This is a genomic window from Sporosarcina sp. CAU 1771 (genome assembly GCF_054482775.1).
In genome coordinates this window covers 1-49,999 of the sequence record NZ_JBTLRN010000024.1, presented here as the reverse complement: position 1 = coordinate 49,999, position 49,999 = coordinate 1, and the positions used below count along the sequence as shown (strand labels likewise).

Genomic DNA, 49,999 nt, shown 5'->3' with positions numbered 1-49,999 from the left:
TGCAGGGCAGGTTGCCCACGTGTTACTCACCCGTCCGCCGCTAAACTTACAGGAGCAAGCTCCTATAAGTTTCGCTCGACTTGCATGTATTAGGCATGCCGCCAGCGTTCGTCCTGAGCCAGGATCAAACTCTCCATAATATCTGACGTCCGATACATAGCGAATTGCGTCTTCAACTTCGTTCAATCAGTCGGTCATGTACTCAAAAGTACACTCCCTTCTTCTCTCACTCGTTTCCTAGCACTTCACTACGTCTCGACCGCCAGCAGTTATTACAGAAGAAAATGATTGCTCATTTCTTGCTGACTTTGAACCCGAAGGTTCGTTTTTCGCTTAAGTATAAATACTCTTGCGTGTATTTCTTGACGTTTTGCTGTTCAGTTTTCAAGGTTCATTTAAATATGAATGTATTGTTCTGTTTATCCAAATTATATAATAGAAGAGATTAACTCGCCTATTAAATTTTAGTTGAATTCATTGTTTCAACAGCAACTCTTATATCATATCAAATCGCATTCGCGATGTCAACAACTAATTTCAATTTCTTTTTTTAAGTTGTTTTCAATGTCGCAAGAGCAACGTGATTAAATATACCATCTTCTATTCCTTAATGCAACACTTAAATGAAATCTTTTTAAAAATGTTTAGCACCCCCTTGTTTCAATGCCTTTTCTTAAGATAAAATTTGATTAATCGATACAGATCGATTTTTTGTTAAATCAAATACTGTACCATCTGTATCCAATCTAATCATTGGACGTAGTTTGGCATCACGATGAATAAATAATATTTCCCCTTCGTCACCATTCGTTAATCTAACCTTAGTTCCAATTGAAAGATTACCTAGTAAGTCTTCTAGTGCTTGAACAACTTTAATATCAAACTTTCCAAACTCTTCTTCTTTAATCAACTCGATTACTTTAAACGCAGATTCTTTAGATTGATATAACCTTTGGGAAGTCATTGCGTGGAATACATCAGCTACCGCAATTATTTGAGAGTAGATAGAAACTTCCTCCATTTTATCTCCTCTTGGATATCCACTTCCATCTAGACGTTCATGGTGCTGGAATATTGCCAATTTCATTTCTTGACGTAGTAATGGAGTATCTTGAATCATTTGATAACTAAATACTGTGTGCTTTTTAACTTCGTTGAATTCCTCTTTAGTTAAAAAAGCAACTTTTTCATAAATAGACGTATCTACTTTTGCCATTCCGCAGTCTGCAAATATCCCCGCTAGACCCAATTGCAAGACTTGACCTTTTAAGAGTCCCATCTGATTACCGATTGCAGCTGATATTACACCTACTGCAATTGGATGCTGATAAATATATTGCTTGGAGTCCGAGAATCCAGTCAAATTCAATAGGTATTCTTTCTTTTCAATAAAGACTTCAAGTAACGGCATAATTATTGTACGTATTTTAGCAACATTAACCCTCACACCGGCTCGCCATCCATTGAATTCTCGTTTGTATTGCTGGACTACCTCGTCGAATAAAGCAAGAACATCAATTTGTTCCAATGTTATTTCCGCAAGTAGATTGTCAGGATCAATAGGTTCCATGTCATCTGTAACTAGTGCCTCATCTCTTTTTACTACAGCACCTTTTTCTACTTTTACTTCTCTTACTGAAAATGCTTCTAATACTTTTAAATGTTCCATAGCAATTTTTGTGTTTCTTCTAATGATTGGTTGGTTCGTATTTACATATATATCTTCAGTTATAACAATACCTGGGCGTAAATTACTCACTTTCACAAATGTCTCTTCCAATCAGACTACCCCTTCCATAATAACTATATCAATTTTACTATATTCCGAAAATTAAATCGATAGATTAGATAAAAAAACGTCGGAGCAGCATTTAATTGCTACTCCGACGATAAACAAAAGATTGTTTGTTTAATTTTCATCTTCCTCAGTATCAGGAGATTCCACTTCTATAGTTGCTTCAGCTTCGTCCGATAAGTTCTCATTATCCTCGGAAGTATTTTCATCGTTTTCGTTTTCGTTTACCTCTTCATCTTCATCATCTTTTTCAACTTTAGCCACAGTCGCGACAAGCTCGTCTTCTCCAAGACGGATAAGTCGAACCCCTTGTGTACTACGACCGATGACAGAAATATCGTTAATGTCCATGCGGATTAAAACACCGTTAATGGTAATTAACATAAGATCCTCGGACCCGTCTACAGCTTTCATTGCAACAAGTAATCCATTTCGTTCGGTAACGTTCAACGTTTTCAATCCGTAGCCACCGCGCGATTGAATTCGATAATCCTCTATTGGCGTTCGTTTACCGAATCCTTTTTCAGTAACAACAAGGATTTCTTGTCCTTCACGGACGATATCCATACCAACTGTAATATCGCCATCACGAAGACGTATACCACGGACACCTCCAGCAGTTCTACCCATTAGTCGAATATCTGTCTCATTAAACTTAATGAGCATACCGTCTCTCGTTCCGATTACAATGTCTTCTTGTCCATTCGTCATTTTAACGCCAATCAGTTCATCGTCCCCACGAAGGGTTAAAGCGATCAGACCATTTGAGCGAATGTTTGCAAAAGCAGCTACTGGTGTCCGTTTAGCAACACCGTTTTTCGTTGCAAAGAAGAAGTATTTATCCTCTTCGAATTCATCCACTGGAATCATTGCTGTTACCTTTTCGTCTTTATCAACGCCAAGTAAATTAATGATTGGAAGTCCTTTTGCAGTTCGGTTGAACTCAGGCACTTGATAGCCTTTTGTACGGAATACGCGTCCTTTGCTTGTGAAAAACAAAATTGTATCATGCGTAGACGTATTCAATAGGTGTTCAACGAAATCATCGTCGTTCGTACCCATTCCTTGGATTCCACGACCACCACGTCGTTGACTACGATACGTATTTGCCGGCAAACGTTTAATGTATCCATTATGTGTAAGTGTTAGGACAGAATTTTCAATCGGAATGAGATCCTCATCTTCAATCATTTCCGCCCCGCCAACTGTGATCTCTGTTCTTCGTTCATCTGAAAAACGAGCACGGACCTCTAGCAATTCTTCTCGAATAATACTAATAAGTTTCAATTCGTCCGCCAGTATTGATTTAAGTTCTTGAATCAGTTCTTGTAATGCATTGTATTCATCTTCAATCTTGTCTCTTTCAAGTCCTGTCAAGCGTTGAAGACGCATATCAAGAATAGCCTGTGCTTGTCGTTCTGATAAATTAAACTGATCCATCAAACCCGTTTTGGCTTCATCCGTTGTATTTGACCCACGAATAAGTGCAATGATTGCATCAATATTATCAAGTGCTATACGCAATCCTTCAAGAATGTGCGCACGATCTTCTGCCCTTTTTAAATCATATTGAGTACGTCTGCGAATCACTACTTTTTGGTGTTCAAGATAGTGATACAATATTTCTTTCAGTGCAAGTACTTTTGGCTGGCCATCAACAAGTGCCAACATATTCACTCCAAAACTTGACTGGAGTGCTGTTTGTTTATATAAGTTATTCAATAAAACGTTCGCATTCGCATCGCGACGAACTTCGATAACGATTCGCATACCCGTACGGTCTGATTCATCTGCCAAATGGGTAATCCCGTCAATCTTTTTATCCCGAACGAGTTCAGCAATTTTTTCAATTAGGCGAGCTTTATTTACTTGGAATGGCAATTCATTCACAAGAATTGTTTCTCTACCGTTTGATTTTTGTTCAATTTCTACTTTTCCTCGAATAATAACCGAGCCTCGACCCGTTTCATAAGCTCTTCGAATTCCACTTCGCCCAAGAATGATTCCGCCCGTTGGAAAGTCGGGGCCAGGGATGATTTCCATAAGTTCTTCAGTCGTTATTTCAGGATTATCAGCTAAGGCAAGAACCGCGTCGATTGTTTCCCCAAGATGATGAGGAGGAATGTTTGTTGCCATTCCAACAGCGATTCCCGTAGTTCCGTTTACAAGTAAGTTTGGATAACGGCTTGGAAGAACGATAGGCTCTCTTTCTTGCCCGTCATAGTTATCCTGGTAATCAACCGTATCTTTATTTATATCTCGTAGGAGTTCCATCGCAATACGGGACATCCTAGACTCTGTATAACGCATCGCAGCTGCACCGTCACCATCAACGGAACCAAAGTTTCCATGACCGTCAACGAGCATATACCGATAGTTAAAGTCTTGTGCCATTCGCACCATCGTGTCATAAACAGCACTATCACCATGCGGGTGATACTTACCGATTACATCGCCCACGATACGTGCAGATTTCTTATGTGGTTTATCTGCTGTATTTCCAAGATCTTGCATCGCATATAGAATACGACGGTGTACTGGCTTCAAACCATCTCTTACATCGGGGAGTGCACGTGAAACGATGACACTCATTGCATAATCAAGGAATGATGTTTTCATCTCCGTGCTAATATTTATTCCCTGAACCCCACGCTTCGGCATATCTGCCATGTTAGTAAACTCCTTTCAACTCAACAATCCTTATAGAAAGTAATTCAAAAAGTAGTGTAGACAATCACGTATCTATATTTTGTGCATATATTGCATTTTCTTCAATAAATCGACGACGTGGTTCAACTTCATCGCCCATCAGTTCCTGAAATGTTAGATCTGCAGTCAGTGCGTCATCGAGTTCAACTTGAAGCAATGTGCGCTGCCCTGGATCCATTGTTGTATCCCATAACTGTGTGGCGTCCATCTCTCCAAGTCCCTTATACCTTGTAATAACTGGCTTTGGTGAGGCAGATAAGCGATTTAAAATCTCTTGAAGCTCTTCTTCGTTATAACAATATTCTTGTGTTTTCCCTTGTTTTACACGATAAAGCGGTGGCTGTGCAATATACACATACCCAGCCTCAATAAGCGGTCGCATAAACCGGAAGAAGAATGTTAGTAACAATGTCCGAATATGTGCCCCATCTACATCGGCATCGGTCATAATAATAATTTTATGATAACGTGCTTTTTCAAGTGCAAACTCTTCACCTATTCCAGTTCCGAGTGCTGTAATAATCATACGAATTTCAGCGTTCCCTAAAATCCGATCAAGTCGGGCCTTTTCGACATTCAATATTTTCCCACGTAGAGGTAAAATTGCTTGGAAGTGTCGATCACGACCTCCTTTTGCAGATCCTCCTGCCGAGTCACCCTCAACAATGTACAATTCACTGATTTCAGGGTCTCTTGACGAGCAGTCGGATAACTTTCCAGGAAGACTTGAAACATCTAGTGCTGATTTTCTGCGCGTAAACTCACGTGCATTTTTTGCTGCTAGGCGTGCACGGGCTGCCATTAAACTCTTATCAATAATTTGACGAGCAGTTGTTGGGTTTTCAAGTAGAAAACGTTGGAGTCCTTCTGAGAAAAGTGAATTTGTAATTGTACTTACTTCAGAGTTCCCTAGTTTTGTTTTCGTTTGACCTTCAAACTGAGGATCAGGGTGCTTGATGGAAATGATAGCTGTTAACCCTTCACGTACATCATCGCCTGATAAATTCGAGTCTGCTTCTTTCAGTGCACCGTTTTTCCTTGAATAATCATTAATAACACGAGTCAGTGCAGTTTTAAAACCTGATTCATGCGTTCCGCCTTCATACGTATTTATATTATTGGCGAAAGAATATAGATTTTCTGCATAACCGCTATTATATTGCATTGCAATTTCGATAGAGATGCCATCTTTTTCGCCTTCAATGTAGATTGGCTCTTCATGAATTGGCTCTTTATTTTTATTCAAATGCTCGACGTAAGACTTAATACCGCCTTCGTAATAATACGTATTGGTTTTTCCATCTTCCGTTCTTTCATCCATAATCGTAACACGGAGTCCACGGTTCAGATAGGCAAGTTCACGTAAACGATTGGCAAGAATATCGTATTCAAATGTTGTTGATTCTGTAAAAATCTCTGCATCTGGTTTGAATCGGACACTTGTCCCCGTTTCATTGGATTCTCCAATTATAGAAAGTTCTTTCGAAGGTACTCCTTTTTCGAATTCAATCGAGTAAACGTTGCCGTTTCGTCTCACAAATACCTCTGTCTTAGCTGATAATGCGTTTACTACAGCTGCTCCAACACCATGCAAACCACCTGAAACTTTATAACCTCCACCGCCAAATTTACCTCCGGCGTGTAAAACAGTCATAATTACTTCAACTGCAGGTCGACCAGTTGATTCCTGTGTACCAACTGGGATTCCACGTCCGTTGTCATCGACTCGAATCCAATCGTCTTTTTCCATTATGACTTCTATGTGATCGCAATGACCGGCAAGTGCTTCATCAATACTGTTGTCAACAATTTCCCAAACAAGATGGTGAAGTCCTCTCGAACTTGTCGTTCCAATATACATTCCCGGACGTTTGCGGACAGCCTCAAGTCCTTCAAGTACCTGTATCTGATTTGCATCATAGGCTCCCTGCATATCTTTCTCATCCATTGCCAAACTGTTCACCTTCCCTTTCTACCTCAATACCATATATCTAATTCATCAATCAGAATTTCAATACAAAACTAGTGAACTGTACCTGCTTGAACTTCGAATAAGTCTGCCTGACGAATCGTTTGGTGATCGATTCCAGTAATATTCGTTGTTGTAACAAATGTTTGTACTTCACCTTGAATCGTGTTCAGTAAATGTGATTGACGATAATCATCTAATTCTGATAATACATCATCTAGAAGAAGTACAGGTGGCTCTCCTACTTCTTGTTTGACAAGTTCAATTTCCGCAAGTTTAAGTGACAGCGCAGTAGTACGTTGTTGTCCTTGGGAACCATACGTTTGAATGTCGTAATCATTTACAAAGAAGTGAAGGTCGTCTCTATGCGGACCGATTAATGTGATACCTCTTTCTAGTTCACGCTGCCTCACATCATCTAACCTTTTTTCGAGAAGTAATTCCATCTGTTCAGTAGTCTGTCCCGAATCCAGTCCTTTTAAAGTTCCATATGAAACTTTAAGGGTTTCTTTACCACGGGAAATTCCTTTATGAATAGGTTCCGCCCATTTTTGTAATAGATCCATGAAATAAAATCTTTTACGTATAATTTGGACAGCTACTTGAATATACTGCTCTGTATAAACGTCAAACATGACATCTTTAAAATTCAAATTACCTCGATTAGCTTTCAAAATTGCATTACGCTGTTTTAAGATCTTTTGAAACGTTAAAAGATCATGAAGATAAACTGGAGAAATTTGACCAATTTCCATATCAAGAAATCTTCGTCTAACTTGAGGACTTCCTTTTACTAAATCTAAATCTTCTGGGGCAAACATTACAACATTTAATTGTCCAATATATAAACTTAGACGAGGTTGTTCCATATGGTTAACACGTGCTCTTTTTCCTTTTTTCGTAAGAATTAATTCGAGCGGAAGTTTTCCATATTTACGTTGGATGTCCCCTTCTATTTTACCATATTCTTGGTCCCAGCGTATTAATTCACGATCAATAGATGTTCGGTGGGATTTGGCCATAGAAAGTACGTAGATTGATTCCAATATATTTGTTTTACCTTGAGCATTTTCACCAATGAGCACATTAATCTTTGGTGAAAATGATAATTCTAGTGATTGATAATTTCTATAATCAGTTAACGCAAGACGCTCAATGTGCATCTAGTGATCCATCAGTTAATTCTTGAATTTTAAACGTACCGAATTCAGGAATTACTATGATATCTCCGTCACGTAGTTTTTTTCCACGACGTTGTTCTTTTTCATCATTCACAAGAATTGTATTTTCTTCTAGAAACCATTTAGCCATGCCACCCGAACTAATTGCATTAGTCATTTTTAAAAGCTGACCAAGTGTTATGAATTCAGTATCAATCTGTAAGTCTTTCATTGATCTTCAACCCTTCGTTTGTTTGTCTATCCATTCATTTTACCTAACTTTGCACCATAAGTAAAAAAGGATAGCCATTTAGTGACTATCCTTTTTAAAATCAGTATGTTCTTACTGGAAGAATTAGTTGTAAAATCGTGTCGTCATTGGCAGATTTTAGAATGAACGGACGCATTGCACCTGTGAATTGGATTAATACATCTTGTCCTTCAATTGCACGCAGCGCATCCATCATATACTTTGCACTGAATGAAATGTTTAACTCATCACCCGATATGTTAATAACTTCAACTGTTTCTTCTACTTTTCCAACCTCTGGTGAATTGGATGATATCTCTATTAAGTTATCTTTTGTCGCAGAAAAACGAACAATGTTATTTCTTTCTTCACGAGCAAGAAGGGAAGCCCTGTCAATTGCCTGAAGTAAAAGTCGTCCATTAATCGTTACAGATGTTTTATATTCTTCTGGAATAAGTCTTGAAGTATCCGGATAATTTCCTTCTAGTAAGCGTGAGTAAAATAAAACATTTCTAATTTTGAATAACACTTGTTGCTCAGCGATAACTATTTCAACTGTCTCGGTATTATCTGGTAATACTTTATTTAACTCTTGAAGACTCTTACCAGGTATTACGAAACTAAAAGGCGCTGACGGTGTTTCCTCTGGTGAAGTTAATCTTCTAGCAAGGCGATGACTATCAGTAGCTACACATATTAACTGTCCCTCTTTAGCTTCCCAATGAACCCCTGTCAAAATTGGTCTAGTTTCTTGTTGAGAAACAGCAAAAACAGTTTCTCGAATAATAGATTTCATCAAATCCGCTGGTAATGAAAAACGATTATCATTTTGTAGTTCTGGAAGAATTGGATAATCCTCAGAATCTGACCCTATTAATTTAAATTCAGATTTACCTGAGCTAATTAGTGTTTGTGTATCGTTTTCTATTTCTATGATTACGTTGTTTGTTGGCAATTTACGTACAATTTCGCTAAAAACCTTTGCTTGTAAAACAATACTACCTTTTTCACTTACTTTAATAATTTCTTCTCCATCTTTTTCAACTGGAATAAATGTCTGAATTGTAATATCTGAATCACTACCAGTCATTGTCATTCCATTCTGATCTACTTCTATTTTTATTCCAGTTAATATAGGAATTGCAACTTTTTGACTGATTGCTTTCATAACGTCGTTTAGAGCATCTAGTAAGTGCTCTCTTAGAATTTCAAATTTCATCTAACACCCTCGCTTATATATTAATTTATTAGTAATAAAGATAGTAGTAATAGTAGTAGGGCCTGTGGATTTGTGGATAAGGCCTTTTTTGTCTACGGTTAAAAGGTTTTGCACATGTGTATAACCTGTGCACTAGTGTGAACTACTTATTCTAGGTTACTAACAGTCTAGCCTCTACCTAAAGTATTTTTAATATCTTGAACATCTTGTTGTAGAGATTTATCGTCTTTTAACATCGTAGAAATTTTTTCGTGCGCATGGATAACTGTTGAATGATCACGTCCACCAAATTCAGATCCAATCTTAGGCAATGAGAAATCAGTGAGTTCTCTTGATAGATACATTGCAATTTGACGTGGAAAAGCAATCAACCGTGTTCTTTTCTTCGCAGTAAAATCTTCAAGTCGAATATTAAAATGTTCCCCAACCGTTTTTTGAATGTCGAGTATGGTAACTGTTCTCGGTCTTGCATTAGGAATGATGTCTTTTAAAGCTTCATCCGCAAGATCTATCGTAATGTCGTTATTAACGAGCGACGAATAAGCTACTACACGTATAAGTGCCCCTTCTAATTCACGGATATTTGTATCAATTTGATTAGCTATATACATCATTACTTCATTAGGGATATCAAGAAGACCATCTGCCTTCGCTTTTTTGCGTAAAATGGCGATTCTTGTTTCCAAGTCAGGTGGTGTGATATCTGTAATTAGTCCCCATTCAAACCGTGATCTAAGCCTATCCTCAAGTGTAGGAATCTCTTTTGGCGGTCGATCGCTTGAAATAACAATTTGTTTAGATTCCTCATGCAGCGTATTAAACGTGTGAAAAAATTCCTCTTGGGTTTGTTCTTTCCCGGCAAGAAATTGAATATCATCTATAAGAAGCACGTCAACATTACGATATCTATTTCGAAATTCAACGGCTTTGTTATCACGAATGGAATTGATGAATTCATTTGTAAACTTCTCAGATGTTAAATAGACAACTTTAGCATTCGGATTTTGGTCCATAACATAATGACCAATTGCATGCATTAAGTGAGTTTTACCTAATCCAACACCCCCATAAATAAATAAAGGGTTATAGGCTTTTGCTGGTGCTTCTGCTACAGCGAGTGATGCTGCATGTGCAAAACGATTTCCGGAACCGATAACGAATGTATCGAACGTATATTTAGGATTTAGCATGCCTGATACCATTGTAGTAGGAACTTCTTCGCGTTCAGGTGGTTTAACAATGGGTTTCGGAAGCATAAAATCATTTTCATCTACATTTTTTGGTATGACAAAATGGATGAGTCGATCTTCGCCGGTTAATTCGGATAATATTCCTGTAATTAAATGTACATAATGAATTTCTAACCAATCTTTTGCAAATGAATTGGGTGCAGCAATAGTTACATTTTCATTACCATACGAAATTAATTTCGTCGATTTTAGCCAAGTTTCAAAACTAGGTCTAGAAATTTTTTGTTCAATTTTTGCTAATACTTCTACCCATAATTCTTCTAAGTGTTCCAATACCGTGCCTCCTTTACAGAAAAAATAAAATGCATGAAGATATATATTATACACAATTAAAATACGTGTGGATAAAACTTATGCAAAAGCGGGGAAAAAATTATCCACAATGTATTAACAATTGTGGATAAGATATTTACTATATAATTGTATGCACAACAAATCCTTCTTAATTGTAACAGGGAGTCCCACTGATTACAAGGTGTTTAATACCTTATCCACAATGCAGCAAGAATAAGGATAAACCTTTATCCACAGGGCTTATTATGTGAAAAACATGTAGATAAGCCCTGTGGATTAAAAAAAATAAAAAAATGTGTGAACGAATTACTCCTCAGTAAATATTTGGGTATGTGGATAACTTTTATGGAAGGAAGTAATTCAAATTAGAAGTAAACCGTTGTAGCAGGAAAGCTGTTTCAACAAAAAGGTTGACAAATAGATCGAAAAACGGCTATACTATTCAAGACTGTCAGGCAATTAATCGGCAATCTATTCAGGAGGTGTCTTACCAGATGAAACGTACATTCCAACCAAATACACGTAAACGTAGTAAAGTTCACGGCTTCCGTGCAAGAATGAGCACGAAAAGCGGGCGCAGAATTCTAGCAGCTCGTAGGCTCAAAGGAAGAAAAAAACTTTCAGCATAAGGCCACTGACAATCAGTGGTCTTTTTTTTCTTTTATTTAGACAATCTTATTAATAAAAGCAGGTGTATGATATGAACAAACGCCAACGAATTAAAAAGAATGAAGAGTTTCAACGCGTATTCAAAAATGGAAAGTCATTTGCGAATCGTCAATTTGTTGTCTACTGTTATAATAAGAAGGGACAAGAAGAATTTAGGATTGGTCTTTCTGTCAGTAAAAAAATAGGGAATGCTGTCACAAGAAATCGGATTAAACGATATCTAAGACAAGCTTTTTTAGAATTAAAAGATGAACTGAAAAATGATATGGACTATGTTATTATCGCCAGACATCAGGCGGCCAAAATTGATTTTCATGAAAGCAAAAAGAGTCTTCAGCATATATTGAGAATCGCTCGAGTGCTAAAGAAGAATATTAAGTAGAATGCTTCTTTTGAAACTGATAAAATGAATTTGTAGATAAAGATGTTTTTAGTAGTAGAAAAAGAGATGACTTGGGGGAACCAATTTGAAAAAGAAACTTATATTAGTTCTGATGTTGACTGCATTATCGGTTTTTCTTGCAGGCTGTTCAGAATTTAGAGATCCGATAACAATTGATAGCACGGGTTTTTGGAATGAATATGTTGTATGGCCAATTGTTTCACTAATTAACCTTTTCCAAGAACTACTCGGAACATATGGTTATGGAATTGTAGCTGTGACGATTATCATTCGACTCGTTTTACTACCACTGATGGTGAAACAAGCTAAAAGTTCGAAGCAAATGCAAGCAATTCAACCTGAATTGAAAGAACTAAAAGAGAAGTACAAATCAAAAGATGCTGTCACACAACAAAAGTACCGTGAAGAAATGCAAAAAGTAATGTCCGAGCGAAAGGTTAATCCGGCCGCTGGTTGTTTACCAGTCATTATACAAATGCCAATTATTATTGGTTTGTATCATGCCATTAGCCGAATGAATGCAACCTACGATATTGGAACGTTCATGTGGTTTGAACTTGGAGTACCGAGTATTTCGCTTGCAATTCTAGCGGGACTTATGCAATTTGTTGTCCTTCGTACAGGACCGGCGATGGATAATCCGCAGATGAAAATCATGATGTATATTATGCCATTTATGATCATGGGCTTCGGTACGTTCTTGCCAGCTGCACTAGCACTTTATTGGGTTATCGGTAACATTATCTCGGTCATTCAAAATATATTCATTTATAAGCCATTTCAGAAAAAGGAAGTGGCACCTGCAACTGTAAAAGTAGGAGGGAAAAGAAAATGAAAAAGATGACGCGAAAGGGAGCCAACGTTGAGGAGGCAATTTCAGCAGCATTAGCAACACTCGGCGTAACGCGTGACGAAGTAGAAGTCGAAGTGATCGATAAAGGGAAAAAAGGATTTCTCGGTTTCGGTGCAAAAGAAGCTGAAGTAACCGTGACCGTCAAAGAAGTAATTCAATCACCTTCTATTAAAGAGGTCAAAAACCTTAGTCCAGAGGAAACAATCATACCGGCTATTCAAAATGAGGAATCTAGCGAGAAGGAATCTTCAGATAAGGATGCAATTAAGGAAACTGAAAATTATTTGCAACAGATTGCTATTAATATGGGTATTAATGATTTTGAAGTTACACATAAAATTGAAGGTAAGTATGTAACTTTTCAACTTGAAAGTGAAAAAGCTGCACTTTTAATTGGTAAAAGGGGTCAAACGCTTAATGCATTGCAACAGTTAGCTCAACTGGTTACCAATAAATATTCAAGCCAGTTCAAAGTTGTTCGAATCGATGTAGGAGACTACCGGGACCGTAGAGTAGAGGCTTTGGAGCAATTAGCAGATCGAATGGCAGATAAGGCTGTACGTACAGGTCGAAAAGTACAACTGGAACCAATGCCATCTTATGAAAGAAAAGTAATTCATAACGCTTTATCAATTCGTCTTGATATCGAAACCTATTCAGAAGGAAATGAACCGTATAGGTTTTTAACGATTGAACCAATTCGATAAGAAATAAAAAATCCGTTAAAGAAGTAGCACTTCTTTAGCGGATTTTTTTGTCTAAACAAATAAGGACTAAGAGCAGTTGGATCATGTATTACTTAATATCATGAGTTGTACGATAAGGAATTATCCACAATATTTCAGTTCTTGTACTTTGAGATACCCTTCATTTGTGATAATATATAATGTTAGATAGTCATGTCCGAAACACGTTACCCACATGTGAATAACTAAAGCTGAGGAGTGAAATTTTGCACTTTGATACTATAGCCGCCATTTCAACTCCTATGGGAGAGGGAGCAATTGCAATCGTCCGTTTGAGTGGAGATGAAGCGGTACAAATAGCAGATAAAGTTTTCCGTTCAGTGAATGGTAAAAGCTTATTTAATGAAAAGTCACATACGATTCACTACGGTCATCTAGTAGATCCAAAAACCAAAGAAGTTGTGGAAGAAGTCATGTTATCACTTATGAATGCACCTAAAACATTCACCCGTGAAGACGTTGTTGAAATAAATTGCCACGGTGGAATTGTCGCCGTTAATAGGGTGCTTGGTTTAGTTCTTCGGGAAGGTGCTCGTTTGGCAGAACCAGGAGAGTTTACGAAACGCGCATTTTTAAACGGAAGAATCGATTTATCACAATCTGAGGCAGTCATGGATCTGATTCGTGCCAAGACAGATCGAGCCATGAACATAGCGCTTAACCAAATGGAAGGAAAACTTTCAAGATTGGTTAAGGAGTTAAGAATGGCTCTTGTTGATACGCTGGCTGAAGTTGAAGTGAAAATTGATTATCCTGAATATGATGAAGTTGAAGAGAAAACACTTCCATTTATGATAGAGAAATGCACTTGGGTAAAAGAAGAAATTGATAAATTGCTTCAAACTTCCGCACAAGGTAAAATTTTGCGCGAAGGACTTTCTACAGTCATTGTAGGAAGACCAAACGTAGGGAAATCTTCGTTACTAAATAGCCTCGTTCAAGAAAATAAAGCAATTGTGACCGATATTGCGGGAACAACACGTGATATAATAGAGGAATACGTCAATATTCGCGGTGTACCACTTCGACTAGTTGACACTGCAGGGATTCGAGAAACTGAAGATATCGTTGAGCGAATTGGTGTTGAACGGTCTCGTCAAGTTTTAAAAAAGGCAGATTTGATTCTACTTGTTTTAAATAACGGGGAAGAACTTTCAGTCGAAGACGAACAATTATTTAAAGCTGTAGAAGGAATGGACTTGATACTAGTAGTTAACAAAACCGACCTTCCACAGAAAATCGACTTGGCTAAAGTGAACAAGCTAACGAACAATGCTAAAGTTGTTACGACATCACTTCTTGAGGATGAAGGAATCGAAAAACTTGAAGAAGCGATTGCGGGACTCTTTTTCGAAGGAACCATTGAATCAGAAGACTTGACTTATGTCTCAAACGCAAGGCATATTGCTTTGCTCCATCAAGCAAGTGCAACTATTGAAGAAGCACTTGATGCAGCAGAGTCAGGAATCCCTATTGATATGATTCAAATTGACGTAACTAGAACATGGGAACTCCTTGGTGAAATCATTGGGGATACCGTACAAGAAAGTTTAATAAATGAATTGTTTTCACGTTTCTGTCTTGGAAAATAAAAAATTGTTCAAAAGTAGGGCAACATATTAAGTTTGTAATCTGACCTTAGTAGCCCTGATATTTTGAGCATCAAATAGAAAGAAGGATTGAAGAACATGCCAAAATTTGAAGCAGGCACGTTCGATTGTATCGTTATCGGAGCCGGTCATGCCGGCGTCGAAGCTGGATTGGCGGCCGCTCGTAAAGGTGCATCTACGTTAGTTCTAACATTAAATATAGATATGGTTGCTTTTATGCCATGTAATCCATCGATTGGTGGACCTGCAAAAGGGATCGTAGTAAGAGAAATCGATGCTTTGGGTGGCGCAATGGGGAAAGTAATAGATAAAACACATATCCAAATGCGCATGTTAAATACAGGGAAAGGTCCAGCAGTACGGGCACTTCGTGCACAATTGGACAAAGTACTGTATCAACAGGAAATGAAAAAATTATTAGAAGACACAGAAAATATCACACTCCGTCAAGCAGCAGTTGAAAAGTTGATTGTGGAAGATAACGAAGTAAAAGGTGTTGTCACACAGATTGGCGCAGTATATCTTGCAAAGACAGTGATCATTACAACGGGTACTTTTTTACGTGGAGAAATCGTTATTGGAGATATTAGGTATTCAAGTGGTCCAAACAACCAGATGCCGTCAATTCCACTAGCTGAAAATTTACATGAGCTTGGTTTTGATATTGTCCGATTTAAAACTGGAACGCCTCCTCGTATTAATAGCAAAACAATTGATTATAGCCAAACAGAAATCCAACCTGGAGATGAAGTTCCACGTGCATTCAGTTATGAAACCACGGAATTCATTATGGATCAATTACCTTGTTGGTTAACGTATACATCACCAAGAACTCATGAGCTCATCAATGAAAACCTTCATTTATCACCGATGTATTCGGGCGAAATTAAAAGTGCGTCACCTAGTTATTGTCCATCTATTGAAGATAAAATTGTTCGCTTCAATGACAAATCACGTCACCAAATCTTCCTAGAGCCAGAAGGTAGAAATACAAAAGAAGTTTACGTTCAAGGCTTGTCGACGAGTTTGCCGGAATCTGTTCAAAGGCAGCTTATCGAAAGTGTACCTGGACTCGAAAATGCAGAAATGATGCGTGCAGGTTATGCAATTGAATATGATTCAATGGTTTCAACACAATTGAAACCAACACTTGAAACTAAAAAAATCAAAAACCTTTATACTGCAGGTCAACTTAACGGAACGTCAGGTTATGAAGAGGCGGCGGCACAAGGTCTAATGGCGGGTATTAATGCAGCTGCGCGAGCGCTGGGTCATGATGAACTCATTCTTGGGCGAGCAGATGCTTATATTGGCGTACTAATAGACGACCTAGTAACAAAAGGAACCAATGAGCCTTATCGTTTGCTTACTTCACGAGCGGAGTATCGTTTGCTACTTCGACATGATAATGCAGACATGAGACTTACAGAAATTGGATATGAAAATGGACTTATTCAAGAAGAACGCTATGCTAAACATATGGAAAAGAAAAAGCAAATTGAAGATGAAATTGTAAGACTCCGAAAAGTGACGATTAAACCAGAAGAGCACGTACATGAAATAATGCGTGAAACTAAAGGGTCTGAACTTAAAGAGCCGATGAAGGCAGCGAACCTATTAAAACGTCCAGAAATTAATTATCAACAAATCGAGCGTATTATACCTCCAGAAGTTAGACTTACTGAAGATGTTCAAGAACAAGTTGAGATATTTATTAAGTATGAAGGATATATAGAAAAATCAATGCAACAAGTTGATCGTATGAAAAAAATGGAGCTTAAAAAGATTCCTGAGAATATTGATTATGATGCAATTTCTGGTATTGCTACAGAAGCTAAAGTGACCTTGAAAAAGGTAAGGCCACTATCAATTGCTCAGGCATCGCGTATGCCAGGAGTCAATCCAGCAGATATATCAATACTACTTGTTTATATTGAACAAGGAAGAATTGCAAAAGTATCCGTGTAAGTAGTCTTAGCTAAATCATAAGAATTTATATATTGATTCTTTTTTCTAAAGTACTGGAGGAGAAGTAATGAACGAAGAGCAATTCTACCAAGCACTAAAAGAGCATGGTATTGAATTAAGTACTACTCAACTTTCTCAGTTTAATATCTACTATGAACAGCTAGTTGAGTGGAATGATAAAATGAATCTAACTGCAATTACCGAAAAGTCAGCTGTCTATTTAAAACATTTCTATGATTCAATATCGGCGGCTTTTCATATCGATTTCAGTAAAAATCAAACACTTTGTGATGTAGGTGCAGGTGCAGGGTTTCCAAGTATTCCACTCAAAATATGTTTTCCAAATCTTGAAGTTACGATTGTAGATTCACTAAATAAAAGAATTGGTTTTCTTGATCATTTAGCTAATGAATTGAAGTTAGAGGATGTCCACTTTGTTCATGCAAGAGCAGAGGATTTTGGTCAAAACCCCAAATATCGAGAAAAATTTGATATGGTTACTGCACGCGCAGTTGCCCGATTGTCCGTTTTATCAGAGCTTTGCATCCCACTTGTAAAAAAAGATGGAATATTCATTTCAATGAAGGGTGCAGCAGGAGAAGATGAATTGTCTGATGCCAAAAAGGCATTATCTATTTTAGGAGCAACTCTAACAAATGAGTATTCATTTAAATTACCTGAAGAGAATAGTGAACGTAATATTTTTGTTTTTAGTAAGTTTAAAAACACCTCGAAAAAGTATCCAAGAAAACCAGGTGTTCCTAATAAGTCACCTATAAGTTGATAAGACGAACTAATCTAAAAACACAAACTAAACAATTATGTTTCACGTGGAACAATGATTTAAAGGATTAAATATACTTGTGACGAATCAATTGTAAAGGGATGGATTTAAATTCGGTACAATTGAATGAGGAAGTAGTTCTGAAAAGGTGGTGCCAAGATTGAAAAGTCCTTTTGCACGATTCTTTGGTAATGGTGAAAAAGATGAAGATACCGAAGTGGTTCAAGAATTAGCTCAGGAAGTCATTCACGAACAGATTGAACAAATTGATATTACGTTGATAAAACCTAATAAATATCAACCAAGATCTGTCTTTTCTGAGGAGAAGATTGAGGAATTAGCAAGAACTATTCATACACATGGAGTAATACAGCCAATAGTTATTAGGAAAATTGAAGAGGACCAATACGAGATTATTGCTGGGGAGCGAAGATACCGAGCGATGAAGCTACTTGGATGGTCTGAAGTTCCGGCTATTGTTCGCAATCTAGATGATAAAGAAACTGCGTCTATTGCCCTTATTGAGAACTTACAACGTGAGGAACTAACCGCAATTGAAGAAGCATACGCTTATGAAAAGTTGCTTGAACTTCATTCTCTAACGCAAGAAGCATTAGCTCAAAGATTGGGAAAAGGTCAATCAACAATAGCAAATAAACTTAGGTTGTTGAAACTACCTAATGAAATCAAGCAAGCAATTTTAACAAAAGAGTTATCGGAAAGACATGCTAGGGCTTTGATTTCAATAAAAGACCCAGAGCTACAGATGCTTGTCTTTAATGAAACAATTGAGGAACAGCTAAATGTTAAACAATTGGAAAAAAAGATTCAAGAAGTTTTAGCACCTAAAGACAATGTGAAGAAAAAGCAAGCCCCTAAAAGAAAGTCAGTTAGTCGAGATGTTCGAATTGCAGTAAATACAATCCGTCAATCTTTAGTACTGGTTTCAAAAAGTGGAATTGAATTAGATACAGAAGAAGAGGATTCTGAAGAGTTTTACACAATTACAGTGAGAATTCCTAAGAAAAAGTAAGGAAACTCTTGCTCAAATAATAGCAAGAGTTTTTTTCTGTGCTAAAACTTCCATTTCTAGCGCTAAGTTTGTTAAAATAGTACCAACAGTAAGTTTGTTATAATCCTACGAACTATTTATAGTTTCACTGATTTTTTATGAAATAAAAGAGTTTATTAAAAGCGGGAAAGCAGGTGCAAGCGTGGGAAGAACCATAGCGATTGCCAACCAGAAGGGTGGCGTTGGAAAAACAACAACATCTGTAAATTTAAGTGCTTGCCTTGCGCATATAGGCAAAAAAGTTCTTTTAATTGATACAGATCCACAAGGAAATGCAACTAGTGGGGTAGGGATTAATAAGGGCGACGTTCAAAATTGTATTTATAATGTATTAATTGATGATGTTGATATAAAAAATGTGATTCTATCCACAAAAATGGAGAACCTTGACATTATACCAGCAACTATTTCGTTGGCTGGTGCGGAAATTGAGCTTGTCTCAACTATTTCTCGAGAAGTTCGAATGAAACGTGCGATTCAAGATGCGACTGAATTATATGATTATATAATTATAGATTGTCCGCCATCCCTTGGGTTGCTCACAATCAATGCATTAACCGCCTCAGATGCAATTTTAATACCGGTTCAATGTGAGTATTATGCATTAGAAGGACTAAGCCAGTTATTGAGTACAATACGTCTTGTCCAAAAACATTTAAATGAAAACTTAATGATTGATGGCGTACTATTAACGATGTTTGACGCACGAACAAATTTAGGTATACAAGTAATTGAGGAAGTTAAAAAGTACTTTCAAGATAAGGTGTATCGAACAATTATTCCGAGGAACGTTCGATTGAGTGAAGCACCAAGTCACGGGGAACCAATCATCATTTATGATCCACGTTCACGCGGTGCGGAAGTATATTTAGAGTTGGCAAAGGAAGTGGTGCATAATGGCTAAAGGTCTTGGAAAAGGAGTAAATGCTTTATTTCCTGGTGAGTCACTTACAAAAGCGGAAACTGTAGAACACATAAACTTAAAAAGTATAAAAGTAAATCCCTATCAACCAAGAAAGATTTTTGACGAAGAAGCAATTGAAGAATTAAGTAATTCAGTTAAAGAGCACGGAATTATTCAACCAATTATTTTAAGGAAAAAAGGCTTGTCCTATGAAATAGTCGTTGGAGAAAGACGATTCCGTGCAGCAAAAATGGCGGGACTCAAAGAATTACCAGCAGTCGTTCGCAATCTCACGGATGAAGAGTCAATGGAGTTTGCAATTCTTGAAAATCTACAAAGAGAAGATTTAACACCTATTGAAGAAGCAGAAGCTTATCAAAACCTTATAGAAAACCTCAAACTAACCCAAGAACAACTTGCATTTCGATTAGGTAAAAGTAGATCGCACATAGCAAACCATGTACGTTTACTAACATTGCCTGAAAAGATACGCAAACAAATAACTGAGGGGAAGTTGTCAATGGGACATGGACGTACTTTGCTTGGTCTTCAAAAGAAAGAGCAAATACCCCTTGTTGCAGAACGGGTTTTAAAAGAAGGGCTCAATGTTAGGCAACTTGAAAAATTAGTACAGGATTTAAACGAGAATGTTCCACGTGAAACAAAGAAGGAAAAAAAGAAAGATATTTTCCTTGTAGAACATGAATCTAATTTACGTGACTATTTCGGAACAAGTGTGACAATTACAAAGAAAAAGAATAAAGGGAAAATAGAAATCGATTTTTTCTCAGAAGAAGATTTAGAACGCATTCTTGAATTATTGAAAGAGTAAACCAATACCTATTTTGCCAAACGGTAAAATAGGTATTACTTTTAACAGGCGGAAGTGATTAATTGATTATACTTGGAACACTTATAAATACGATCTTGATAATCGTAGGGGCTTTGTTGGGCCGTTTTTTACATAGCATACCAGAACGTATGAAGGAAACTGTCATGTATGGTATTGCATTAGCAGTAACCGTCATTGGAATTCAAATGACATTCGAAAGCACACAAATACTAATAGTAATTATTAGTATAGTTCTAGGTGCAGTTCTTGGAGAATGGATGGATTTAGATACAAAAATAAATCAACTTGGACTATGGATTGAAAAGAAGTTACCCGCTCGAAATGGCGGAGCAGGAATTGCCCAAGGCTTTGTAACCGCAACACTTATATTTGTTGTTGGTTCAATGGCTATAATAGGGGCAATTGATAGTGGACTCAGAAATGATCATGATGTTTTAATTATGAAAGGTATCATTGATGGCTTTACAGCAATCATACTTAGTTCAACATTAGGAATAGGTGTAATCTTTTCTGCAATTCCAGTTTTTTTGTATCAATCAATAATAACGATTTTTGCAACTCAAATTAGTCGATTTGTACCAGCGGAACTGTTGTCATTTTTCATAAGTGAAATGACCGCTACTGGCGGATTAATGATCGTAGCAATCGGATTGAATTTGATTGGCGTCACTAAAATTCGCGTAGCGAACCTAATTCCGGGTATCCTCGTTGTTGGAATTATAGTGGTACTTGTTTACTCGTTTTGATTGGCTCGTCCATGCGCAAGTTGAAGTGCACGAGAAAGGGTACGACTCATTTCAAATGGTAAGTGTAGTCTTGTGCTTTGCAGAACTGCGTGTTCCATAAAGCCGGCGATATTGACAATACCTTTAATGGCAACATTACCAACCGAGGGTAAGTCTTTACCTACAGCTTTACCAGGTTGGATGGGACCACTATGAAAAAGCAATTGCCCAATTGAACTTCCTTTACCAAGACACGCATCGATTGCTACAATATATGCAGAAGGATTGGTAGCTTTTGTTTCATCAATTTTTTGTTGTAAATTTAAGGCATGTAATGGATCTTTCAGTGTTCCAATTACAGGATAGGGGAAAGATTGAGCTTCCGTTAAACGAGATCCAGTAAGAGGCCCAAGAGAGTCGCCTGTGGAACGATCCGTCCCGATACAGAAGAAAACAAGATCGGATGAAGAAAACGGTATATGTTCTAAAAATAAGTTGCTCAATCTCCAAACCGCACCTGTTTCATTGTAATGAACACGGTAATCATAAGATAGTGGGCTAATCGCACGCATGACAAAACTCCATTTCTTTTTACTATGAAGTATATGCTCGGGAACTACTATTTATACGAAAGGCGGAGAAGAATGACAGCAACCACAAGTAAGGAAAAAGTAAGTGATTTTGAAGAGGTAATAGTCAAACTAGAGGAACTAGTAATGAATCCGGAAACGTGGATAAATATGGGGACAGGCATACTAAAAGTCCTTTTAATTATTGTAGTTGCTGCCGTTACGATTGCTATTGGGAAAAGAATTATAAGAAGAGTTTTTTCGATGAAATTGAAGTCTAGTTTACGTCCAACTGAAAGACGAGAGAAAACATTGGTGAAGTTGTTAGAGAATGCTCTCTCCTATATTATCTATTTTGCAGCAATTATAGCAGTGTTAGATGTCGTAGGGATTAAAGTTGCGGGTATACTTGCTGGAGCAGGTGTGTTGGGACTTGCCGTTGGATTTGGTGCACAAAGTTTAGTGAAGGATATTATTTCAGGATTCTTTATTGTATTTGAAGATCAGTTCTCAGTCGGTGATTATGTTCAAATAGGAACTGCGTTAGGCACGGTCGAGGAAATAGGACTTCGAACGACAAAGATAAGTGCTTACGGAGGAGAAATTTATATTATTCCAAATGGAAATATATCTGAGGTAATAAATTACTCTATAAATAATTCGTTAGCTATTGTAGATATAGGAATTGCGTACGAAGCTGACATAGTACGTGCGGAAAGACTCCTGAAAGAGTTTTTAACAACCCTAACTGAAGGTTATGAAGAACTTCTTGCACCTCCAACATTAATCGGTGTACAAGGCTTGGAGGCGTCTCAAGTAGTGTTCCGTGTCACTGCAGAAACACAGCCAGTGATGCAATGGGCATTTGCTAGAAAGTTCCGTAAAGATGTGAAAGTATTTTTAGATGCGAATGATATTGAAATTCCATATCCAAAAATAGTTACGTATCAAGGAAAAGAAGAGGGGTAAAACTGTGAATGATAAAGAGTATGATTTAAATGATGTTGTTGAAATGAAAAAACAACATCCATGCGGAACGAATGCTTGGAAAATTATTCGCATGGGTGCTGATATACGTATTAAGTGCGAAGGGTGTGGGCATAGCGTAATGATTCCACGCAACCAATTTACCAAAAAGATGAAAAGGGTTCTAGTGAAAGCTGAGCCAACTGAGGAATAAATGGACATCTCGATCAAATCTCCCTATAATGAGAGAGTTGTAAAGTATTTATAAAATAGCGTGAAAATAGATAATATGTTTTATATAGATGAAAGGTAGTGGAATACATGTCTTTAACAGCAGGTATTGTTGGACTTCCTAACGTAGGAAAATCGACGTTATTTAACGCAATTACAAAAGCCGGGGCAGAAGCGGCAAACTATCCATTCTGTACAATTGATCCAAACGTTGGAATTGTTGAGGTTCCTGATGAACGACTGGATAAGTTAACAGAGCTTGTTACTCCAAAGAAAACAGTGCCAACAGCGTTTGAGTTTACTGACATCGCTGGAATTGTTGAAGGAGCCAGTAAAGGAGAGGGGCTTGGAAATAAGTTTCTATCCCACATCCGTGAAGTGGATGCAATCTGTCAAGTAGTTAGATGTTTTGTAGATGAAAACATCACGCATGTTGCAGGGAAAATTGATCCGATTAACGACATCGAAGTCATTAACCTAGAATTGATTCTTGCAGATATGGAAAGTGTGGAAAAGCGTTTAGACCGTGTGACAAAAATGTTGAGACAAAAAGATCCGGATGCAGTTGTAGAAGCACCTATTTTAACAAAGCTTAAAGAGGCATTTGAAAATGAATTGCCGGCACGTTCTGTTGAATTGTCTGAAGATGAGCTAGAAGTGATTAAGGGTATGCATTTACTAACAATTAAACCGATGCTTTATGTAGCGAACGTAGCTGAGGATGAAATTGCAGATACCGAAAGCAATGAGTACGTGAACCGAGTACGTGAATTTGCAAAACAAGATAATGCTGAAGTTATTGTTGTTTGTGCAAGGATTGAAGAAGAAATGGCAGAGCTTGATGATGAAGATAAAGCAATGTTCCTTGAAGAGCTTGGCATTAAAGAGTCGGGTCTCGATTTACTTATCAAAGCTACTTACTCATTACTTGGCTATGCTACGTATTTTACAGCGGGAGTTCAAGAAGTTCGTGCATGGACATTCCGTAAAGGGATGAAAGCGCCAAAGTGTGCCGCAATCATTCATACGGATTTTGAAAGAGGATTTATTCGCGCAGAAACAGTAAGTTATGATGATTTAGTAGAAGCGGGTTCTATGACTGCTGCAAAGGAAAGCGGAAAAGTACGTCAAGAAGGTAAAGAATACGTCGTTAAAGATGGCGATGTTATCCTATTCCGTTTTAACGTTTAATAATAAATAAAGCTCCACAATCTTCTACTAGTAATTAGTAAAAGGTTGTGGAGCTTTTTCTACTTTATCGGGGGAGTATATATACAACTTAGGTAATTTTGGATCATCTTTTATTAACCAATCTCCAGGTACCTTTTTTAATTCTTTGTACATTACAAAATCGCCTGCTGCACCGCCAATGAGTAAGGCAGCTAGAATGAGAAGAACGCCACTTCCTAAATATAGACCAACGATTGCAGGTAGGATGCCTGTCATCCAAAAAGGAAGAAGCAGAGCTTTTCGTATATCTTGATTGGCCATTAATTTATCAGTAGTTGCATAGGCAATCCCAAGTTTCAAATTCAGACCGACTTCCATTCTTTTCCATGGGACGTGTGCAAATACACGAAATCCAAAAAGATGAAAGAATTCATGCAATGCAATTAGTACCACATAGCCAAGAGTAAGTTGAATGAGTGAAAGAAAACTCCAGTCGATACGAAATGGATTCCCTAAAATAAAAGATACAACTAGTAAAACGATAAACGCTAATCCCGTCAGGTAAAGGCTTTTTCGAGCAACATCAGGTAAGTCTAGTTCAATTGTTAAATTTGGTTTAGGAAATTCATTCATAGTTATCACCTCTGTATCTAAGGTATCGGAAAAAATAGTTGAAAGCAATAAAGAACTGTGATAGAATGTATTGATGTGAGTAATAACATTACTTGCTCCTTGCCCGCTGGCAACAGTAGGCCAAAGTCCATAAGGAGGTGACTAAAGATGAATAAATATGAAATCATGTACATTATTCGCCCAACAGTGGAAGACGAAGCTAAAAAAGCTTTGATCGAACGCTTTGACGAAGCAATAACTTCTAAAGGTGCGGAAATCATCGAGTCGAAAGAGTGGGGCAAACGCCGTCTAGCTTATGAAATTGACGATTTACGTGAAGGTTTTTACCAACTCGTAACTGCAAATGCTCCTACAGCAGCACTTGATGAGTTTACACGTCTTGCAAACATTAACGAAAATATCATTCGTCATATGGTAATTCGTTTAGATGCTTAATCTATAAATTCATTAACGTAACTGGATAATCCTACAAGATGATGAGGGAGGTTGAATTCTGATGATAAATCGTGTCGTTTTAGTTGGCCGTCTGACGAAAGACCCTGAACTCAAGTATACGCAAGGCGGTGTCGCGGTTACGCGGTTCACATTAGCTGTGAATAGACCATTTTCTAATCAACAAGGTCAGCGTGAGGCAGACTTTGTCAATTGCGTAACATGGAGAAAACAGGCAGAGAACACGGCGAACTTTTTAAGGAAAGGTAGCCTTACTGGAGTCGAAGGACGTATTCAAACAAGTAGCTTCGATGGTAAGGATGGTAACCGCGTATTCATGACGGAAGTTGTGGCGGATAGCGTACAATTCCTAGAGCCTCGCAGTGCAACATCTGAAAGGTCTGGAGCAGCATCGGGCGCTGGATATGGAGCATCACCATCTAATCAAGAAGCTCCACAACAGTACCAGCAGCAACCGAATCAACAATCGAATTACCAACCAAATCAGCAAAATTATACAAGGACAGACGATGATCCATTTTCGACTGGCGGAGGTCCGGTAACTGTATCGGACGACGATCTACCATTCTGATCATCCATGTACCTTCCATTATAAATACGAAGGAGGTAAAGCAATATGGCACCACGTCGTGGAGGTAAAAGACGCCGTAAAGTCTGTTATTTCAACTCAAACAACATTACACATATCGACTATAAAGATACTGACCTACTTAAGAAATTCGTTTCTGAGAGAGGTAAAATCTTGCCTCGTCGTGTAACGGGTACAAGTGCAAAGTATCAGCGTAAACTGACACTTGCAATTAAACGCTCACGCATTATGGCACTTCTTCCATTCAGTTCGGAAGAAAGATAATTATACAAACACTGACTGCCCTGTAACCAGATACCTGGAAACAAGGCAGTCCTTTTTTTTAATAAAGAGATGAAGACGTATGTTCTTTTTTGGTTTATAAACTTCAATCGTGATACAATTGAAGTTCGTAACTACTATGTCTCCATAGAATCCTTTCATTAAAAATCAGGAGATACATATCGAATGAATAACCGGAGGAATTACTATTATGCAACATGAAACTACGGGGAAAATTGTACACGGAGCGATGATGATCGCGTTGTTTTTTCTTTTAACAACAATTACCATACTCATCCCAGTTATTGGAATGCTTACATTGTTTTTTATTCCACTACCGATTATTCTTTTTAGGCTTAAATTTGATCGAACTTCATCGTTCTTTGTGACGGCGACCGGAATTTTTATGTCACTGTTAATTTTGGGCATATTTAGTGTTCCATACACGTTTGTCTTTGGGCTCGTTGGGTTCATTATTGGAGATACGGTACAATCAAGAAAAACAAAATTATATACGTTCATGGCTACCGGACTAACATTTGTTACAACAACGATCCTAATTTATCTGGCCACTATTTTATTCCTAAAAATTAATATTATAGATATTGTCATGCAGGGGTTATGGGATTCTCAGGATCTAGTCACCTCGCTATTGGTAAAGTTTGGAGAATTACCAGAAAATTTTACGGAGCAAATGAATGCTTCGATATCATTTTATGAAACGTCGATTCCATCGACCTTTATTATTGGCATGTTTAGTTTGGCATATATTTATGTAACGTTAAACTTAACAATCGTAAAAAGACTTGGACATCCGGTACAAAAATTTCCACCATTTTATAAAATGAAATTACCAGTTATTATGGTGTGGTACTATTTAATTGTTCTATTGGCAGGATTCTTCTTAGAAATAGAACAAGGAACACAGGCATACGTTATTTATACGAATGCAATGATTCTCATACGTTTTTTATTTCTCTTACAAGGTATTTCATTAATTCATTTTTTTATGAAAGAATCAAAATTACCAAAATGGTTAACAATCGTATCAACAATTTTGGCAGTCATGCTAAGTCCTATAACAACGTTACTTGGGCTAGTTGATGTAGGATTTAATGTTCGTTCATGGATAGGTAAGAATAAAGCGAAATAAAGGGGGTGACGAGAATGACGTCTTTTTTTAGGCAACGGGTAATCCGATACCCACTGACTGTATTATCGCTTCTGGGTGCAATAGCTGGCGTACTGCTACTTATGGAAAGTTTTTGGATTGGATTTGTCTTTTTCCTTTTATTTCTCATTGCAATGGGATTTGCATGGCAACTAGAGGAACGGACATTTATTGAGACAGAAAAACATATTGAAATGCTATCGTATAGGGTGAAAAAAGTTGGTGAAGAAGCACTTCTACAGTTACCGATTGGTATTTTGCTAATCAATGAAAAGAACACTATTGAATGGGTAAACCCTTATGTTTTGAAGGTTTTTGAAAAAGAGACACTGATTGGTACCGACTTATTAGTTTTGAATGAACAATTTCATTCAATTATAAAAAGTGATGGCTCAGATACTCTTCAACTAAACGTAGGTGAACGATCCTTTAAAGTTGAATATAAACCAGAGGAAAAACTAATTTACTTGTTTGATATTACGGATAAATTGGAGATAGAAACACTTTATTACGCCGACAGAACGGTTCTCGGCATCATATTGGTGGATAATTACGACGAGCTCTCGCAGGCAATGGGTGACCAAATAAGAAGTCAGTTAAACTCCCTTGTAACATCGCTCGTTAATAAATGGGCTATCGAAAATGGTATTTTTATAAAAAGAATTGCCTCAGATCGCTTTCTCGCCGTCTTTAATGAAGAAACGTTAACTGAATTAGAGGAGACAAGATTTTCAATTCTAGATGACATTCGAGAAACGACAACGAAGCAAGGTACAGCGCTTACGTTAAGTATTGGTGTAGGAAAAGGATCGACATCATTAATTGAATTAGGTGAATTGGCTCAATCCAGTCTAGATCTAGTCCTAGGACGTGGAGGAGACCAAGTAGCGATTAAACAATTTGATGGAAAAGTGAAGTTTTACGGTGGTAAAACAAATCCAGTTGAAAAGAGAACGCGGGTCCGTGCAAGAGTCATTTCGCATGCATTAAAGGACTTGATATCAGATAGCGATAAGGTTTTTATTATGGGACATAAGTTTCCTGATATGGATGCAATAGGCGCAGCAATAGGCGTGAGAAAAATGGCGCGAATGAATAATGTAGAGGGCCATGTTGTTATCAACTACAATGAACTAGATGCCAGTGTAACCCGTCTTATGCATGAAATTAAGCAAGATACAGAGCTCTATAATCAGTTTGTAGAACCCGACGATGCACTTTCAATGTTGACTGAACAATCTTTAGTGATTGTTGTTGACACGCACAAACCAAGCATGGTTATCGATGAACGGATACTTGAAAAAACTGAGAAAGTGGTTGTCATCGATCATCATCGACGTGGTGAAGAATTTATTAATAACACGATGCTCGTTTATATGGAACCTTATGCGTCATCAACTGCAGAACTCGTCACAGAGCTCTTAGAATACCAGCCTAAACATGAAAAGTTGACAATGCTTGAGTCGACTGCACTTTTGGCTGGTATCATTGTAGACACAAAAAGCTTCACGCTTCGCACAGGTGCACGAACATTTGAAGCAGCGTCTTACCTTAGAACGAATGGTGCAGATACGGTATTGGTTCAACGTTTATTAAAAGAAGACATTAAAACCTATCTTGAACGATCTAAAATAATTGAAACTGTTAAAATGGTAGGTAATGGAATTGCAATTGCAAAAGGCAATGAGGGTACACCTAATAACTCGGTGCTCATTGCTCAAACGGCAGATATACTACTTTCGATGAAAGGTGTATCAGCTGCATTTGTCATCGCTGAGCGTGGGGATGGAAAAATTGGAATAAGTGCACGTTCACTGGGTGAGTTAAATGTCCAAATTGTTATGGAAGAACTTGGCGGAGGCGGTCATTTGACGAATGCTGCGAGTCAGCTAGATGTTGAATCTGTAAAAGAAGCCGAAGAAATGTTACTATCCATAATAGAACAACAGGCGGAGAGGGGAAATTTATAATGAAGGTTATTTTTATAAAAGACGTTAAAGGAAAAGGTAACAAAGGTGATGTGAAGGAAGTATCTGTTGGATATGCACAGAACTTTCTATTGAAAAATAATATGGCTGTAGAAGCAACCCCTGCAAACTTAAGTAAACTCGAAGGACAAAAGAAACGTGCTGAAAAAAATGCGGCAGAGGAACTTGAGGAAGCAAAACAACTTAAAGAATTAATTGAAAAAGTAACGGTTGAAATGAAAGCTAAATCTGGTGAAGGTGGTCGCTTGTTTGGTTCGATTACAACGAAGCAAATAGCAGATGAGTTAAACAAAAAAGAGGGCCTCAAAGTCGATCGACGTAAAATGGAGCTTCCAGATGCAATTCGTGCATTAGGTTATACGAATGTTCCAATAAAAATTCATCAAGATGTAACTGCAACACTTAAAGTACATGTAACAGAGGAAGCGTAAAGGGAGAGATGGAGAGATGAGTCAGATGATCGATCGTGTCCCACCTCATAATAACGAAGCGGAACAATCGGTTATTGGAGCCATCTTCCTTGAACCGCTAGCGTTAATCACTGCGGCAGAAGTTCTAATTCCAGATGATTTTTACAGAACTGCTCATAAAAAGATTTTTAATACAATGATTTTGCTAAGCGATAAAGGACAGGCGATTGACGTTGTAACAGTCACTGAAGAACTTTCAGCTAAAAAGGAATTGGAAGACGTTGGCGGCATTTCATATTTAACAGAAATAGCCAATTCGGTACCTACAGCTGCAAATATTATTCACTATGCAAAGATTGTTGAAGAGAAATCTCTTCTAAGACGCCTTATTCGGGTAGCAACAACAATTGTTGAAGATGGCTATACGCGTGAGGATGAGGTCGAAGCCCTTCTTTCTGAAGCTGAAAAGAAGATGATGGAAGTTGCCAATCGTAAAAATGCTGGCGATTTCAGACATATTAAAGATGTCTTAGTAGAAACTTATGATAATATTGAACTTCTTCATACACAAAAAGGTGACGTAACAGGTGTGCCAACTGGCTTTAGAGACCTTGATAAAATTACAGCGGGTTTCCAACCAAATGATTTAATAATTGTTGCAGCAAGGCCATCTGTTGGTAAAACAGCATTTGCTTTGAATGTGGCACAAAACGTGGCAACTAAGACAGATACGAACGTTGCGATATTCAGTCTTGAAATGGGGGCGGAACAACTTGTTATGCGAATGCTTTGTGCAGAAGGAAATATAGATGCGCAAGTACTTCGAACAGGGGCACTTCAAGCTGAAGACTGGCGTAAATTGACGATGGCGATGGGAAGTCTTTCACACGCAGGAATTTTTATAGATGACTCTTCCGGTATTCGTGTAAATGAAATTCGCTCGAAATGTCGACGTCTTCAACAAGAACACGGACTTGGAATGATTATCATCGATTACTTACAGTTAATTCAAGGAAGTGGCGGATCAAATGATAACCGTCAACAAGAAGTATCTGAAATCTCCCGATCATTAAAAGGACTTGCTAGGGAACTTAAACTTCCAGTCATTGCCCTCTCCCAGCTATCTCGTGGTGTAGAGCAACGACAGGATAAGCGTCCAATGATGTCTGACTTAAGAGAGTCTGGAAGTATTGAGCAGGATGCGGACATTGTCTCATTCCTATATCGAGAAGACTATTATGATAAAGAAACAGAGAACGAAAATATGATTGAAATTATTATAGCAAAACAACGTAATGGTCCAACTGGGACAGTAACACTTGCTTTTGCAAAAGAGTATAATAAGTTCGTTAACGTTGACTGGAGTCAACACGAAGCACCAGCCTATTAACAAAAATGCCTCATCACCCAAAAAAATATGGGTAATGAGGCATTTTTGTATCGAAATTACTCGAAATTCAATAGACGCAAAACGACAATATGACAAAAAAGACAAAAAAAGAGGATGCAAAATGTATAAACACTCAAAAATAGTGAAGTATTAGAAGAGAAAGAGATACAATTCATAGTTTTATAAGAAGATAATGGAATTATATAGGAATAAATGATAGTAAATGGATGCTATTATACATTCATGTTACAAACGGCTAGAATACTACAATGTTAGGGAAGGATATGATAACTTATAGGAGCGTGAAAAATTTACGGATACTTAATTATCCTTAAGTTAGTCTTCTTCATTAGGAAGACGGAAGGAGTTTCAAAATATGTCAGATCGAATAGAAATGAAAAATCAAATAAAGTCTACCTCTAGGAAACATTTATATCAACGAATCCAAAAAGTTTTGTTTCTTACAATTTTACTAGTTGGATTTAGTACAAAGAGTGGTATTGCGAGCAGTGATACGGATCTATTAACTATCTACCATGTCTATTCGAATGGAGAATACATTGGTGCGTTATCAGATGAGTCCACGCTTGAACAATTAAAAGAAGAAAAACTAAATGAAGCTAAAACCGAGTATGTAGACTATACACTTACAATAGGTACGGATTTGTCGATAATTCCAGAACGTGTATTTACAACAGGGCACAATGACGATCTAGTAGTAGAGAAACTTGAAGAATCACTAGTCGTTGAAGCGAAAGCAATCGGTATGAATATCGGTGGTGAACAAGTACTTTATGTGAACAACATGACCGACTACGATGATGTTTTACGTCAATTAAAATTAAAGAGCGTGACCGAAGAAGAGCTCCAAACATATGAGACTCAAAAAGCATCTACTGACTCTTTACCCCCACTAGTAGAAAATGAAACACGTCTAGTCGAAATACTATTTAGCGAAGAAGTTGAACCAGTAGAAGGACAAGCACCTCCAACAGATATATTGACAGTTGATGAGGCAATAACTTTTCTTGGTAAAGGAACTCTTGAAGATAAGCAGTATTTGGTTCAAGCTGGAGATCACATCGGTAAAATTGCAAGTACTCATAATATGACAACTGAGCAACTACTTTCACTAAATCCAGGCATTACCCAAGAAACAATCCTTCAAGTAGGTGATGAATTTAACGTAACGTTAGTACAATCATTTTTGGATGTTGAAGTTCACTATGAAACTAAAAAGATACAAACAATACAGTTCGAAAAAATTGCCGAAAAAGATAGCTCCATATTTAAAGGAGAAAATAAAGTAACACAAGAAGGTTCAGATGGCGAGAAAGAAATAACGGAACTTATCCGCAAGAAAAATGGTGAAACTGTTGGTAAATCTATACTTGAAGAAAAAGTAACAAAGGAACCGACAACTCAAATTACCGTTGTTGGAACGAAAGTAACTCCTTCAAGAGGGACAGGCGCATTTGCATGGCCAGCAGTCGGGGGATACATTTCTAGTAAAATGGGACCTCGCTGGGGTAGATCACACAATGGCATTGATATTGCGCGACCATCTGATCGTACAATTAAAGCATCGGATAATGGTGTTGTAACATCTGCCGGTTATAGTGGAGGCTTTGGCAATAGAGTTGTCATCACACATAACAACGGGTACGAGACGTTATACGCCCATATGTCGTCTATTAATGTTCGAGTAGGACAAACTGTCGCTCAAGGCGCTAAGATAGGCGTAATGGGTTCTACAGGACATTCTACAGGGGTCCATCTTCATTTTGAAGTTAGGAAAAATGGAGCACTTATAAATCCATTAAGTGTGTTGAATAGATAAAGTTCGAGACGGTGCAATATGTACCGTCTTTTTTTTATGCCTTTATGTATTTCCTGGGGAATACATAGGGTAGAACCTGTTAGAACGTGCGAATCCTTAAAAAGAGTGATAAAGTTAAAAGAATATAAGAGACCGCTATGCGGATTGAAGGGTAGGGATTTGACGATGCAAAATAAAACAATTCTTGTTGTAGATGATGAAAAACCAATTGCTGATATATTGGAATTTAATTTGAAAAAAGAAGGATTTATCGTGCACTGTGCTTATGATGGTGAAGAAGCGTTAGAAAAGGTAGAGGAAGTAAAACCAGACTTAATGTTGCTTGACATTATGCTACCTAAACGTGATGGAATGGAAGTTTGTCGTGAAGTTAGGAAGAAATATGACTTTCCTATTATTATGTTGACAGCAAAAGATTCGGAGATTGACAAAGTTCTCGGGTTGGAATTAGGAGCGGATGATTATGTTACCAAACCATTTGGAACACGCGAGTTGATTGCCCGGGTTAAAGCAAATCTACGTAGGCATATGAAATCGGCGTCTGAAGAAGAGGAAAATGAATCCAACGATATTACTGTAGGGCATTTGATTATCCAACCGGATGCGTATCTTGTTTTGAAAAGAGATAAAACAATTGAACTGACACATCGAGAGTTTGAGCTACTTCACTATCTATCCAAACATATTGGACAAGTCATGACTCGTGAGCACTTGCTGCAAACGGTTTGGGGATATGATTACTTCGGAGATGTACGTACGGTCGATGTAACAATTAGAAGATTGCGTGAAAAAATCGAGGACAATCCGAGTCATCCAGGATGGATTGTGACAAGGCGTGGCGTTGGTTACTATTTACGTGATCCGGAACAGGAGTAACAACTATGCAAAAGGTTGGTATTTTTCGTTCGATCCACGTTAAATTTGTACTGATCTATGTTCTTTTAATCTTAATGGCTATGCAAATTATTGGTCTTTACTTTGCAAGGGAGCTTGAAGATACACTCAAAACAAATTTTACGACGTCGATTGTCGACCGAATGAACCTAGTCGAGTTTAGCGTGAGAGAAGAAATGATAAAAGAACGGTCAGCAGAAGATCCAACACTCGACGAGAGTCTGAAGGCCGTGCTATCGGGTTTTACATTAGGAGATATCAATGAAATTCGAGTGATCAATTCACGCTATCTAATTCTTGCAACGTCATTGGATAACCAGTCAATTGTTGGACAAAAGTCAATGGACGATATCATACGAAGAACAATTACATTAGAGTCACCCTCTGAGAACATTAAGCTAGATCAGAAATCAAGAACACGTGTATTTGTTCAAACGATGCCTATTGTCTCAGGGAAAGAGGTAATTGGGACTCTTTACGTCGAATCGAATATTGAAAAAGTGTTCAAACAAATGGATGAAATCAATCAAATACTTGCCGGAGGAACCGCAGTTTCTTTGACAATAACAATTATTATAGGGATTTTTATTGCTCAGACAATGACCAGACCAATATCAGACATGAGACGTCAAGCGTACGCGATGGCGAAAGGGAACTTTTCTAGAAAGGTACGCGTGTATGGGAACGATGAAATGGGGCAGCTTGCGATTGCCTTTAACCATTTGACGAATCGCCTTCAAGAATCACAAGCCACAACAGAAGGTGAACGAAGAAAATTAGCTTCCGTACTTGCAAATATGACGGATGGTGTCATTTCAGCTGATAGAAAAGGGCGTGTCATTCTCATTAATGATACGGCGTTAAGCATGCTCAAAATGACGCAAGACACTGTGATCAATCGTCCAATTTCCTCAATTCTAGGCGTAGAACAGGAATATACTTTCGAAGATCTTGTTCAAATGAAAGATTCATTAACACTGGATTTTAGTTCTGGAGAACGTTCTTATATTTTACGTGCCAGTTTTTCGGTTACTCAGAAGGAAACCGGTTTTGTAAATGGACTTATTGCCGTATTGCATGATAATACTGAGCAGGAAAGAATTGATATGGAACGTCGTGAGTTTGTGTCAAACGTATCGCATGAACTTCGTACACCTTTAACGACGATGCGAAGCTATTTGGAAGCATTGGCTGATGGCGCTTGGCGAGATGCCGAAATAGCTCCCTCCTTCCTTCATGTAACGCAGACTGAGACCGAGCGGATGATAAGACTCGTTAATGACTTGCTGAAGTTATCAAGAATGGATAGTAGGGATTATGATTTAAATAAAGAATGGGTAGATTTCAACTACTTCTTTAATCTAATTATTGAACGATTTGAGTTTTCAAAATCTCAAGATGTGCATTTCAAGCGTATGTTACCACTTACAGAAATCTTTGTGGAAATTGACCCTGACAAAATGACACAAGTTATTGATAATATTATATCGAATGCATTAAAGTATTCCCCAGACGGTGGGGAAGTAGGTTTCTCTGTTTTAATTCATGAAAATCATATTCAAGTCTCCATTTCCGATGATGGCATGGGAATACCTAAGGAAAATGTGAATCGGATTTTCGATCGATTCTACAGGGCTGACAGAGCTAGGTCTCGTGCAATGGGTGGGACTGGTCTTGGTTTGGCAATTGCTAGGGAAATGATAGAAGCACATGGTGGGGAAATATGGGCAGAAAGTGAAGAAGGAAAAGGTACAACAATCTTCTTTACATTGCCGTTTGAACCTCAAGAGGATGGTGAGTGGGATTGAAATACATTGAGCCAGTAAAATCAGTGATTTTAGTGCTACTCATTATTCTGAGTGTGACGCTAACGTTCTCTATTTGGACGTATTCGCCTAAATATGAAACGATTGAAGAATCTCCAACAGTCGATGTGTCCATTGCAGAGAAAAGGGAAATCGATAAGATTATAAAACCTTACAAAGCACTATTTCACTTTGAAGAAGGACTTCTAGGGACCTTTGAGTCAGAAGAGGTTGACCATATCATCGGGCATATACAAGAGTGGACAATCACTAACGTAAGACTTGTCGACACGAAGTTGACCGAAAAGAAATTAAATACCGTTCTCAGACAACCCAATCATTTTACATTGTTTTTTCACGGAGAAGTTCCCTTGCCTACTTACCAGTCTATATTGGGTGTGGAAGAAGTTCAGTTTCCAGAAGGGTCATTTGACAGATTAATTGTTGAGTGGAATCAAGACAACAAATCTTTGCAAATTCATTTCATTAGTAAAGCGGCGGGTGTTCACTATTCGGGAGAGGTTAAAATTAGTGATTTTCAAAGTTTTAATCGAGAGATGTTAATAAGGGCAAAGGGATATGAGGATTTTGTTGAGGTACGTCCTGAGAGTAATAAGTTCATTGCTGTACCAACAAATCAAGTCGATCTTGTTCGAAACATTTACTACGAAGATGGGATTCTACCAATTCGTTTCAGAGATGCTCTATTTAGGGATCCAAATGCAGTGCGGAGAGGTCAAGTTACATCTACGCGGGAAGAATATCAAGACGACCACGCGATTATGCGTATTGACCCGATGATGAAATTATTGACATTTATCCATCCAGTTGCTGAGAGTGAAGAGATAGCAATACCCTCAGAGTTACTTAAAAAAACAATTGGATTTTTGAATGAACATGGTGGTTGGACTGACGAATATAGATTTATTTCGAGCAATCCAGAAACACGCAACGTCAAATTCCAATTATTCGTCAATGGATTGCCAGTTTATAGTAACGTGACATCTACGGAAATTGAACAGACATGGGGAAGCGATCGAATTTTCCGTTACGTTAGACCTTATTATACGCTTGACCTAACACTTCATTCAGAAACAAGAGTAGTCAATCTTCCTTCTGGTGTGGAAGTAGCGAATACACTAGAGCAATCAATGGTGGTCGATATCGACACAGTTGAAGAAATTTCATTAGGGTATTTAATGAGCTACGATATGGGAATCAGTGCAGAACAACGACTGCTCATTCTAGAACCCAGTTGGTTTTATTTAATAAACGGTAAGTGGATTCCTTATTCACCTAAGCATCTGGGAGGTGAAGCGATTGGATTGGAATAAGACGAAGACGATTTTCATAGTTGTCTTTTCAATTTTAAATGTATTTCTATATTCGCTTTATGTAACACGAGTTACTGAAACACAAAATGTTCAAGCGCAAGGTAAAATATCAATTGAGGATTCCTTGAGATTGGATAACATTAGATATGGGGAACTGCCAGATTATAATGAGGATTCTTTTTATGTGTCTGCAGAAGTTGCAACTTTTACAACTGGTGAAGTTAGTCACCTGAAGAATCAAGTAATTTCCATCGTCGATAGTACACAACTTATATCGACAATGGAAGAACCCGTTTCCATACGTAACTTAAAAGGTGATTATACGTTCGATGTGTTTCTAGAAGAGTATGTTTTCAATGGAAAAGAATATGGAATATGGAAAGTTGATGAGGAAAACCAAGAAGCTTTGTTTTTCCAAACTGTCAATAAAAATCCAATCTATTACAACCACAATGCGATGTTAACAATTAGATGGAATGATCGTTTTGAAGTAACGAATTATGAACAGCGCATGTTTGGAGAGTTTGTGAAATACAATTGGAAAAAGGATCTTCTTCCTCCGCTTCAAGCCATTAACACATTGAATCTCAGAAACTACGTAAAACCAGACTCAAAGATAATAAGTATGTCGCTTGGTTATTCAACGCTTGTCCCCTTAACAAAAAGGCAAGCATTTGCTCCAACTTGGCATATTCGTGTAGAATTAAGTGATGGAGAAAAGGAAGATTACTTCGTCAATGCAATTGAAGGATTGATTATCGAATTTCAAGACGAACCTATAGAACTTGACGATGAATAAGGAGTTTTTAAAATGCGTTTTAGTGTGCTCGCAAGTGGAAGTAGTGGAAATGCAATCTATATAGAAAATGATGAACACGCCTTTCTTGTAGATGCGGGCTTAAGTGGTAAGAAGTTGGAAAGTTTATTTTCAGATATAGATCGTTCGATGAAAAAGTTAGATGGAATATTTGTTACGCACGAACATGGAGACCATATAAAAGGACTCGGTGTAATTGCTAGAAAATACGACCTTCCCATCTATGCAAATAAAAAGACTTGGCAAGCAATGGAAGGATCGATTGGTAAAATTCCGCTTGAACAACGATTTCAATTTGATATGGAAACAGTCCAATCTTTTGGCCAATTAGACGTAGAGTCCTTCGCTGTTTCCCACGATTCAGTGGACCCTATGTTTTACACGTTCCATCAAAATGGTAGAAAGCTTGTCATCATTACAGATACGGGGTATGTAAGCGATCGGATGAAAGGTATTATTTCAAGTGCGGATGCTTATGTTTTTGAAAGCAATCATGACGTCAGCATGTTGCAAATGGGTAGATACCCTTGGTCTGTTAAACGAAGAATACTTAGTGATGTGGGGCATGTGTCGAATGAAGATGCCGCAGTTGCCATGAGCGAAGTCGTTGCGGAGAAAGAGACGAAGATTTATCTTTCTCATTTAAGTAAAGATAATAATATGAAAGATCTCGCAAGAATGAGCGTGACACAGACGTTAGAAACATGTGGGATTATTACGGGTGAGTATCTTCACCTCTATGATACAGACCCCGATCAACCAACCGAGCTTGTAACAGTTTAAATGAATTAAAACCTTGCCTACGGGTAAGGTTTTTTCATATGGCATTATGGGAATGGATTAGAATAGAGTTTATTTTGAAAGGGTGAGACATTTGGATGAATTTGATTCTCAAGAACGTAGAAATCCAATTGAACTGGAACGTGTAGAAAAAGTGCAACAAGTCCGGTCAAGGCCCAAACGAAAGGGGATTTTCTTCATAGGTCTGTTGTGTGGAATTGTTGCATCACTAACGGTCTGGTATATAGTGAATGACAAATCTACTGCAACCGATCAACTTATCGCACCTGAAAGTAACGCTACTCAAACAGAACGCGTGTCAATCGATATTCATACGGATGTGACAGACCTTGTCGAAAAGGTAGCGGATTCAGTAGTTGGTGTTACGAATTTACAACGCGTACGTGATATTTGGTCTTCCTCTGAAATGACAAAAGAAACCGGGACTGGTTCAGGTGTTATCTATAAAACAGAGGGCGAAAAAGCGTATATCGTTTCCAATCACCATGTTGTTGAAGGCGCTGAAGAAATTGATATTACATTTGATGATGGAACAAAAACAGAAGGTCGTTTAATTGGAAGTGATATTTGGACAGATCTTGCAGTCATCGAAATAAATGCATCTCAAGTGAAAGCGACCGCTGAATTTGGAGATTCTGATACATTGAAGCGAGGAGAAATGGTTATAGCAATCGGAAACCCACTTGGTCTAGGCTTCTCAGGATCGGTCACGGCCGGTGTCATCTCAGGTAAAGATCGTTCAATTCCCATTGACTTTAACAATGACGGTGTAGTGGATTGGTATGCAGATGTATTACAGACAGATGCAGCGATTAACCCTGGAAATTCAGGCGGAGCATTGATGAATCTTGCTGGACAACTCGTAGGCATCAACTCCATGAAAATCTCACAAGATACAGTCGAAGGAATGGGTCTTGCGATTCCAATGAACCTAGCTGTCCCAATCATAGAGAAACTGGAGAAGTTTGGTGAAGTTCATCGACCAACGATGGGGGTAAGTTTACTTGATTTATCGACAATACCTGCACAGCAACAGAGAAACTTTTTAAATCTTCCGCAAGATGTAACTGAAGGTGTCGTTGTTAATGAGGTAATACGTAATTCTCCAGCGGAATTAGCAGGTGCTCAACAATATGATGTAATTGTAGAAATGGACGGGAATAAAATAACTGACATGGTTGAGCTACGAAAACACCTATATAATGTAAAAGAAATTGGCGATACAATGAAAATGAAAGTTTATAGGGGCAACGAATTGGTAGAAGTAGAAATGATATTGAAGGATGGAAATTCATTTTAACAACAAAAGTAATAAATATGTAATCAGAAAAGTTATCCACAGAGGATGAAATAGCGAAATGACTGCCAATCCACCTCGTTTTCTTTCAATTCTAGCAATTGTGGATAAAGAGAAAAATATGTGAATAAGTTTTTCCAGTAATAATAATGAGAAAGTAGGTAATTAATTGATTTTATATAGCTGTGAAACCCACATCAATCATGCATTAGACGTTTTTATAGCGGAAGAAGAAAAGTTTCCAATTATGGAAGCCTTGGATGAAAATAAAAAGTTATCCACAAAGTGTTCCTACTGTGAACAGGCGGCATTGTATCTTGTAGAGAACAAATAGTCGGACACAACATGTAGATAACACCTGTGGATATGTGCATAAGTTCTGTTAATAACATTTAGAAAAGAGTGGACAACCTGTGAATATTACAATTGTAACAGTAGGAAAATTAAAAGAAAAATACTTGAAAATGGGAATCGATGAATTCACGAAACGACTTCAGCCTTATGCAAAAATGAATATTGTTGAAGTTGCCGATGAAAAAGCACCGGAATCATTAAGTGAGGCAGATATGGAAATTGTCAAGAAAAAAGAGGCCGAACGCATCTTAGCAAAAACGGGTGCGAGTGACTATGTAATTGCGCTTGAAATTGGTGGAAAGATGAAAACATCAGAGGAGCTAGCGGCAAGTTTGGAGTCATTAATGACTTACGGGCGGAGTAAGGTGACATTCATCATTGGTGGATCATTAGGACTTCATGATAGTGTCTTGAAAAGAGCAGATGAGTTGTTATCCTTCTCGAAAATGACTTTTCCACATCAACTTATGAAGCTGATTTTGTTAGAGCAAGTATATCGGGCATTTCGGATTATGAAGGGTGAACCGTACCATAAGTAACTGCGAAATTTTGCTATTAATCGTGTATAGGGCGCAGAAAGTCCTTCCCCCAGTGGGAGGATGGATTTCTGCGACTTACATTAACTGTTAACATGATATCTTCCTATTGGTACTACAGAGGGAGAACCCGAAATCGGATCTTTTATCACTGTGCAACGAAGTCCGAAAATGTCTTTAATCAATTCACTTTTAATGACCTGAGAAGGCTTACCTTCTGCAACTAATTTACCTTGACGAAGGGCAAAAATATGGTCTGCGTAACGTGCAGACAAGTTGATATCATGAAGGACCATTACAATCGTTGTTCCGCGTTTACGGTTAAGATCAGTCAACAAGTCAAGGATTTCAATTTGATACGTAATATCCAAAAAAGTAGTCGGTTCATCAAGAAATAGAATGTCGGTTTGCTGCGCCAATGCCATTGCAATCCAGACGCGCTGTCTTTGTCCGCCAGATAGCTCGTCAATATTTTGGTTTGCAAATTCGGTAATGTCCATAATATCCATCGCTTCGGCAACGGCTTCATAATCCTTTTTTGTCCAACCGGAGAACATGGATTGGTAAGGGTACCTTCCTCGGCCAACCAAATCTGCGACCGATATTCCTTCTGGAACAATGGGGGATTGCGGAAGAAGCCCTAAAACACGAGCCAATTGTTTCGGCGGAATTTTGCTGAGAGGTTTTCCATCCAGTGTAATTTTTCCGGATGTCGGTTTGATAAGTCTTGCCAATGTTTTAAGAAGCGTAGACTTTCCGCAGCCGTTTGGGCCAATAATGACGCTGATTTTATTGCTCGGAATCAAAAGATTTACGCCATGGACAATGGTTTTATGATCATAGCCGGAAACGACTTGCTCAGCTTGAAAAGTATGTACCTGCATCATTACAAATCTCCTTTTTGATTCATTCGGATTAACAAGTAGATCAAGTAGGGAGCACCTAGAATGCCTGTGATGACACCTGCAGGGTATCTCGCAACGAATGAGAATTGACCAATCAGATCTGATCCTAGGACTAAAACGATGCCAACAAGACCCGCAGGAATAATGTTTGAAAACCCTGCACCAATTAATCTTTTTGCGATAGGTCCAGAAAGGAATGCGACAAATGCAATGGGTCCAGTTGTAGAGGTAGCTAACGCTATGATTAGGACTGAACTAATAATAAGTACAAGTCTTGTCTTATCTGTATCAATTCCAAGTGAAGTCGCAGCCTGCTCCCCTAGTTCCAACATATCCAATCGTTTCCCGAGGAAGATGATGACAGGTGCGAAGATAAAAACTGTCAGGATTAAAGGGAAAAGATTCTCCATTTTAGCGCCATTTAGACTCCCACTAAGCCATCTCATTGCAGTAGGAATATCCTGTTTTTGACCAATCAGTAGTAAATAGGATATGACAGCGTTCAATATTGCTTGAATACCAATTCCAACTAAGATTAATCTCCCGATTGAAAAAGAAGTCCCTTTTGATAATAGAAAAATAACAATGACTGTAGCAAGTCCACCAACAACAGAAGCAATTGAAACAACTAAATTGCTTGCCTGAAGAATAATGATGCAAAAAACAGCGGCTGCACTTGAGCCGGCTGTAATTCCGATGACATTAGGGTTTGCCAAAGGGTTTCGCAACATTGTCTGGAATACTGTACCGGCTACTCCGAAAGCGAATCCGGCAAAAACGCCTGCCACCATTCGTGGGAAACGGATGGTCTGCACTGCAAATGATGCGCCTTTTACTTGTTCACCCAGCAGTGCACGTATGACATCTTGAACGGGATAAATTGTGTTGCCTAGCATAAGCATAGTGCAGCAAAGAGCGAATGCAATGATTGCAAGTAAGGAAGTTACGAGTATAAAACGACGACGTCTCTTTGTTCTGCCAACTATAATAAGATTCATTGATTCGTTTATCATAATGTACGCATCTTCGCTTTCATCGTTAGTAAGATTAATATAGGAGCCCCAATAAATGCCGTTACTATACCAACTTCAAGCTCACCCGGACTGCCGATAAGCCTACCGCACACATCTGCTATCGTTAAAATAATTGCACCTGAAAGGGCTGACATCGGTATGATAAATCGTAAATCAGGCCCAATAACGAGTCGAATCACGTGGGGGGCCAATAATCCAATAAAGCCAATAGGACCGGCTAGTGCTGTTACTACCCCACATAATAGGACACCACCAAAAGCGGCAATCAATCTAAGCGTGCCAGTACGTATGCCTAAACTTTTCGCAACTTCATCGCCTAATGCTAATGCATTCAGTGCTGAAGCCGAGCAGAAGGCGATGAGTATACCTACAAGAAGAAAAGGAATCAATGTAGAGATGTTGCTCCAGTTTCCTGATCCAACACTACCTACTTGCCAAAATCTAAATTGATCCATAACGTTTGAGCGGGGAATCATTATTGCAATTACGAGTGATGATAAGGCTGCACTTGTAGCTGCCCCTGCCAAAACAAGTTTAAGGGGCGTGGCACCCCCACTCCCCATAGAACCAATTCCGAATACAAAAATGGCAGTTATGATTGCTCCCGCTAGTGCAAACCAAATGTATTGATTAGCAGTCGTGATATTTAAAAAGGAAATTCCACAAACGACAAAGAGAGCGGCCCCAGTGTTTACACCTAATATGCTCGGATCCGCAATCGGATTACGAGTAACTGATTGCATTAGCGCTCCAGAAACACCTAATGCGGCACCGCACATTAAACAAAATACAGTTCTAGCAATTCTTTGACGCACAACATTTGCCCCGTGAGATTGTACGTCAGGGTTGAATAAACCAGCGATTAGTTCATCCCATCCGACTGTACGTGACCCAAAGGCAAGGGAGGCTAGTATACATATACCGAGTAAAACAGTAGAAAGTACAAAGACTTTTATAAAGTTTTTCGGAATATATAGCCGCTTATTTTCTGAGACAGATGTATGGAGCATGTTATTTTACCTTGTTAGCAGCTTCTGAAAGTAAAGTTAAATATTCGTCAATTGAATAGTCAATTGCAAGTGGGTTTGGCGTTCCGGCTGCCGCAAGTGGCGTGTTATCTCCAATAATGACAACAGACCCTCTTTGAACTGCTGGAATCTTTCCAAGGATTGGATCAGCTTGCAGTGCTTTTAATGTATTGTCATCTCCGTAAGATACGAAAAGATCAAGATCGTTCAGTATATCTGCATTTTCAGCACTTAACTCCAAATAGAAACTATTAGGATCAGTAATTTGACTCGTAATAGTTTCAGGGTATTCCATTCCTAACTCGCCAAGGAACTCACCACGAGAATCTGTTGGTGTATATATGTAGAATTTAGATAAATCTGTTGCTGATATGCTAACAAATGCAGCTTTCTTACCTTTAAGAACAGGATATTCATTTGTTTTATCTTGAATTAATTTCTCTGTATCGGCAATGAGTTGTTTACCTTCCTCTTCCATTCCCATACCCTTTGAATTGAATGTCACTTGTTCACGCCATGAAGCTAACCAAGGGCTTGTTTGGTAGGCAACCACTGGTGCGATTTCACTTAATGTGTCATATTCTTCTTGCGTAAGACCCGAGTAAGCTGCAAGAATTACATCTGGGTTTGCGTCTGAAATGGCCTCAAAATCAAGTCCGTCTGTATCCTGGAAAGTAATAGGGCTTTCTCCACCGAGTTCCTTGAGCTTGTTTGCTGTCCAAGGTAATAGGTCATTGCCATCCTCAACGCCGTAATTCGCCGCTGAAAGGCCTACAGGTACAACTCCGAGAGCTAGCGCAACGTCATGGTTTCCCCATGCAATCGTTGCAATTCGTTCAGGCTTTTCTTCAATTATAGTTTCGCCAAAAGCATGCTTGATGACCAACGGGTATTCCGAAGTTGTTTCATTATCTCCCGTTTTTTTATCTGATGTTCCGGTAGAAATAGATTTATCACCTGAACAGGCAAATAGCAGGAACATTGCTGAAATAAATAGAATACTAAGTGAAAATTTTTGTTTTACTTTCATTAATTTAGCTCCCTCCCTCATTGAGAATGATTATCATTTTCAATGATATATACATCATTGTTAGTTGTCAATCAAAAGTCTGTAATGAAAAAAAATTTGGATTCTTTGTCGTATTAATTGATAATGATTCTCAATATCAGTACAATGAAAACTATAAAATTGATTTTCTCTATTGTCAACAAAACATTTAATCGCAAATTGTTATAAATTATATTACATGGGAGTGAACAAATATGGGGGAACAAGACTTATTTGATGTGATTGTTGTTGGTGGAGGCCCAGCAGGACTCTATTCAACTTTTTATAGCGGATTGAGAGAGATGAAAACAAAAATTATTGAGTATCAGCCACAATTAGGTGGGAAAGTTCATGTATATCCGGAGAAAATGATTTGGGATATTGGGGGATTGATCCCAATTTCGGGTGAAGCTTTAATCGATCAACTTGTCACGCAAGGCTTAACATTCAATCCTGAAGTCGTGTTGAATGAAAAAGTCGAATCGATTACACGTGACGAGAATGGCGTATTTGTATTGTTGGCGGAATCGGGGCGCAAACATTATTCCAAGACAATTATTATGGCGGTGGGTGGAGGAATTTTGAATCCACAAAAGCTGGAGATTGAAGGAGCAGAAAGGTTTGAAGTATCGAATTTAAATTATACGGTGAAATCTTTACAACGCTTCAAAGGAAAAACGATTATGATTTCAGGCGGAGGAAATTCAGCAATTGATTGGGCAAATGAATTAGAACCCATTGCCAAAAAAGTATATCTAACTTATAGAAAAGATGTTTTAGGAGGGCATGAAGCACAAGTTGGACAATTACTTCGTAGTACGGCTACTTGTTTTTTGAACTCGACGATATCTAAACTAATCGCTGGTGTAAATCATGAGAGAATCGAAGTCGTTGAATTAAAAAACCATGAAACAGGAGAAATAACAAAGGTGTCAATAGATGAAGTGATTATTAATCATGGGTATGATCGTGATACAGCACTCATTAAAAATAGCGATGTGAATATCGAACTTGTAGATAATTATTATATTGCAGGGAATGCGAATAGCGAATCTTCAATTGGTGGGATTTACGCAGCGGGGGATATTTTAAAGCATGATGGAAAACTAAATTTAATAGCAGGTGCTTTCCAAGACGCTGCAAACGCGGTGAACAAAGCCAAACAATTTATCCAACCTGATGCCAATGAAATTGGTATGGTTTCATCTCATAATGAAATTTTCAAAACACGTAACAGGGAATTAGTGAAACAAATAGTAAAGTAGTATTTGTTATTGATAGATAACATGGTCTGCATGAATCAAACGATAACAGGGTAGACGAGTGTTGCGTACCCACTGAGTGTTGCGTACCCACTAGCGTTGCATAGCTGTAAAATTGCTGGGAATACGATATGAAACGCTCTCAGTGACTGAATAATGCGAAAAAGGAGTTCCTGCTGTAAAATAATAACTGACGATTAAACCAGTTTTATCTTACAGAAAGGAGACTCCCTATGGGAATCATAGACCAAAACTTAGTCTTTCGTCAATACTTATCGCTGCTGCCAGTTACTAAATTGGCATGTCCTTTAGTGAACTATGATGAAAAGAAGTTGACCGACTTTTCCCTGGTCAAAGCATTCGTATTAAGTACCATCTGTAAGTGGGAAAGTCATCGGGAAATCGAAGAAAACATACGCTCAAACAAATCCATACAGCGGGAATTGAACCTGCAATCCATAAGTCATTCTCAACTTAGTCGTCGACTTATTACGTTAGATACCAATGACCTAGTGGATTTGTTAAGTCAGCTAACCAAATGTTATTGGAAACTCCAACGACATGCCGTTGGCATGAACACAAACGTAGGTATTATTCGTATTATCGATGGAACCTACGTAAAGTTACCTGACAGTGCTTCCAATTGGACTGCGATATCTAAAGTTTCTAGTGGTATAAAACTACACATCCGGATTGCTGTCGCCTCCTCGGACAGTGTTTTTCCTGAGAAGATGATTGCTTCAACAGGAAATATCGCTGACTCAGATGCGGTAAATTATATAATTGATGATGACGCGTTATATGTCATGGACCGGGGCTATGCTCATAAAACCAAGATGGGTGGATGGCTTCAAAGAAACATTCAGTTTCTTGTGCGTGTTCGCAAAACTTTCCATGTTGAAACATTAAAATCCTACACACCTACTCACCCAATGGTCAGTAGAAATGAGTTAGTATCGATTCAAACAAGGCCGGAGATTTTACGCTATATCGAATTTAAAGATTCAGAAGGAACGCCGTTCCGCTTAATCACCAACCGTCTAGATTTAAGTGAAGAAGAAATCCTGGAAACGTATAAAAACCGGTGGTACATTGAGCTTTTCTTCAAATGGATTAAGCAGCATTTAAAACTCCATCATCTATTTAGTCAGTCACCTAAAGGTATCTGGAATCAGATGTATATCACCTTAATCACCTTCGCACTTATTGAAATTATGCGATTGATCCACCTGCCGCAACGTTCAGTTTGGGATTTTCTGCGTTTAATGAGGGTTTACTTATACAAATCCTTAACTAAGTTAGTCGCCAACTGTAATCGCCGCTTAAGAAAAAGCAAAGGGAGACAAAAGTTGCCTGAGCGTATCCCGATACCTATTCAATATGGAGAAGATACAGCGATAGTTTCACCGATTACTAAGGAACATTTTCTAAATAAACCCTCAAAAAAATAAAATTTTATGTTGTATTTTGGTGGAGTGTTTCTTTTTGTTTTTACAAATTGGTGGATTTTGTATTATATGGTTACGATTTGAAACTATGCAACGCTAGTGTTGCGTACCTGTGCGAGAAACTATCGTGAAAGTTTAAACAATCATGATTGTTTGTTACACAGGCACTAAAAATTCTGTGGGAATAGCATCAGCTGAAGACCCCCCTGATTTAGGGGGCTGTATTCTTGTTAGTGAACGGTTCCTATAAAGTCTTCGTATGCATCCTCACAAATGGCTCCACCTTGGCTCATTGCGGATCCGCCGCCGTACCGCAGCCACTCCGATTGCCTCCATCATTACTTCCGCAGTAGCACCAGCATCCAGGCAAACCCTTGTACGGAAAAATATGCGTAGAATCAATAGACTTTTAACTACTTTTAAAGTTTGTTTTAAACTGTTCATGAGCCCCCATTCATACCTCATATACTAGTATCGATTGTGTACTTTCCTAAAGAGGAGGAATGGTGTGAACATTACAGTGCGACCGGGAGATTCGCTCTGGTATTATAGTCAGTTATTTAGGATTCCGATTCAATTGATCATAGATTCGAATCGTGATGTAAACTTGCAGGTTCTCTCGGTGGGGCAACGCATCCGAATTCCGGGATATGTGGCGGTTGGGGTGCAAATCAATCAGGGGGAATCGTTATGGTTGATTGCACAGCGAAGAAATGTCCCCCTCGACGCAGTTTTACTTGTGAATCCAACGCTAAATTCAAACCGCCTGCAAGTCGGGCAGACCATCCGGGTCCCTTTGCGCATTACATGGAGGCTCGTCAACGGAAGGCAGACGTACAGCTATGGGATGATGGTCGATGACTTGAGAAGGCTTCAAGCTGTATATCCCTTTATCCAAAACACGTCAATCGGGAATTCGGTTATAGGAAGGAACATTCCAGAGATTCAACTTGGAACCGGACCGAAACGGGTTCATTACAATGCTTCGTTCCATGCAAACGAATGGATTACAACACCCGTCCTTATGACCTTCCTTAATGATTATTTGCTTTCCCTGACAAATCAAACTCCGATACGCGGCTTGTCTACGTTCCCTTTGTATCAACAATCCACCTTGTCTATTGTCCCAATGGTGAATCCTGACGGAGTTACACTTGTTCAGCAAGGGCCACCTCAGACCGAGCCGTGGAGAACGAGGGTCGTAGAATGGAACAATGGCAGTACGGATTTCTCTGGATGGAAAGCAAATATTCGAGGTGTCGATTTGAACGATCAGTTCCCGGCAAATTGGGATTTGGAACGGGAACGTAATCCGAAAACCCCAGGTCCCCGAGATTATGGTGGCGAACGCCCACTCTCCGAACCGGAAGCCATTGCAATGGCAGACCTAACGAGAGTAAGGGACTTTGCGTGGGTGCTCGCGTTTCATACGCAAGGCGAGGTCATCTACTGGGGGTATCAAGGATTAGAACCGCCGGAGTCGGAAACCATGGTCAATGAATTTAGCCGAGTAAGCGGCTACGAACCGGTCCAAACAATTGAAAGCTACGCCGGCTACAAGGATTGGTTTATTCAAGATTGGCGAAGACCAGGATTCACTGTCGAGTTAGGCTCTGGAATCAACCCTTTGCCAATCACTCAGTTTACTGAAATCTATGAAGAAACTTTGGGCATTTTTCTAGCCGGACTGTATTTGTAGGGTAACAAGTTCTCGCTCGATCAATTGTAGTGGAACCGCTAAACTAAAGTAAGCAGTTTCCCCCATACAATTACTTAAAACGTCGTATCAAATAGTACAGCTATTAGATAAAGATTGAAAAAAAGTAAAACCACATTTAGATCAGTTAAGGCGAACCGTACCACAAGTAAATGCAGTAAACTGATACATGAATTACTAGGTTTCCTAATCGTGCCCGCTCTAGATCTCTATCTAGTTCGTTGATTATAGTATGAAAACAATTTATATCATACTGTGAAAAATGAACTCAATATTTCTCCTTGCGCTTGCAAAACTTTACCTTTTGTAAAGCGCATCGGAGGGATGTAAACGCTATACTAGAATGGACAGTTATCGCCAAACAAGATTGAACACTTTTCGACACTAAATAACCCTACTAATCTATACTTATAGTTAAGATTAGGGGGATCGAAAGGTGAAAAAATTAATGTTATATCTAGAAATTCAACAATTGGCTCAACAAAAGTTTTCAATTCTACAGATTTCTGAGCAACTAAAGATATCGAGAACAACAGTGTATAAATATTTAGAAATGTCTTTTGAAGAGGCGACAGTGTGGGCTAATTCACTGAGTACCAGAAAAAAGATTCTTGATGAGTATAAAGAGTGGATTATAGCTTGGTTAAAGGAGTATCCACATTTGAGCGCTGCACAAATAAAGGATTGGTTATTGGAAAGGTATCCAGATCTTAAAGTGGCTGACAGTACAACTAGACTTTATGTTAATGAGATTCGTGAAGAATACCAAATTGCAAAGACAAAAAAAGTTCGTCAGTATGAAGCAGTTGAAGAAC

At 38.3% G+C, this 49,999-nt stretch carries 47 protein-coding genes and 1 rRNA gene; 34 read left to right on the top strand and 14 right to left on the bottom strand.

The window, feature by feature from the left end:
* The 8 genes from ACXYMX_RS13990 to dnaA all read right to left on the bottom strand — a co-directional run.
* Positions 1-140 (bottom strand): 16S ribosomal RNA (locus ACXYMX_RS13990); the annotation flags it as partial.
* A 533-nt stretch (positions 141-673) separates the two neighbouring features.
* Positions 674-1,780 carry an HD-GYP domain-containing protein gene (locus ACXYMX_RS13985; RefSeq protein ID WP_459044867.1) on the bottom strand — a complete coding sequence of 369 codons (1,107 nt, stop codon included), beginning with the start codon at positions 1,778-1,780 and terminating at the stop codon, positions 674-676.
* Between the two features lie 129 nt (positions 1,781-1,909).
* Positions 1,910-4,465, bottom strand: a complete 2,556-nt coding sequence (gyrA, locus tag ACXYMX_RS13980) for a DNA gyrase subunit A (RefSeq protein ID WP_459044866.1) — start codon at positions 4,463-4,465, stop codon at positions 1,910-1,912.
* A 64-nt stretch (positions 4,466-4,529) separates the two neighbouring features.
* Positions 4,530-6,452, bottom strand: a complete 1,923-nt coding sequence (gene gyrB / locus ACXYMX_RS13975) for a DNA topoisomerase (ATP-hydrolyzing) subunit B (RefSeq protein WP_459044868.1) — start codon at positions 6,450-6,452, stop codon at positions 4,530-4,532.
* A gap of 74 nt (positions 6,453-6,526) precedes the next feature.
* Entirely contained in the window at positions 6,527-7,636 is a 1,110-nt protein-coding gene (recF, locus tag ACXYMX_RS13970) for a DNA replication/repair protein RecF (RefSeq protein WP_459044865.1), read from the bottom strand.
* A complete protein-coding gene (gene yaaA / locus ACXYMX_RS13965; RefSeq protein WP_459044864.1) occupies positions 7,626-7,865 on the bottom strand; it encodes a S4 domain-containing protein YaaA in 240 nt (79 codons plus the stop codon). Before yaaA ends, recF begins: the two co-directional genes overlap by 11 nt.
* 100 nt (positions 7,866-7,965) lie before the next feature.
* Positions 7,966-9,102: a DNA polymerase III subunit beta gene (gene dnaN, locus ACXYMX_RS13960; RefSeq protein ID WP_459044863.1), complete on the bottom strand. Its 1,137-nt coding sequence runs from the start codon at positions 9,100-9,102 to the stop codon at positions 7,966-7,968.
* 167 nt (positions 9,103-9,269) lie between these two features.
* Positions 9,270-10,625: a chromosomal replication initiator protein DnaA gene (gene dnaA, locus ACXYMX_RS13955; RefSeq protein ID WP_459044862.1), complete on the bottom strand. Its 1,356-nt coding sequence runs from the start codon at positions 10,623-10,625 to the stop codon at positions 9,270-9,272.
* A gap of 515 nt (positions 10,626-11,140) precedes the next feature.
* Between dnaA and rpmH the strand changes: the two genes are divergently transcribed.
* The 11 genes from rpmH to ACXYMX_RS13900 all read left to right on the top strand — a co-directional run bounded on the left by rpmH (position 11,141) and on the right by ACXYMX_RS13900 (position 21,254).
* The gene (gene rpmH / locus ACXYMX_RS13950; RefSeq protein WP_459044861.1) at positions 11,141-11,275 is read left to right on the top strand and encodes a 50S ribosomal protein L34; all 135 of its coding nucleotides are present in this window, start codon (positions 11,141-11,143) and stop codon (positions 11,273-11,275) included.
* Between the two features lie 71 nt (positions 11,276-11,346).
* A complete protein-coding gene (gene rnpA / locus ACXYMX_RS13945) occupies positions 11,347-11,697 on the top strand; it encodes a ribonuclease P protein component (protein WP_459044860.1) in 351 nt (116 codons plus the stop codon).
* An 85-nt stretch (positions 11,698-11,782) separates the two neighbouring features.
* Positions 11,783-12,553 carry a membrane protein insertase YidC gene (gene yidC / locus ACXYMX_RS13940; protein WP_459044859.1) on the top strand — a complete coding sequence of 257 codons (771 nt, stop codon included), beginning with the start codon at positions 11,783-11,785 and terminating at the stop codon, positions 12,551-12,553.
* Complete coding sequence (gene jag / locus ACXYMX_RS13935; protein ID WP_459044858.1) at positions 12,550-13,278, top strand: RNA-binding cell elongation regulator Jag/EloR; 729 nt, start codon at positions 12,550-12,552, stop codon at positions 13,276-13,278. Before yidC ends, jag begins: the two co-directional genes overlap by 4 nt.
* Before the next feature lie 245 nt (positions 13,279-13,523).
* Positions 13,524-14,909, top strand: coding sequence for a tRNA uridine-5-carboxymethylaminomethyl(34) synthesis GTPase MnmE (gene mnmE / locus ACXYMX_RS13930; RefSeq protein WP_459044857.1), 1,386 nt, complete (start codon positions 13,524-13,526; stop codon positions 14,907-14,909).
* A 96-nt stretch (positions 14,910-15,005) separates the two neighbouring features.
* On the top strand, positions 15,006-16,895 hold the full coding sequence (gene mnmG / locus ACXYMX_RS13925; RefSeq protein WP_459044856.1) for a tRNA uridine-5-carboxymethylaminomethyl(34) synthesis enzyme MnmG: 1,890 nt from the start codon (positions 15,006-15,008) through the stop codon (positions 16,893-16,895).
* A gap of 67 nt (positions 16,896-16,962) precedes the next feature.
* Entirely contained in the window at positions 16,963-17,679 is a 717-nt protein-coding gene (gene rsmG, locus ACXYMX_RS13920) for a 16S rRNA (guanine(527)-N(7))-methyltransferase RsmG (RefSeq protein ID WP_459044855.1), read from the top strand.
* Between the two features lie 160 nt (positions 17,680-17,839).
* Complete coding sequence (gene noc / locus ACXYMX_RS13915) at positions 17,840-18,712, top strand: nucleoid occlusion protein (RefSeq protein ID WP_459044854.1); 873 nt, start codon at positions 17,840-17,842, stop codon at positions 18,710-18,712.
* 181 nt (positions 18,713-18,893) lie between these two features.
* Positions 18,894-19,655 carry a ParA family protein gene (locus ACXYMX_RS13910; RefSeq protein ID WP_459044853.1) on the top strand — a complete coding sequence of 254 codons (762 nt, stop codon included), beginning with the start codon at positions 18,894-18,896 and terminating at the stop codon, positions 19,653-19,655.
* Positions 19,648-20,487, top strand: coding sequence for a ParB/RepB/Spo0J family partition protein (locus ACXYMX_RS13905; protein ID WP_459044852.1), 840 nt, complete (start codon positions 19,648-19,650; stop codon positions 20,485-20,487). Before ACXYMX_RS13910 ends, ACXYMX_RS13905 begins: the two co-directional genes overlap by 8 nt.
* 62 nt (positions 20,488-20,549) lie before the next feature.
* Positions 20,550-21,254 carry a DUF554 domain-containing protein gene (locus tag ACXYMX_RS13900; protein ID WP_459044851.1) on the top strand — a complete coding sequence of 235 codons (705 nt, stop codon included), beginning with the start codon at positions 20,550-20,552 and terminating at the stop codon, positions 21,252-21,254.
* Here the strand turns inward: ACXYMX_RS13900 and yyaC are convergent.
* Entirely contained in the window at positions 21,242-21,805 is a 564-nt protein-coding gene (gene yyaC, locus ACXYMX_RS13895) for a spore protease YyaC (RefSeq protein WP_459044850.1), read from the bottom strand. The two genes, ACXYMX_RS13900 and yyaC, sit on opposite strands and share 13 nt — an antisense overlap.
* Positions 21,806-21,877: 72 nt before the next feature.
* Between yyaC and ACXYMX_RS13890 the strand changes: the two genes are divergently transcribed.
* The 3 genes from ACXYMX_RS13890 to ychF all read left to right on the top strand — a co-directional run bounded on the left by ACXYMX_RS13890 (position 21,878) and on the right by ychF (position 24,190).
* Entirely contained in the window at positions 21,878-22,771 is an 894-nt protein-coding gene (locus tag ACXYMX_RS13890; RefSeq protein WP_459044849.1) for a mechanosensitive ion channel family protein, read from the top strand.
* A 4-nt stretch (positions 22,772-22,775) separates the two neighbouring features.
* Positions 22,776-22,982, top strand: coding sequence for a DUF951 domain-containing protein (locus ACXYMX_RS13885; RefSeq protein WP_459044848.1), 207 nt, complete (start codon positions 22,776-22,778; stop codon positions 22,980-22,982).
* Between the two features lie 107 nt (positions 22,983-23,089).
* Positions 23,090-24,190: a redox-regulated ATPase YchF gene (gene ychF / locus ACXYMX_RS13880; RefSeq protein WP_459044847.1), complete on the top strand. Its 1,101-nt coding sequence runs from the start codon at positions 23,090-23,092 to the stop codon at positions 24,188-24,190.
* Between the two features lie 27 nt (positions 24,191-24,217).
* On the opposite strand, the gene ACXYMX_RS13875 is transcribed toward ychF, so the two are convergent.
* Positions 24,218-24,802 carry a DUF3267 domain-containing protein gene (locus tag ACXYMX_RS13875; RefSeq protein ID WP_459044846.1) on the bottom strand — a complete coding sequence of 195 codons (585 nt, stop codon included), beginning with the start codon at positions 24,800-24,802 and terminating at the stop codon, positions 24,218-24,220.
* A gap of 147 nt (positions 24,803-24,949) precedes the next feature.
* On the opposite strand from ACXYMX_RS13875, the gene rpsF reads away from it, so the two are divergent.
* The 16 genes from rpsF (at position 24,950) to rlmH (ending at position 40,745) form a co-directional block, all read left to right on the top strand.
* Positions 24,950-25,237 (top strand): 30S ribosomal protein S6, encoded by a 288-nt coding sequence (gene rpsF, locus ACXYMX_RS13870; RefSeq protein WP_459044845.1) that lies wholly within the window; start codon positions 24,950-24,952, stop codon positions 25,235-25,237.
* A gap of 61 nt (positions 25,238-25,298) precedes the next feature.
* Positions 25,299-25,826: a single-stranded DNA-binding protein gene (ssb, locus tag ACXYMX_RS13865; protein ID WP_459044844.1), complete on the top strand. Its 528-nt coding sequence runs from the start codon at positions 25,299-25,301 to the stop codon at positions 25,824-25,826.
* A 45-nt stretch (positions 25,827-25,871) separates the two neighbouring features.
* Positions 25,872-26,108, top strand: a complete 237-nt coding sequence (rpsR, locus tag ACXYMX_RS13860; protein WP_381537645.1) for a 30S ribosomal protein S18 — start codon at positions 25,872-25,874, stop codon at positions 26,106-26,108.
* A gap of 208 nt (positions 26,109-26,316) precedes the next feature.
* Positions 26,317-27,258 (top strand): YybS family protein, encoded by a 942-nt coding sequence (locus ACXYMX_RS13855; protein WP_459044843.1) that lies wholly within the window; start codon positions 26,317-26,319, stop codon positions 27,256-27,258.
* Positions 27,259-27,272: 14 nt separating this feature from the next.
* Positions 27,273-29,246, top strand: coding sequence for a DHH family phosphoesterase (locus tag ACXYMX_RS13850; RefSeq protein WP_459044842.1), 1,974 nt, complete (start codon positions 27,273-27,275; stop codon positions 29,244-29,246).
* Positions 29,246-29,695, top strand: a complete 450-nt coding sequence (gene rplI / locus ACXYMX_RS13845) for a 50S ribosomal protein L9 (RefSeq protein ID WP_459044841.1) — start codon at positions 29,246-29,248, stop codon at positions 29,693-29,695. Before ACXYMX_RS13850 ends, rplI begins: the two co-directional genes overlap by 1 nt.
* Before the next feature lie 16 nt (positions 29,696-29,711).
* Positions 29,712-31,064 carry a replicative DNA helicase gene (dnaB, locus tag ACXYMX_RS13840; protein ID WP_459044840.1) on the top strand — a complete coding sequence of 451 codons (1,353 nt, stop codon included), beginning with the start codon at positions 29,712-29,714 and terminating at the stop codon, positions 31,062-31,064.
* 376 nt (positions 31,065-31,440) lie between these two features.
* A complete protein-coding gene (locus ACXYMX_RS13835; RefSeq protein ID WP_459044839.1) occupies positions 31,441-32,904 on the top strand; it encodes a peptidoglycan DD-metalloendopeptidase family protein in 1,464 nt (487 codons plus the stop codon).
* A 165-nt stretch (positions 32,905-33,069) separates the two neighbouring features.
* Positions 33,070-33,780 carry a response regulator YycF gene (yycF, locus tag ACXYMX_RS13830; RefSeq protein WP_459044838.1) on the top strand — a complete coding sequence of 237 codons (711 nt, stop codon included), beginning with the start codon at positions 33,070-33,072 and terminating at the stop codon, positions 33,778-33,780.
* Between the two features lie 5 nt (positions 33,781-33,785).
* A complete protein-coding gene (walK, locus tag ACXYMX_RS13825; protein WP_459044837.1) occupies positions 33,786-35,606 on the top strand; it encodes a cell wall metabolism sensor histidine kinase WalK in 1,821 nt (606 codons plus the stop codon).
* A complete protein-coding gene (locus tag ACXYMX_RS13820) occupies positions 35,597-36,937 on the top strand; it encodes a YycH family regulatory protein (protein ID WP_459044836.1) in 1,341 nt (446 codons plus the stop codon). Before walK ends, ACXYMX_RS13820 begins: the two co-directional genes overlap by 10 nt.
* Positions 36,924-37,736, top strand: coding sequence for a two-component system regulatory protein YycI (locus tag ACXYMX_RS13815; protein WP_459044835.1), 813 nt, complete (start codon positions 36,924-36,926; stop codon positions 37,734-37,736). Before ACXYMX_RS13820 ends, ACXYMX_RS13815 begins: the two co-directional genes overlap by 14 nt.
* Positions 37,737-37,748: 12 nt before the next feature.
* Positions 37,749-38,537, top strand: coding sequence for an MBL fold metallo-hydrolase (locus ACXYMX_RS13810; RefSeq protein ID WP_459044834.1), 789 nt, complete (start codon positions 37,749-37,751; stop codon positions 38,535-38,537).
* Between the two features lie 91 nt (positions 38,538-38,628).
* Positions 38,629-39,855, top strand: a complete 1,227-nt coding sequence (locus ACXYMX_RS13805; protein ID WP_459044833.1) for a S1C family serine protease — start codon at positions 38,629-38,631, stop codon at positions 39,853-39,855.
* Positions 39,856-40,021: 166 nt separating this feature from the next.
* Positions 40,022-40,186, top strand: coding sequence for a CxxH/CxxC protein (locus ACXYMX_RS13800; RefSeq protein ID WP_459044832.1), 165 nt, complete (start codon positions 40,022-40,024; stop codon positions 40,184-40,186).
* Positions 40,187-40,265: 79 nt separating this feature from the next.
* The gene (gene rlmH, locus ACXYMX_RS13795; RefSeq protein WP_459044831.1) at positions 40,266-40,745 is read left to right on the top strand and encodes a 23S rRNA (pseudouridine(1915)-N(3))-methyltransferase RlmH; all 480 of its coding nucleotides are present in this window, start codon (positions 40,266-40,268) and stop codon (positions 40,743-40,745) included.
* A gap of 80 nt (positions 40,746-40,825) precedes the next feature.
* On the opposite strand, the gene ACXYMX_RS13790 is transcribed toward rlmH, so the two are convergent.
* Genes ACXYMX_RS13790 through ACXYMX_RS13775 form a run of 4 tightly spaced genes read right to left on the bottom strand, consistent with a single transcriptional unit; the run spans position 40,826 to position 44,739 of the window.
* Positions 40,826-41,629: an ABC transporter ATP-binding protein gene (locus ACXYMX_RS13790; RefSeq protein WP_459044830.1), complete on the bottom strand. Its 804-nt coding sequence runs from the start codon at positions 41,627-41,629 to the stop codon at positions 40,826-40,828.
* Positions 41,629-42,660: a FecCD family ABC transporter permease gene (locus tag ACXYMX_RS13785; RefSeq protein ID WP_459044829.1), complete on the bottom strand. Its 1,032-nt coding sequence runs from the start codon at positions 42,658-42,660 to the stop codon at positions 41,629-41,631. Before ACXYMX_RS13785 ends, ACXYMX_RS13790 begins: the two co-directional genes overlap by 1 nt.
* Entirely contained in the window at positions 42,657-43,691 is a 1,035-nt protein-coding gene (locus ACXYMX_RS13780; RefSeq protein ID WP_459044828.1) for a FecCD family ABC transporter permease, read from the bottom strand. Before ACXYMX_RS13780 ends, ACXYMX_RS13785 begins: the two co-directional genes overlap by 4 nt.
* Before the next feature lies 1 nt (position 43,692).
* Complete coding sequence (locus ACXYMX_RS13775; protein ID WP_459044827.1) at positions 43,693-44,739, bottom strand: iron-siderophore ABC transporter substrate-binding protein; 1,047 nt, start codon at positions 44,737-44,739, stop codon at positions 43,693-43,695.
* A gap of 233 nt (positions 44,740-44,972) precedes the next feature.
* On the opposite strand from ACXYMX_RS13775, the gene ACXYMX_RS13770 reads away from it, so the two are divergent.
* The 4 genes from ACXYMX_RS13770 to ACXYMX_RS13755 form a co-directional block, all read left to right on the top strand.
* Positions 44,973-46,022: an NAD(P)/FAD-dependent oxidoreductase gene (locus ACXYMX_RS13770; RefSeq protein WP_459044826.1), complete on the top strand. Its 1,050-nt coding sequence runs from the start codon at positions 44,973-44,975 to the stop codon at positions 46,020-46,022.
* Between the two features lie 230 nt (positions 46,023-46,252).
* On the top strand, positions 46,253-47,470 hold the full coding sequence (locus ACXYMX_RS13765; protein WP_459044825.1) for an IS4 family transposase: 1,218 nt from the start codon (positions 46,253-46,255) through the stop codon (positions 47,468-47,470).
* A 505-nt stretch (positions 47,471-47,975) separates the two neighbouring features.
* Entirely contained in the window at positions 47,976-49,166 is a 1,191-nt protein-coding gene (locus ACXYMX_RS13760) for a M14 family metallopeptidase (protein ID WP_459044824.1), read from the top strand.
* A 454-nt stretch (positions 49,167-49,620) separates the two neighbouring features.
* The coding region (locus ACXYMX_RS13755) for a helix-turn-helix domain-containing protein (RefSeq protein WP_459044823.1) at positions 49,621-49,999 on the top strand (379 nt) is incomplete at its 3' end.

Coding starts and splice junctions, on each gene's coding strand:
- yycF (WP_459044838.1), top strand. CDS start 33,070: ATGCAAAATAAAACAATTCTTGTTGTAGATGATGAAAAACCAATTGCT.
- rnpA (WP_459044860.1), top strand. CDS start 11,347: ATGAACAAACGCCAACGAATTAAAAAGAATGAAGAGTTTCAACGCGTA.
- gyrA (WP_459044866.1), bottom strand. CDS start 4,465: ATGGCAGATATGCCGAAGCGTGGGGTTCAGGGAATAAATATTAGCACG.
- gyrB (WP_459044868.1), bottom strand. CDS start 6,452: ATGGATGAGAAAGATATGCAGGGAGCCTATGATGCAAATCAGATACAG.
- yaaA (WP_459044864.1), bottom strand. CDS start 7,865: ATGAAAGACTTACAGATTGATACTGAATTCATAACACTTGGTCAGCTT.
- jag (WP_459044858.1), top strand. CDS start 12,550: ATGAAAAAGATGACGCGAAAGGGAGCCAACGTTGAGGAGGCAATTTCA.
- ACXYMX_RS13835 (WP_459044839.1), top strand. CDS start 31,441: ATGTCAGATCGAATAGAAATGAAAAATCAAATAAAGTCTACCTCTAGG.
- ACXYMX_RS13850 (WP_459044842.1), top strand. CDS start 27,273: ATGACGTCTTTTTTTAGGCAACGGGTAATCCGATACCCACTGACTGTA.
- ACXYMX_RS13770 (WP_459044826.1), top strand. CDS start 44,973: ATGGGGGAACAAGACTTATTTGATGTGATTGTTGTTGGTGGAGGCCCA.
- ACXYMX_RS13810 (WP_459044834.1), top strand. CDS start 37,749: ATGCGTTTTAGTGTGCTCGCAAGTGGAAGTAGTGGAAATGCAATCTAT.
- dnaN (WP_459044863.1), bottom strand. CDS start 9,102: ATGAAATTTGAAATTCTAAGAGAGCACTTACTAGATGCTCTAAACGAC.
- recF (WP_459044865.1), bottom strand. CDS start 7,636: ATGCACATTGAGCGTCTTGCGTTAACTGATTATAGAAATTATCAATCA.
- dnaB (WP_459044840.1), top strand. CDS start 29,712: ATGAGTCAGATGATCGATCGTGTCCCACCTCATAATAACGAAGCGGAA.
- ACXYMX_RS13780 (WP_459044828.1), bottom strand. CDS start 43,691: ATGCTCCATACATCTGTCTCAGAAAATAAGCGGCTATATATTCCGAAA.
- rplI (WP_459044841.1), top strand. CDS start 29,246: ATGAAGGTTATTTTTATAAAAGACGTTAAAGGAAAAGGTAACAAAGGT.
- ACXYMX_RS13855 (WP_459044843.1), top strand. CDS start 26,317: ATGCAACATGAAACTACGGGGAAAATTGTACACGGAGCGATGATGATC.
- ACXYMX_RS13875 (WP_459044846.1), bottom strand. CDS start 24,802: ATGAATGAATTTCCTAAACCAAATTTAACAATTGAACTAGACTTACCT.
- ssb (WP_459044844.1), top strand. CDS start 25,299: ATGATAAATCGTGTCGTTTTAGTTGGCCGTCTGACGAAAGACCCTGAA.
- ACXYMX_RS13775 (WP_459044827.1), bottom strand. CDS start 44,739: ATGAAAGTAAAACAAAAATTTTCACTTAGTATTCTATTTATTTCAGCA.
- ACXYMX_RS13905 (WP_459044852.1), top strand. CDS start 19,648: ATGGCTAAAGGTCTTGGAAAAGGAGTAAATGCTTTATTTCCTGGTGAG.
- mnmG (WP_459044856.1), top strand. CDS start 15,006: ATGCCAAAATTTGAAGCAGGCACGTTCGATTGTATCGTTATCGGAGCC.
- ACXYMX_RS13890 (WP_459044849.1), top strand. CDS start 21,878: ATGACAGCAACCACAAGTAAGGAAAAAGTAAGTGATTTTGAAGAGGTA.
- rpsF (WP_459044845.1), top strand. CDS start 24,950: ATGAATAAATATGAAATCATGTACATTATTCGCCCAACAGTGGAAGAC.
- ACXYMX_RS13765 (WP_459044825.1), top strand. CDS start 46,253: ATGGGAATCATAGACCAAAACTTAGTCTTTCGTCAATACTTATCGCTG.
- rpmH (WP_459044861.1), top strand. CDS start 11,141: ATGAAACGTACATTCCAACCAAATACACGTAAACGTAGTAAAGTTCAC.
- rsmG (WP_459044855.1), top strand. CDS start 16,963: ATGAACGAAGAGCAATTCTACCAAGCACTAAAAGAGCATGGTATTGAA.
- ychF (WP_459044847.1), top strand. CDS start 23,090: ATGTCTTTAACAGCAGGTATTGTTGGACTTCCTAACGTAGGAAAATCG.
- yyaC (WP_459044850.1), bottom strand. CDS start 21,805: ATGCGTGCGATTAGCCCACTATCTTATGATTACCGTGTTCATTACAAT.
- ACXYMX_RS13785 (WP_459044829.1), bottom strand. CDS start 42,660: ATGATAAACGAATCAATGAATCTTATTATAGTTGGCAGAACAAAGAGA.
- ACXYMX_RS13790 (WP_459044830.1), bottom strand. CDS start 41,629: ATGATGCAGGTACATACTTTTCAAGCTGAGCAAGTCGTTTCCGGCTAT.
- rpsR (WP_381537645.1), top strand. CDS start 25,872: ATGGCACCACGTCGTGGAGGTAAAAGACGCCGTAAAGTCTGTTATTTC.
- walK (WP_459044837.1), top strand. CDS start 33,786: ATGCAAAAGGTTGGTATTTTTCGTTCGATCCACGTTAAATTTGTACTG.